Source organism: Vibrio sp. 10N.222.52.C3 (genome assembly GCF_041474195.1).
GTDB lineage: Bacteria > Pseudomonadota > Gammaproteobacteria > Enterobacterales > Vibrionaceae > Vibrio > Vibrio crassostreae_C.
Window position 1 is genome coordinate 1 of sequence record NZ_JBFRTQ010000107.1, and the last position, 40,731, is coordinate 40,731.

The following is a 40,731-nucleotide window of genomic DNA, read 5'->3' on the forward strand; positions in this document are numbered from 1 at the left end:
ATTTACAGAACATTAAGAGATTAGTTATGGCAGTAAAAGAAAAAAAAGAGCTTCCTCCATTTGAATACCCGCAAGGTTACCAGCTGTTTGCTGGCGTGGATGAAGTAGGGCGTGGCCCTTTGGTTGGCGACGTGGTGACCGCTGCGGTTATCCTCGATCCAAACAACCCAATCGAAGGCTTGAACGACTCAAAGAAATTGTCTGAGAAAAAGCGTCTTGCGTTACTTCCTGAAATCAAAGAGAAAGCTTTGGCGTGGTCTGTCGGTCGTTGTTCTCCACAAGAAATTGATGAGTTGAATATTCTGCAAGCGACGATGGTTGCTATGCAGCGAGCTATCGCGGGGTTGAGCGTTCAACCTGATATGGCGTTGATAGATGGAAACCGAGTCCCAGAACTGCCGATGGATGGTCTTGCGATTGTGAAGGGGGACTTGCGAGTGGCTGAAATCAGTGCGGCGTCTATTATCGCAAAAGTCGTTCGTGACCAAGAGATGGAAGATCTTGATAAACTTCATCCAGAGTTTGGTTTTGCTAAGCATAAAGGTTACCCGACCAAAGCGCATTTCGAAGCGATTGAAAAACATGGTGTAACCGAGCATTACCGCAAGAGCTTTAAGCCAGTAAAACGTATTCTTGGTATAGATTAGAGCTTTACGTTAACTAGAGCTTAGCATCGAATAAAGTTGCTAACTTGTATTAGAAAAAAATAGAATACACACAGTTGTAATCCTAGGCTCAAACCTAGAACTCAGGAAAAATAATGTCAGATCCAAAATTTGTTCACCTACGCGTACACAGTGACTTTTCGATGGTGGATGGCCTATCCAAGGTGCCACCATTAGTTAAAAAAGTCGCTGAAATGGGTATGCCTGCTCTAGCATTGACCGACTTTACCAACCTGTGTGGTTTAGTGAAGTTTTACGGTACTGCCCATGGGTGTGGGGTTAAACCTATTATTGGTGCTGACTTCTTGATGCAGTCTCCAGAATTCGGTGACGAGTTGACCAAGCTCACCGTTATCGCAACGAACAATAAAGGTTATAACAACCTAACGTTACTCATCTCAAAAGCTTACCTTCGTGGTCATGTTCAACATCAGCCTGTTATTGATAAAGAGTGGCTAATTGAGAATGCAGAAGGCCTGATCATTCTATCGGGCGCCAAAGAAGGTGAGATTGGTAAGGCGTTGCTGAAAGGTAACCGTGACTTGGTTGCAAGCAGCGTCGAGTTTTACAAAACGTACTTCGCCGATCGTTTTTACTTGGAACTGATTCGTACAGGGCGTGCCGATGAAGAGTCTTATCTGCACTTTGCACTAGAACTTGCTGAGCAGGAAGACTTGCCTGTTGTTGCAACCAACGAAGTAGTATTCCTAACTGAAGACCTGTTTGATGCCCATGAAATCCGCGTGGCAATTCATGATGGTTTCACTATGGTCGATCCTCGTCGTCCTAAAAATTACAGCGCGCAACAGTATCTTCGTAGCGAAGAAGAGATGTGCGAGCTGTTCTCCGATATCCCTGAAGCACTTGAGAACAGTGTTGAGATTGCTAAGCGTTGTAATGTAACGGTTCGTCTGGGCGAGTACTTCCTGCCTAACTTCCCAACGGAAGGTTTGGCGATTGAAGACTTCTTGATCAAGAAATCTGAAGAAGGCCTTGAGCGACGTCTAGCGTTCCTATTCCCAGATGAAAAAGTGCGTGCTGAGCGCAGACCGGAATACGATGAGCGACTCAAGATTGAGCTCGAAGTTGTTAACAACATGGGTTTCCCAGGTTACTTCTTGATCGTAATGGAGTTCATCCAGTGGTCAAAAGACAACGATGTGCCAGTAGGTCCTGGCCGTGGTTCTGGTGCCGGCTCTCTAGTCGCTTACGCCTTGGATATCACCGATCTCGATCCACTTGAATACGATCTACTTTTCGAACGTTTCTTGAACCCAGAACGTGTATCCATGCCCGATTTCGATATCGACTTCTGTATGGATAAGCGTGACCAAGTTATTGATCACGTGGCTGAAATGTACGGTCGTGATGCCGTTTCTCAGATCATCACCTTTGGTACCATGGCGGCAAAAGCGGTAATCCGCGATGTAGGCCGTGTATTGGGCCACCCGTTTGGTTTCGTCGATCGAATTTCAAAGCTTGTACCGCCAGACCCGGGTATGACGCTAGAGAAAGCATTCCTTGCTGAACCTGCATTGCCAGAGCTTTACGATGGCGATGAAGAAGTTCGTGAGCTGATTGATAAGTGTCGCATCCTTGAAGGTTGTACGCGAAATGCCGGTAAGCACGCAGGTGGTGTTGTTATCTCACCCACCACGATCACCGATTTTGCGCCAATCTATGCCGACGCAGAAGGTAACTTCCCAGTAACGCAGTTCGATAAGAATGACGTTGAAACGGCTGGCTTGGTTAAGTTCGACTTTTTGGGGCTGCGTACCCTGACCATCATCGACTGGGCGTTAGGCCTAGTGAATCCACGTTTGAAGAAAGAGGGGAAAGAACCGGTTCGTATCGAGTCGATTCCTCTTGATGACCAAGCGTCATTTAACCTATTACAAAATTCTGAAACCACCGCGGTATTCCAGCTGGAATCGCGTGGTATGAAAGACCTTATCAAACGTCTACAGCCCGACTGTTTTGAAGATATTATCGCATTGGTAGCCCTGTTCCGTCCGGGTCCTCTGCAATCAGGCATGGTAGATAACTTTATCGACCGTAAACACGGCCGTGAAGCGGTTTCTTACCCTGATGAAACGTGGCAACACGAATCGCTGAAAGAGACGCTAGAACCTACGTACGGCATCATCCTGTATCAAGAGCAGGTAATGCAAATCGCACAGATCCTTGCTGGCTATACGCTTGGTGGAGCGGATATGTTGCGTCGTGCGATGGGTAAGAAAAAGCCAGAAGAGATGGCAAAGCAGCGTGGTACCTTTAAAGAGGGTGCTGAAGCCAATGGTGTTGATGGCGAGCTGGCCATGAAGATCTTTGACTTGGTAGAGAAATTTGCGGGCTACGGCTTTAACAAATCTCACTCCGCAGCATATGCACTGGTTTCTTATCAAACGCTATGGCTGAAAACGCACTACCCAGCGGAATTTATGGCTGCGGTAATGACGGCAGATATGGATAACACCGAGAAGGTTATTGGCCTTGTTGATGAATGTTTCCGTATGAAGCTCAAGCTTTTACCACCAGATATCAACTCGGGTCTGTACCGCTTTAACGTGGATGAAGATGGCGCGATTGTTTATGGCATCGGTGCGATCAAAGGGGTCGGTGAAGGCCCTATTGAAGCGATTATTGAAGCGCGAAATAAAGGTGGTTACTTTAAAGACTTATTCGACTTCTGTGCACGTCTTGATCTGAAGAAGGTTAATAAACGTGTTATCGAAAAGTTGATTCTATCCGGAGCCTTAGATAGATTAGGTCCTCACCGAGCGGCGATGATGGCATCTTTGAAAGATGCGGTGAAGGCAGCGAGTCAACATCACCATGCCGAGTCTTTTGGTCAATCTGATATGTTTGGCGTGTTGACCGACGCTCCGGAAGAGGTTGAACACAAGTATACCCAAGTGCCTAAATGGCCTGAGAAGGTTTGGCTTGAAGGTGAACGTGAAACGCTTGGTTTGTATTTAACGGGTCACCCGGTTAACGCTTACATCAAAGAGTTAGCGAAATACACCAGCTGTCGTTTGAAAGATGCCACGCCAACGCGTCGTGACCAATCACTAACAATTGCCGGTTTGGTGATTGCTGCGAGAGTAATGACGACTAAGCGCGGTACGCGAATCGGTTTGATGACACTTGATGACCGATCGGGCCGAATGGAAGTGATGTTGTTCTCGGATGCGCTCGATCGCTACGCAGAATTGCTCGAAAAAGACAAAATTGTGGTCGTTTCCGGACAGGTCAGCTTTGATGATTTCAATGGCGGGCTTAAAATGTCCGCGCGCGAGGTCATGGACTTAGGAAGCGCCCGTGAGAAATATGCTCGTGGGGTGTCGATATCTATCGACCAATCCCAAATTAACGGTCAATTTTTTGAACGCTTTAGTCAAATCTTAGAACCTTATAGAGCCGGAACGGTCCCAGTCAATGTATACTACCAGCGTGCCGACGCTAGAGCGCGGTTAACATTGGGCACAGAATGGCGTGTGACGCCAAGTGATACATTACTAGACGAATTAAAACAGCTGCTTGGAAATAGCCAAGTAGAACTCGAATTTAACTAAAATTTAGCTTCGCGAATGCGGAGCTGAATCAACAAGGATTCATAGATGAGCCTGAACTTTCTAGAATTTGAAAAGCCTATCGCTGAACTTGAAGCAAAAATCGAAGCGCTACGTGACGTTTCGCGTCACGGTGGTGACACAGCGGTAGATCTAGACAAAGAAATCGAACAACTAGAGAAAAAAAGCTTAGAGCTTAAACAGAAAATCTTTAGTGACTTAGGTGCATGGCAGGTAGCTCAACTTGCTCGTCACCCTCAACGTCCTTACACCAAAGATTACCTGGAGCATGCATTCACAGAGTTTGAAGAGATGGCGGGCGATCGCGCTTACGCTGACGACAAAGCTATTGTGGGTGGTATGGCTCGTCTAAATGGCCGTCCTGTTATGGTTATTGGTCACCAGAAAGGTCGTGAGACTAAAGAGAAAGTGATCCGTAACTTTGGTATGCCAAAGCCAGAAGGTTACCGTAAGGCGCTACGTCTAATGGAAACTGCTGAGCGTTTCAACATGCCTATTATTACTTTCATCGACACAGCGGGCGCATACCCAGGTGTTGGTGCTGAAGAGCGTGGTCAATCTGAAGCTATCGCTAAAAACCTAAAAGTGATGGCTGGCCTTTCAGTTCCTGTTATCTGTAACGTTGTGGGTGAAGGCGGTTCTGGTGGTGCACTAGCGATTGGTGTTGGTGACTACGTGAACATGCTTCAGTACTCTACGTACTCAGTAATCTCTCCAGAAGGTTGTGCTTCAATCTTATGGCGCGATTCAGATAAAGCACCACAAGCAGCTGAAGCGATGGGCCTGATTGCTCCTCGTCTTAAAGAGCTAGAGCTTATCGACGAAATCATTCCTGAGCCTCTAGGTGGCGCGCACCGCGACCCTGCACAAACCGCTCAAAACATGAAAGACATGTTAGTTAAACAGCTAGAAGAGCTAGAGCAGTTTGATAACGAAACGCTGCTTGAGCGTCGTTACCAGCGTCTAATGAGCTACGGCTACTGCTGATAACTTGCCTTAGCGATAAGGCTAGCTATACGAACAAATGATGAAAGGGTTGGACTCAGTGCCAACCCTTTTTTATTATTAAAACATTATCCCTTAACACACGATCTCTTGGTTTATTAGCCTCATGACACACTTAATTGATACCTTCACATCTGTACTTGATCAAAGCGCGCTTAAGCCTTGTCGGTTGATCGTCGCTTTCAGTGGTGGTGTCGATTCACGAGTGTTGTTGGAGTTGGCTGCCCAATTCGCTAAGTCCCATCACATCGATTGCTGTGCGGTACATGTTCACCACGGCTTAAGCAACAATGCTGATTATTGGGCAGAGCAGTGCAAAACATGGTGTGATGCTTTGTCGGTATCCTTGTTCATTGAACGAGTCTCGCTAGATATTAGCCGTGGAGAAAGCGTTGAAAAGCTGGCTCGAGACGCGCGATACCAAGCCCTTAAAAAGCATATTAGACAAGGTGATGTGTTAGTGACAGGCCAGCACATCGATGACCAAGTCGAGACCTTCTTGTTAGCTCTTAAGCGTGGCAGTGGTCCGAAAGGGCTCTCTTCAATGGCGAAAGTGATGCCATTTTCAGGTGCTCATATCGTTCGCCCACTGCTGTCGGTGACGAGAACGGATATTGAAGGGGCGGCGCGCGATATGGCTTTAACTTGGGTAGAAGATGAGAGTAATCAAGACGTTCGCTTTGACCGTAATTTTATTCGTCATCAAGTCACTCCGACACTGACCGAGCGTTGGCCTAGTTTTCGAGAATCGGTCAGTCGTAGTGCTCAGCTATGTGCAGAGCAAGAGTTACTGTTGGATGAGTTGTTAGAATCTCACTTACAACAAGCTTTGACTGAGAAGCACAGCTTAAGTATTGAGGTATTATCTCAGCACTCTGATTTACTGCGTGCACGCTTATTAAGAATGTGGCTGAGCCGCTGTAATCAACCGATGCCGAGCCAAAAGCAGCTCAAACTTATATGGGATGAGGTGGCATGTGCTCAGGCAGACGCCAACCCTAAGCTGGTGTTGAATGAGGTTGAGGTTAGACGTTTTAATCATCAGCTCTATGTCGTCAAAGAGACCAAAGACTTGTCGAACTGGCAAAGTGATATCTCGATGGAAGAGAGCTTAGTTTTGCCTGACGGTTTAGGGGAACTACACTTAACTTCAGCGGCGAGTGATGGTGTATCTAACCACTGTGATGCGCAACATTTTAGTCTCAACACAACGAGAGGAACACTGCGAGTGATATTTAACCCTGAGGGATTGTCAGCACACCCTGTTGGGCGCGGTCATAGCAGGAAGCTTAAGAAGTTGTTTCAAGAGTACCAAGTACCCAGTTGGTTAAGACGCAGAACGCCGATATTAATGGATGGCGATCGAGTGATCGCTGTTTTAGGCTTATTCGTAGATAAAAACTACGAAGGTCAAGATTGTGAAGCGCTTTGGAGCAAGTAGAAAAAGTTTATGTCACAATTCACCGTCACTTTAATAAAAATAATTAATGGAATATGCAATGAAGAAAATTACACTAGGATTAGTTCTTGGATTTGGACTATTGAGTGGTAACGCTCTGGCGGCTGATGTTGCTGCGGGTCAAGCTAAAGCAGCAATCTGTGCGGCATGTCATGGTGCAGACGGTATCGCAGTGATCCCTGGCTATCCAAACCTTAAAGGTCAAAACGAGCAATACATCGCTTCATCAATTAAGGCCTATAAGAATGGCCAGCGCACCGGCGGTTTGGCCGCTGTAATGCAGGCTCAAGCTTCAATGCTGAGTGATGAAGACATCGCGAATCTAGCCGCTTACTACGCAAGCCTTAAGTAAAACCTTCTCAAAGCGCTGATTAAACAAGATGATAAATTTCGAGCCAGAGCTTTAAAGCTCTGGCTTTTTTCATTGAATGTTTACTATAGCTAACCGATAATGAGCCATTCGCACAGTTTAAGGGATGAACATGAAAAAGATTGAAGCCATTATCAAGCCATTCAAACTTGATGATGTACGTGAAGCACTTGCAGAAGTGGGTATTACGGGTATGACAGTATCTGAAGTTAAAGGCTTTGGACGTCAAAAAGGTCATACTGAGCTATACCGCGGCGCAGAGTACATGGTCGACTTTTTACCTAAAGTGAAACTAGAAATCGTTGTGACCGACGAAGTGGCTGACCAATGTGTTGATACCATCATTGAGACGGCTCAAACAGGTAAAATTGGTGACGGTAAGATCTTCATTACTGAAGTTGAACGTGTGGTACGTATTCGTACTGGCGAAGAAGACGAAGACGCCGTATAAAAAAACTATTACCCTAAAAGGAGCGTTTATCGCTCCTTTTTCATCTCTGGTAGGGTGCTGTATGTTTAAGAAAACCATCATTGTTATCACGTTATTGATAACGCTTGCTGTCGTTAGTTTTCATTTTATCTTCGTGATCCCGAATAAACCCAACCTGATCATTTCCTCTCAAAGTACCAGTAACGACATCTACAGTTGCTACCAAAACTCTGCACCGAAAGCGATTGATGTGTCTGATGGCTTAGACATTACGGTGTGGAATATCTACAAGCAAAACCGAAATAATTGGCAGAGTGAGTTAAATAAGCTGTCGGCAGGTAGCGATTTAGTCTTGCTGCAAGAAGCTAGTATGACAGAAGGACTTCGCCAATGGGTAATGAGCGGACAGTGGGGAAGCACACGTGTTAATGCGTTTGAGGCCTTTGAGCAAAGTGCTGGGGTACTCAACCTAGCAACCCATTTACCGATTGAAGCGTGTGCTTATACTCATGAAGAACCTTGGCTTCAACTGCCTAAATCGGCGCTTTGGTCGCGTTACCAACTAAACAATGGCGAAGAGCTGGCTGTGATTAATATCCACGCTGTGAACTTTACCTTTGGTACGGAAGATTACGAGGCTCAGCTCAAGAGCTTAACTGACAATCTGCAAAAGTATCGTGGGCCGGTTATTTTTGCTGGGGACTTTAATAGCTGGAGTGAAGCTCGCGTTGCTGTATTGAAAGATGCGTTGGAGAAGGTTGGTTTGACGGAAGTTGCCTTTGAGCCAGATAACAGAACTCAGTTCATTACAGGACTGGTGCTCGACCATGTGTTCTATCGAGGGCTAGAGGTAGAAAAAGCAAAAGCGCCCATTACGGACGCTTCTGATCATAACCCTATGCGAGTGACCTTTAAGGCTAAATAGTGATTAGCTATTAGTCATTGGAACTTAACCATTCGCACGGTGGTTACCTTGGGAAATCTAACGGAACAATAGGCTAGAGAGTCTTCGCTAGCCTTATCTCTTCTACTTAAAAGATTAAAATGTAGAGCGCCCAGATTAGGTAGTAGCCAACCCATGGTAAGCCTGAAATCACAAGCGCTTGCCCGCGTTCAAACTCAGTCCACGTTAATACCGCAGCATAACCTAGCACGATGTACCATGGCAGAAGCAGTGGTAATGAGCTAGCAAACTGTGACCAATCATTAGTTAGCGGTAACTTGATCAAGCCATTTAAGCTGTTCAAGTCGGCAGCGTAGTTCATCACATGTCCATGCTTGAGTATCAGGCTTGCGTAGCTTGCAACATCACCTAAAACAGCTGGGAATATAACAACCGATGCCGCTGCAAACCATCGCCAAAAGCTGTGCTGATGTTGGCTTGGCTTGGTTGCTAGGTTAAACCAGAATGCCAATAGAACGATGGTTAATGTTCGGCCAAATACGTCGCTGATGATTTCACTTGCGAGTAAGGTATTGCGGTCAAGTAACGCCAATTGGTCAGGGTTCGTTTGAGCCAGTTGCTGCGAGAGCTCTGCACTTAACCATGCAAAATCTACATTCGAAAAATAAGCACCCCAAAACAAAAATGGGCTGAGCATTAATACGACGTAGGGTTGCCATCCCCAAGCACTTCGTTGATAAAGCGCTAAGAAACAAGCTGTTGGCGAACGGAATATATCCAACAGCATGACGAGTGGGTTACTTGACGGGTTCATACACTTACCTTAGTTACATCAACATACAGCTTCAGTTTTTGTCCTGGCTGTAGGTATTTTTTGTTCTGCAAAGTGTTCCATTTTTCAACATCTGTACTTTTTACTTTGAACTTTGATGCAATACCGCTGACTGTGTCACCTGATCTTACGTTATAAAAGATCGTACGAATGATGGCGCCGTCTGAGCCATTTTTCCAAATGACCAGTTCTTGACCAACTCTAAGCGTGTCGCGTGGCCCCATACCATTCCACTTAGCCAGTGATTGGTGAGAAACCTTATTTGCGCGTGCAATCGTCCATAGGCTGTCACCACTTCTTACAGTATGGCTGAGCTTATATTGACCACGACTCTTCGACTGTGTGCTTGCTAGGCGGTTTGAGGCGCTTAGGGCGTATGTCTTGTCGTCTTTGGTGGATGTTGGGATAAGTAAGTGCTGGCCAATACGAATATTGTTGTTGCGCAAACCGTTTGCAGAGCGGATCACTTTGCTGGTGGTGTTATATTTGCTTGCCAGTACGCTAATGCTGTCACCAGATTGAACCTTGTAACGCACCAACTTCATGCCTTTGCCTTTATTGGCAGCGACTTCTTTGTTGAATTTCTCAACTGAATCTAAAGGAAGTAATAGTTGTTGGTGTTTCTCTGGTGCCGTTGCCCATTGGTTGTAAGCCGGGTTGTAACCTTGAAGTTCTTTGACAGGAATGCCTGCGTAGTTCGCAGCAATGGCTAAATCAAGCTGTTCTTCAGGGTTAACCAGAGTCAGCACTGGCTTATTCGGGATCGCCGGAATATCGATGCCATACTTTTCTTGGTTGGCAATGACATCTGCTAGAGCAAGCAGTTTAGGTACATAGCTGCTGGTCTCTTTTGGTAAGTCCAAAGAGAAAAAGTCGATTGGCTTGCCAAGCTTCTTGTTCTTGCGGATTGCGCTGTTTACTCGACCACCACCACTGTTATAGGCAGCAATCGCATGATTCCAGTCGCCATCGAAACGTCGGTTAAGATCTGAGAGGAAGTCCAATGCGGCGTCGGTAGAGGCGGCAACATCGCGGCGGCCGTCATACCAAAAGTTCTGTTCAAGCCCGTAGTCTTTGCCAGTGCCTGAAATGAATTGCCATAGACCAGCAGCACTGCCATGAGAGTAGGCAAACGCATCGAAAGAGCTTTCTACAACGGGTAGTAGTGCCAATTCTAGTGGTAAGCCTTTTTCTTCAATCTTAGTCGTGATCAGATACAAGAAAGGTTCAGCACGCTTTGATACTGTTTTTAGATGACTCGGGTGCTTGAGATACCAAGTTCGGTAGTAGTCGACCTTCTTTTGGTCTGGCACTTCCATTTCAAGTTGCATCGCAATGCGTTTCCAAACATCTTCTTGTGTTTGTGGAGTAACGACAGGTGCTTCAACTTTTTGATCTTCTTTGGCTGTTGCTTCTGATGAAACGTTCGCTTGAGAAACTTCTTTAGTAGGAGATGTGTTGGTTTGCTCGGAAGCTTGGTCTGGATTCTCTGACTGAGTTAATTGGCAACCAGAAAGTAGTAATACCAAAGCCCAGCTGTACTTAACTCGCATGTTACAGCCTTTTTAATTAACGGCCGATGATAATACTTGCCACCCCCTATGAGTGACAAGTCTGTATTTGTTAAAATTCGTTCTTCCACGCACGTAAAGCGGTGAATACCGATAAAGGATCGGTCTGCTCGGTGCGATTAGACACTGATTTCACTACACTTGGCTCGGTATAGCGCAGGAAGGGGTTCACAAACTTCTCTTGTCTCAAATTTGTGGGGATGGTCGACTTATTTTGAGCGCGAAGTCGGTTCACTTGGTCGCGATATTGCTGCAAATGTTGGTTATCAGGCTCTACGGCTAATGCGAAAGCGATATTGGCTGCAGTGTACTCATGTGCACAATAAACTTCGGTTTCTTGAGGCAGAGCCGTGATCTTATTCAGTGCATCGAACATCTGTTGTGGTGTGCCTTCCATGATTCGGCCACAGCCCGCAGAGAACAACACATCACCACAAAACAGTTTGGCATCGCCCACATAACCAATATGACCCGCAGTATGGCCACTGAGCCCTAGGACGAGGAATACTTCGCCAAACAGTTCTAATTGATCACCATCATCGACCGGATGAGTTAAGGTAGGGATAGGTTCATTCCTTGGACCGACAACATCCACGCCGGGAAATTGTCTAACGAGTTCTGGAACACCACCAATGTGATCGTGGTGGTGGTGTGTAATCAAGATTGCATCTAAAGTTAGCTCATGGTGTGCCAAGTACTCTAATACTGGAGCCGCATCACCAGGGTCGACGACAGCACAACGGCGATCGCTATTTTGAATCAGCCAGATGTAATTGTCGTTAAATGCAGGTATGCTTTTGATATGTAACATTATTGGTTCTCCAGTCACTATTAGTGCGACAGAATAAGTGAGACAGATTATTGATGAAGCCAGCACGTAGCAGAAAGAAGTTTGAACGTCCTTACACTTGGGCGCAATTGCACAATGGGGACTGGTTGAGAGAATCTATTCAAACTCGACTCGATGAGTGGTGCCCAAAGCTATTTGGTTACCATATGCTCAAGCTCGGTGGCCTCAGTAGTGAGATTTCTAGCTGCACATGCAACATTCAACATCAAGTAAACCTAGATATCCAGAACCCATTACATAATGTGATAGCGGATGGCTATAATTTACCCTTTTTGGAGAAAAGCTTTGATGTTGTAGTACTGAGTCATCAGCTAGATTATAGCAATGACCCGCATCGCTTATTGAGAGAAGTCGATCGAGTGATGATGGACGATGGCTATATCATTATCACGGGCTTCAACCCAATCAGTGTCACTGGGCTTGCCAGTTTGATGCCTTGGCGAAAGAACAGCTTGCCTTGGAGTGGGCGTATGTACACGCCAAGTCGAATTAAAGACTGGTTAGGTGTACTTAACTATGAAGTAATTCATTGTGACACCTACGCGCTGTTTCCGATGAGTAAGTATCAAGCGATGTGGACGTGGTTGGAGAACAGCTTAGGTGGTTGTGCATCCTTCGCCGGAAGCCAATACTTTATTGTTGCTCGTAAGCGTACTTACCCGCTAAAACCCATCAAACCACATTGGCACCTTAAGCGACGTTTCTCGCCTGTTGGGGCAAGTTTTAGAACCAATACGCGCCGTACAATGGATTCAGCCAAAGCGTCATATCCGCTAAAAACAGAAAAAGCCGATTAGTTGTCGGCTTTTCATCTATCAATTCGATTGAGAAATTGTCAATTAGTTTAAGAAATTATAAATCGCTTTCTGAAATGTGCGTCTAATTAAAAAGACGATTAGCTTGGTTGATAGCCCGTATCTTCTAGAGTCGGATTCTCCGCTGCATTTCGCGCTAAATCATCACACATTTCGTTTTCTCTGTGTCCGGCGTGTCCTTTTACCCAGCGCCAATCAACGTTATGGCGAGCGGTTTCTTTATCGAGCCTTTGCCACAGATCGGCATTTTTAACCGGTTTCTTGTCGGCTGTTTTCCAGTCACGCTTTTTCCAGTTATGAATCCACTGTGTGATGCCTTGACGCACGTATTGGCTATCTGTGGTCAGAATCACAGAGCAAGGTTCTTTGAGGGTTTGCAGAGCCACGACAGCGGCGAGCATTTCCATACGGTTATTGGTTGTTAGCGTGAAACCTTCTGCTAGCGTCTTCTCGACTTTTTTGTAGCGAAGTACGATGCCATAGCCGCCGGGACCAGGGTTGCCTAAACAAGAACCATCAGTGAAAATTTCAACTTGTTTCGTCATGATTTGATACTATTACCTCAAGCACATTATCGGCATAGTCTGACACAGTTATCCTTATGAATACCAGTAGCACTCCAGAACAAAGCACGAACGAAAAAAACAGTTCGAACGAAAATAAGCGCATTGTTGTACTCGATACCGAAACCACCGGTATGAATACAGAAGGTGGCCCTCACTATATGGGTCACCGCATCGTTGAAATTGGTGCAGTAGAGATCATCAACCGTAGGCTGACCGGGCGTCATTTCCACGTCTACATCAAGCCCGATCGTGCGATTCAAGAAGAGGCGATTGGCGTTCACGGTATTACCGATGAATTCTTGATTGATAAGCCTGAATACCAAGACATTCATAAAGAGTTTCTCGACTTTATCAAAGGTGCGGAGCTGGTGGCTCATAACGCGCCCTTCGATACGGGCTTCATGGACTATGAGTTTGAGAAGCTCAACCCAGCGATAGGTAAAACGGATGACTACTGTAAAGTTACCGATACCTTGGCAATGGCGAAGAAGATATTCCCAGGTAAAAGAAACAACCTAGATATCTTATGTGACCGTTACGGTATCGATAACTCGCACCGTACTCTCCACGGCGCATTGCTCGATGCGGAGATCCTAGCCGACGTCTACTTATTGATGACGGGTGGTCAAACTTCGCTGCAATTTAACGCTGGTCAACAGGAAGGCGAAGCCGAAAGCATACGAAGAGTAGAAAGTGGTCGAAAATCCCTAAAGGTTTTACGAGCTACGGCCGATGAAGTAGAAGCGCATCAAAGTCGTTTAGATCTCGTCGAGAAAAGCGGAAGCTGCCTCTGGCGTCAGTAGGGAGAAAGTATGTTAAGGGTATTGGCTACCGGTTGCTTATTGCTGTTAAGTTTTGGCTTACATGCAGCAACAGAATCCGTTATGAGTTTATTGGACAACCGTTTTAGAGTTGATCCCAGTATTGAACAAGTCACCTTTGTGATTTATCGAGCCGATAACTCTAAACCTGTCGTTTTGGTTCGCCCTGATGGCAAGAAATACTACTCTTGGCGCAATGCTGATAATGTCCGTTGGTACGAAGAATCGTCCATGGACATTATCTCTATCGACAATCCGATGCCCGGCCCTTGGCAAGCGATAGGTAAAGTTTCCCCTAAGAACAATATCAAGCTGCTGTCTCATCTTGTTTTGGATGCTAATGAGTTCCCAGATAAGTTGTATCAAACAGAGCGCATCAAATTTACCGCTCGACTGACTTCTGATGGCAAGCCGCTGGTGCTGCGCGATTTTCTCGATCGCGTGAAGCTTAAGGTTACCTTTACTAAGTTTGTTGAAAACGAAGAGTCTTTGGTGAGAGAAGCGCGCCCGGTGCCGGTTGTGATGGGCGAGTTTGCCGATGATGGCGCTGATCTTGATGAAAAGGCCGGAGATGGTGTGTTCACTGTCTCTTTGCCAATTGATATCGAGCCCGGTAAATACCGAGCGCGTATTACCTCTGGTAATGGCGTGTTCCTGCGAGCGCAAGAGCAAGAAGTCTTGGTTTACCCAACACCGATCACTAGCACCTTCATTCAATCACGAAAAGAGGGTTTACCTCATACTATTGTGGTGTCTGGTGAACAGGGGATGATCGCACCGAGCTCGTTAGCGGTTCATGTTGAGCACAAGGCTCCTGATGAATATGTGATGTACAAGCAGGGGCAAGCTGAAGTCGACGCAATGAAAGTCGCTTTAGAGGTGCCTTATAATGGCGATTTAGGAATTTATAATTGGTCAGGGATGGTTTATGCCACTGATGCTTCAAGTCAGCGCCCGCTGATTTTTCCAATTACCGAGCAGTCGTACAGCGTTGTTGAAGATATCGACTTAGCAGAGTCACGACGTCTTCAAGAAGAAGCTCTTGCTGAACAGAAGCGTATCGCAACAGAGTTGATGATCCTTCAAAAACGTGAAGATGACAGACAGCGCAGTATGATCATTATTGCGGTGGGTAATGTGGTCGCTATTCTATTGGGCTTATTGATTTGGTTTGTGGTTCGTAAGGTCAAGGCGAAGAAAAAAGCGTTACCTGAGATGCAGCTCAAGGCGCCCAAGTAACTCGCTTAGATGATTAGATTGTCTAGAGAGAATAAGCTGCTAGATAAAGCATTGGAATTTGTGGCAACGAAATCATGAACAAAAAAACGGGACTCATAGTAGTCCCGTTTTTGTTTCTTTTTCTGGCCTTAAGCGACGTTATCAATCGATTGGTCTGGGTACTGAGATTTTGCTGCAAGCTCCTCTGGTGAGAAGTCATCCACGTTAATCGTGTACAGTCTATGTTCCTCAGCGCTAATCAGAAGATTCGCTTCGTCTTGCGTTAAGATACCTTTCTCAAGTCCCAACTGAGCAACAAGATCAAGTCGTAAGAAGGCACGTTTTTGATGTGTCTCTTTGCAGACTTTGTCGAACAGAGGTTCAGCTTGAAGAATCACTTCTAGCGCTTTTTCAATCTTACCTACTGGGTTGTATTCCGTCGCTTCTAGGTATTGGCCGCGACCTATACGAGAGCGTGTTTCGCTTGGTGTTTGTAGAATGTGCGCAACTTTGCTATCGAGCTTGTCGTTTGGAGCACGACGGATACGACCAAATGGCATTAGCACAACACGAAGCAGACGACCAATCACAGGGTTAGGGAAGTTCGCTAAGAATTCATCAATCGCCACTTCAGTCTGACGTAAGCTATCTTGCATCCCCCAATGTACTAACGGTAGATCTTCAGCGTGGCTGCCTTCACTTTCAAAGCGCTTCAACGTTGCTGAACCGAGGTAAAGTTGACTTAAGATATCACCCAGTCTTGCTGATAAACGTTCTCTACGCTTCAGTGATCCGCCTAGAACTGCCATTGAAATATCAGACAGTAGCGCTAGGTTTGCACTGTAGCGGTTTAGCTGTTGGTAGTAACGCTGTGTCTGTTTATCTGTTTTATTTGAAGGTGTTGGCGCATCAGAACCACGACCATCGGTTAAACCAAACCACAAGCTGCGGACTAGGTTGCTCATCGTAAAGCTAACGTGCCCTGCTAACGCTGAATCAAACTTATCAAGCGCATCGCTGCTTTCAGAATAAGCCGCTTCCATTTCGTTCAGTACGTAAGGGTGACAGCGAATCGCACCTTGACCATAGATGATCATTGAACGAGTCAGGATGTTTGCGCCTTCAACCGTAATCGCGATAGGTGAGCCTTGGTAGCCACGAGCTAGGAAGTTCGATGGGCCTAAACAAATGCCTTTACCACCGACGATATCCATCGCATCAATGATGCTGCGTTGGCCACGGTGCGTACAATGGTACTTAACGATTGCAGAGATAACCGAAGGCTTTTCGCCAAGGTCAATACCTGCGACGGTTAGGTTACTTGCTGCGTCCATTACATAAGCGTTACCTGCAAGGCGTGCAAGTGGCTCTTCAACCCCTTCCATGCGGCCAATAGGCTGTTTGAACTGACGGCGGATACGAGCGTAAGCGCCAGTTGCAAGCGCGGCAGACTTGATGCCACCAGTTGAGTTTGAAGGCAGTGTGATACCACGACCAACCGACAGGCACTCAACCAGCATACGCCAGCCTTGACCGGCCATTTTCTGACCGCCAATGATGAAATCGATAGGCACGAAGATATCGTCGCCTTGCGTCGGGCCATTTTGGAAAGGTACGTTTAGTGGGAAGTGGCGGTTGCCAATTTCTACGCCTTTTAAATCCGTTGGGATAAGCGCACAAGTGATACCAAGATCTTTTTGATCACCAAGCAGGCCATCCGGGTCACGAAGTTTAAAAGCTAAGCCTAATACCGTCGCGACAGGCGCGAGAGTGATGTAACGCTTGTTCCAAGTTAGGCGCATGCCGAGTACTTCTTCGCCTTGCCAGTCGCCTTTACAAACCACACCGTAATCTGGAATAGAGCCAGCGTCTGAGCCAGCTTCTGGGCTAGTTAGTGCGAAACAAGGGATCTCTTTACCTTCCGCTAGGCGAGGCAGGTAGTGGTTTCTTTGTTCTTCTGTACCGTAGTGTTGTAAAAGCTCACCAGGGCCTAATGAGTTAGGTACGCCAACCGTCGATGACAATACACTAGAAACGCCTGTTAGCTTCTGTAGAACCAAAGATTGAGCGTAAGCTGAGAACTCTAAGCCGCCGTATTTTTTCTTGATGATCATGGCGAAGAATTTATGGTCTTTCAGGTATTGCCATACTTCTGGTGGCAAATCAGCAAGCTCATGAGTGACTTGGTAATCATTGACCATTTCACACACGATATTTACTGGACCATCTAAAAACGCTTGCTCAGCTTCAGAGAGTTTCGGGTCAGCAATGTTCTGAAGTTTCTTCCATTCAGGTTTGCCTTTGAACAGCTCTGCTTCCCACCATACTGTGCCGGCTTCTAGTGCTTCTTTTTCTGTCTGAGACATCGCCGGTAGAACTTTCTTAAATAAAGAGAGTGCTTTTTGGCTGATCAGTGTCTGACGAATGGTCGGTACAGCAAAGATCGCAACGGCTAATAGATAGCAAAGCCAGCCGGTAACAGCCACGCCGCCAAGCAGTGTTAATGCTACCATTGCGCCGGTTAATACAACTAATGCACGTACCAGACTAACTCTATGGTAAAGACAGACGCCTAAGATGGCGGTCATGCCGAGTAGGGAGAGCAATATGTTCATGATCGATTTCCTTTTCAGAGATCACTTATTGTTATTAAGTTTTAGGTAAGAGGTCTAACCAGTCAAGTGTAAACAAAATATTAAATATTTGTAAAACTCCAAGGTGAGTAAAAAGTGATCTCAATAGAGTTAAAATTCTAATTGTGAGAGGTTGGTGGCGAATATTTGGACGGATTTACAACGACAAGTTAATTAAGGTGGCAATCTTTGGGCTTAAGTGTCGACACTATTTCATGTTTGTGGGTAAACTCAGCTATAAAGAGGGAAAAACCCTCAGCTCTCATTTCACGTACCTTAAGTTGCGTAAAAAAAATATAAGAGATAAGCCTTATGTACCAAGACCTAATCAAAAGTGAATTGAACGAAGCTGCTGACGTTCTTAACAAGTTCTTGAGTGATGATCACAACATTGCTCAAATTGAAGCGGCTGCAAAACTGATTGCTGACTCATTCAAACAAGAAGGCAAAGTGCTTTCTTGTGGTAACGGTGGCTCACACTGTGATGCGATGCACTTCGCGGAAGAGCTAACAGGCCGATACCGTGAAAATCGCCCGGGCTACGCTGGCATTGCGATTTCAGACCCTAGCCACTTATCTTGTGTGAGTAATGATTTTGGCTACGACCACGTGTTTTCTCGCTATGTAGAAGCGGTGGGTCGTAAAGGTGATGTGTTGTTCGGTCTGTCGACTTCAGGTAACTCTGCCAATATTCTAAAAGCGATTGAAGCGGCTCAAGCGAAAGGCATGAAGACGATTGCATTGACGGGTAAAGATGGCGGTAAAATGGCGGGTTGTGCGGATATCGAAATCCGAGTACCACACTTTGGCTACGCAGATCGCATCCAAGAGATTCACATTAAGATCATCCACATTGTGATTCAGCTTGTCGAAAAAGAGATGGAATAATAGTTTTACAGACATTTGGAGCCCAGCTTTTTGGCTCCATTGGTTTTAATAGGGAGTAGATTAAACCATGTGTGAATTGCTCGGTATGAGCGCGAATGTGCCAACTGATATTTGTTTTAGCTTTACTGGTCTTATGCAGCGTGGAGGCAATACTGGCCCGCACCGCGATGGCTGGGGTATTACCTTCTATGAGGGAAAGGGTTTTCGTACATTTAAAGATCCTAACCCTAGCTGTGAATCTAAGATCGCTGAGTTGGTTCAAAACTACCCAATTAAAAGCCAAGCCGTTGTCAGTCATATCCGTCAAGCGAACCGTGGTGGTGTTAATCTAGAGAATACACACCCTTTTACTCGTGAGCTTTGGGGGCGATACTGGACCTTTGCTCACAATGGTCAATTAACGGATTACGACGATCTGATTAGTGGTCGTTTCAGACCGGTTGGCGAGACAGACAGTGAGCTCTCCTTCTGTTGGCTACTCAAACAACTTGAAGAGCGTTTCCCTGAGCCACCTCAAGATATGGAAGGTATGTTTCGCTTCGTAGCGGAATGTTGTGACCAGCTCCGCGAGAAAGGCGTTTTCAACATGTTGTTGAGTGATGGTGAGTACGTGATGACTTACTGTACTAACCATTTGTACTGGATAACAAGGCGCGCACCTTTTGGTAAAGCGAGCCTGATTGATGAAGATGTTGAGATAAACTTCCAAGAAGAGACTACGCCAAATGATGTGGTGACGGTGGTAGCAACTCAACCTCTTACGGACAATGAACAGTGGTTTAGAATGAAGCCGGGCGAATACGCACTGTTTCATTTTGGTGAGCTGATTGGCAACAACCATCAAGCGTTAGAAGATGTTGCTTATGCGCCGAAAAAGGTAGCGAGCCAAGCACCGACAGAGCCATTAAGCTAATGCTGTAGATCGTATTGCTTGAACCCGAACAAACGAAGGCCGCTTACTGAACTAATGAATCAGTAAGCGGCCTTTTTTTGGATTTGATTTAGTTTCTGAAGAATTACTCTTCTGCGTAACCGTGTTTACCTAATGCCTTACCGTCTAAGACAGCTTGCCCGTTTAGCATTGATAAACGATCTTCGGCGAACCACTTGCAGACCATAGGGTAAATGCAGTGTTCTTGAGTCAGCACTCGGCTTGCCAACATATCAGCATCATCATCTTCAAATACCGGCACCTTAGCTTGCAAGATCACAGGACCGCCATCGAGCTCCTCGGTAACAAAGTGGACGCTAGTACCGTGTTCTTTGTCTTGCGCATCAATGGCACGCTGGTGGGTGTGTAGGCCTGGGTATTTCGGCAACAGAGAAGGGTGGATGTTGACCATTTTCCCTGCATAGTGACGAACAAACTCTGAACTCAGGATTCGCATGTAGCCAGCGAGTACGATTAAATCTGGCTGGTAAGCATCGATCTGAACCATCAATTCATGGTCAAACTCTTCACGTGAACCAAAGTCTTTTGGATTCACTGAATGAGCGTCAACACCTGCGGTTTTCGCTCGTTCTAATCCAAAAGCCTCTGCTTTGTTTGAGAAGACAGCTTTAACCGATGCATCAATCATATCGCTATCGCAGGCATCTAAAATAGCCTGTAAGTTACTTCCGCTTCCTGAAACTAACACAACGATGTTTTTATTAGAGTGACTGGTTTTATTTGAGTGATTGTTTTTCATAGAGTGGGTCATACGATTGATTAACTGAATTGTTTACAATGTACCTACATAAACTAAGGTTTTCTGCGGGCTAAATAGCAAAATGAGGACCATTAGGTCCTCATTGATTAACTAAGTAAGTGAGTGTATCACTTATTTAATTTCAACTTGCTCTTCGCCAGCTTCAGCGTTTGCGATCTCACCGATAACCCAAGCGTTTTCGCCTTCAGCTTTCAGTAGTTCAACAGCAGCGTCTGCTTGATCTTTAGGTAGAGCAACAACTAGGCCTACACCACAGTTGAAAGTGCGGTACATTTCAAATGTTTCCACGTTACCTTTCTCTTGTAGCCAGTTGAAGATAGCAGGCCATTCCCAGCTCTTGCCATCAATGACTGCTTTAGTGCCTTCAGGAAGTACGCGTGGGATATTTTCCCAGAAACCACCACCTGTGATGTGCGAGATAGCATGAATGTCATGCTCAGCAATCATCTTAAGTGCCGATTTGATGTAAATCTTAGTAGGTTCTAGTAGGTGCTCACCGATAGTGCGACCTTCTAGTTCTTCACTCTTATCAGCACCAGAAACTTCTAGAACTTTACGAATTAAAGAGTAACCGTTTGAGTGTGGACCACTTGAACCAACAGCGATAAGTGCGTCGCCTGCTGCTACTTTAGTGCCGTCAATGATGTCCGCTTTTTCTACAACACCAACACAGAAACCAGCTACGTCGTAGTCGTCGCCTTCGTACATGCCTGGCATTTCAGCCGTTTCACCACCGATTAGTGCACAACCAGCTTGAACACAACCTTCTGCGATACCAGAAACAACGTCTGCTGCTGTATCTACATCTAGCTTACCTGTTGCGTAGTAGTCTAGGAAGAATAGCGGCTCACCACCTTGAACGATTAGGTCGTTCACACACATTGCCACTAGGTCGATACCAATGGTGTCGTGTTTTTTCAGATCCAAAGCAAGGCGAAGTTTAGTACCAACACCATCAGTACCTGAAACAAGTACCGGCTCTTTGTATTTCGTTGGAAGTTCACATAGGGCGCCAAAGCCACCAATACCGCCCATTACTTCAGGGCGACGAGTGCGTTTAACAGCACCTTTAATACGGTCTACTAGTGCATTACCTGCGTCGATATCAACACCAGCGTCTTTGTAGCTTAGAGAAGAAGTATTACCACTCACGGGATAGTCCTCGAACTTAAGTTGGATGTGAAAACGGCGCTATTCTAACAGGGCTTGATTACCAAGAGCAAACGTTTGCGCGGTTTTTTTTATTAGAATAAAGATTCTGAAATAACCTTAGAGTTCGTGTATAATCTACAGGTTTGTTTAAATATTGCCGGAGTTGGAAATGAAAGTTGTTGAAGTGAAACACCCGCTAGTAAAACATAAAATTGGCCTGATGCGTGAAGGTGAGATTAGCACTAAGCGTTTTCGTGAGCTAGCGACAGAAGTGGGTAGCCTTCTAACATACGAAGCGACATCAGACTTTGAAACTGAACGTGTAACTATTAATGGTTGGGACGGCCCAGTTGAAGTTGACCAAATTAAAGGTAAAAAAGTAACAGTAGTGCCAATCCTACGTGCTGGTCTAGGCATGATGGACGGTGTTCTTGAGCACATCCCAAGCGCACGTATCAGCGTTGTTGGTATCTACCGTGACGAAGAAACGCTTGAGCCAGTTCCATATTTCAACAAGCTTGCATCTAACATCGATGAGCGTATCGCTCTAGTGGTAGACCCAATGCTTGCAACGGGTGGTTCTATGATCGCGACTATCGACTTAATGAAAGAGAAAGGTTGTAAGCACTTCAAGATTCTTGTTCTTGTAGCGGCTCCTGAAGGTATTGCGGCTCTAGAAAAAGCGCACCCAGATGTTGAGCTTTACACGGCTGCAATCGATGAGAAGCTAAACGACAAGGGCTACATTGTTCCTGGTCTTGGCGATGCTGGCGATAAGATCTTCGGTACTAAGTAATTCGGTTTCAGCTTAAGTGACTCTAAACAGTTCCTTAACTCGCTGAATTAACCGTATTAATAAAAAGGGAGAGCATTCGATGCTCTCCCTTTTTTGATCTTGTTAGGTTGTGATTCTTTGGAATCTAGCCTTACCGACTCATTAATCGATTTGAGCTTTATCTACCACAGTGTTGTCACCTAGCTCTTCTGGAAGTACTAGGTTAAGTAGAATCGCCACGATACCGCATAAGCTTACGCCTTGTAGGCTGAAATCGCCGATACCAAAAGCCATGCCGCCAATACCGAATACTAGGGTAATACCAACAATGACAAGGTTACGTGATTTGTGAAGGTCAACGTTGTTCTTGATTAGCGTGTTAAGACCTACGGTTGCGATAGAGCCAAACAGAAGAATCATGATACCGCCCATTACAGGAACCGGAATCGTTTGAAGTAGTGCGCCTAGCTTGCCAACCAATGCAAGAACGATGGCTGTGACTGCAGCCCAAGTCATGATCACTGGGTTGAATGCTTTAGTCAGCATTACAGCACCCGTTACTTCACTGTAGGTTGTATTGGGTGGCGCGCCCAGCATAGAAGCGGCAATCGTTGCCACACCATCACCAGTAATAGTGCGGTGTAAGCCTGGCTTCTTAAGGTAGTCTTTACCGGTCACGTTAGATATCGCAAGCATATCACCTACGTGTTCAACGGCAGGTGCAATCGCGACAAATACCATAAAAAAGATAGCGTTGATGTTGAACTCTGGCGTTGTGAAGTTTGGCAGTGCTAACCAAGATGCTTGCGCTACTGGAGTGAAGTCTACCGCGCCGTATACCAAGCTGGTGATGTAACCCGCAACAATACCACCGAAGATTGGCAGTAGCTTAAGGAAGCCTTTTGAAAACACACTGATGACAATCGTCACTAACAGTGAAATTGAAGAGATCCATAGGGCAGCGTCTGCATCAACAAGCTGAACCGCACCATCGCCTGTCTTACCTAGCGCCATGTTAACTGCAACAGGTGCAAGACCTAAACCGATAACCATGATCACAGGGCCAACAACGACTGGTGGAAGCAGTTTATGGATGAAGCCAACGCCACGAACTTTAATTAACGCGCCCATTAGTACATACACAACACCCGCCGCCATCAAGCCGCCCATGGTTGCACCGACACCCCAAGTTTGAATACCAAACATGATAGGCGCGATGAATGCGAAAGAAGACGCTAAGAAGATTGGCACTGAACGGCGTGTAATAAGTTGGAATAAAAGGGTACCGATACCTGCGCCAAAGAGTGCAACGTTAGGATCAAGTCCTGTTAGTAGCGGCACGAGTACAAGCGCACCAAAAGCTACGAACAGCATTTGCGCACCTTGCAAAGCATTTTTCATGTTATGTCCTTAAAATGGTCGTTATATGAAAAGCGAAAAATAAAATTCGCGGGATTCTATCACTTAGCAATCGATTGCCACACCAAATAGATCAAATTTATTTATCTTAATGATGTTTTATATCCATCTAAGCCCTAGAAATTCAGTTTATAAGTGAGCGATTTATCATGGCCAGGTGATATTTTGTGGTTATTAAACACAGTGGGCTCTATCGACCTTGCCCCTCAATCCATAGTTGCTTATCATCTAGGCACAAGATTTGAATATTAGGATCAGTATGCGCTACATAGCATTGTTGTTGATGGGACTATTAGCCTCTCCGAGTTATGCCTTAACTCAAGTAGATATTTTTAGTGCTGAAGTTGCGATTAACGCTGAAGACAAACAGCCAGAACAAGTGGCAAGAAATACAGGTATGGAGCAGGTATTGATACGTGCGACCGGCCAAACTGATGTCGCTTCGAATGAGACGATTCAAAAGGCGATGCGCAAGAGTTCGCAGTACATGTCTCAAATGAGTTTTGGTGAAAGCAATGACCACTCAACATTGCGTATGCGTTTTAACGGTGCTCAAATCCGTTCGCTATTGACTCAAGCACAGTTACCGTACTGGCCTGACACGCGTTCAAACATCCTTGTTTGGCTGGTGGAAGAGGACAACTACGACAAGAATATCGTGTGGGAACACTCTAACTCACAGTTAGCAGCTAGCTTACAAGCTAACGCAAAAGAGCGTGGCTTGCCTCTAACGCTGCCTGTGGGTGACTTTGACGATATTACGGGTATTGCGACTTCTGATTTGTGGGGTAGCTTTGTTACGCCAATCAGTAAAGCGAGTCAGCGTTATCCTGTTGATGCTGTGTTGGTGATAAAGGCTCAATCTTCAGGCCTACGTTGGGCTCTATACGATCAAAAGCCAAGTCAATTGACGAGTGCACCAACATCGCCTGTAAGTGGTTCACTATCGGGTAACAGCGACACGACTTCTAAGAAGTTAGTTGACCAAATCAGTAACTACTACGCAGGAAAAAGTGCTGTGACGGTAGCGAGTGAGTCATCAGAATCGATTTTAACGCAGTTTATTAGCCTGAATAATGCTCAAGACTTCTTCCAGTTAGAGAACGCACTTAAGCGTCTAAACTCGGTGGCAAGCCTAGATATTCTGAAGATTCAGAACAACGAAGTCACTTTCCGAATTCACTTATTGTCGACTCAACAAGAGTTTGAGCAAGAAGTAGCAAGTATTCGACAAGTCGCGAAGGTTGAAGAATCTTACATTGAGCCTGAAGTGAGCCCTGAATTTGAAACTCAAGACAACACAATGTCTGTAGGTGATGATTCAACAGACGCTGCTGAAGTCGTTGGTGACGAAACTGACTCAGGCGTACAAGTGATTAAGGGCAACGAGATATCTGAGGATGCTGAGCTAACGAATACGCCTGACGCAACGTTAGAGGATTCTAGTACAGAAGATCTAACCATCACTGCGCCAGTACATGCTAAGCCAAGCTTGGTATACGAGTGGGTTCGCTCATAATTGTCAGCTGACATGACTGATTGAAATGAAAACTTGAAAAAAGCCCTGCAAGAGCAATCTCGCAGGGCTTTTTGTTTGTAAGCGGTCAGTTTAAAAGCATGGGCTCAATATTATTGCTCGAACTTAGCTTTTTCTCTCTTTTCTACTTCAGAAAGACGCTTCAACTTGATGCCTAACTCTTTGGCTCTAAAGCGAGTAAATAAGATATTGCCCGCGAAACCTAGAGTCGTCAGAAGCAGTTCTACAGCCGCTAATAAACGTTCACCATCGTCTACATACAAGATAGTTAATGCGTGTAGGAAATAGAGCATCAAGACGAAATTTGCCCATGCGTGCGTATAAGGTTTTCCTGCTAAAATGCCCGGTAATGGCAATAACAGCGGGATAGCCCAAGCAATCGCCAGTGTGACATTACTGAGATGAGGGTGCGGTGAAAGCGTCATCTGCCAAGCCACCACCCAGAATAACAGTGACAAGTTGCCCGCTAAAGCAAGGTAGCGAAATAGCTTGGTTTTGGGAGACATAGCCTTCTCTGGCATATACATCATTGAGAAATTCCCTTCTGATTTATTGCGATGCGCGCTAGGCGTTTACCTAGGTTTTGCGCCAACTCAATCTCTTCTTTGCTAAGTGAAGCGCTCTCTCCAGTACTGCTTGCACCATAAGGCGTACCACCAGTTTGAGTGGTGTGCAGCGCCGGTTCTGAGTAGGGGATGCCCACGACTAACATGCCGTGATGAAGCAGGGGCAACATCATGCTTTGTTGTGTTGTCTCTTGACCACCATGCAATGATGAAGAAGAGGTAAATACACAACCTGGCTTATCGATGAGATCACCATTGATCCACATTGATGTCGTGCTATCCCAAAAGTGCTTCATTGGCCCGGCCATGTTACCAAACCAAACCGGACTGCCTAGCGCCAAACCATCACAAGATCGAAGCTCTTGTAACGAGGCAATAGGATCGGTTGGTTGATAGCGTGAATCAGGCTGCTCTTCTACCGTGTACACGTCGTTCACCGTTCTTAACATGGCTTCACAGTTTGGAATAGACTCAATCCCTCGTGCAATCTGCCTTGCTAGAGCTTGTGTGTTGCCGTGGCGGCTGTAGTAAAGAACAAGAATGTTAATGCTCATATTGGATTACAGAATCTCTAGCACTTGCTCTGGTGGACGACCAATTTTTGCTTTGTTGTTCGCGACAACGACTGGGCGCTCAAACAGTTTTGGATTGGTTGCCATCGCGGCGAAAAGATCTTCATCAGTGACTGAAGCATCACCAAGGTTTGCTTCTTTGTAGTCCGCTTCTTTGGTGCGCATCATGTCGCGAACACTGTCAAAACCAAGCTGAGTGAACAGTACTTTCAGCTGTTCAACTGTTAACGGAGTCTCTAGGTATTTGATTACCTCTGGCTGTACGCCGTTTTCCTGAAGCACTTCTAGAGTTTGACGGCTCTTTGAGCAGCGTGGGTTATGATAAATCACGACAGACATGGTTCTTCCTCATTATTATTTTTGATTTAGTTGTTTAGCTGAAGCCACCAGGGGTGACTTCTTTTTTGTGTAACGTTGAGCTTTCTTTTTATTCTGGTAACGAGCTGTTACCAGTAAACACTCTATTGTAGCGACAAGAAGCGCTCTCGTTGAATCATTAGCTGATCAATTCGAGCGTCGTAGCGTGCTTGTTTTAGGCTTCCTAATTCTGCGATTTGGCTTGCTTGCGTGTAGTACTGAATCGCTTTGTTCCAGTTGGCTTGCAGTGCCAAAATTTCTGCACGAGCAGCCAGTTCTTCGTCGCTATTACCAAGGCTCGTATTTACTTTTGAAAGTAAGTGCCAGCCATTGGTGTCATTCGGGTTATCGTGCGTGTAACGCTGCAATACGCGAACCGCTTCTTGAAGATCTTCATTTTCAATCAGTGCGTTGGCGTAGTTAATGGTCAGAACCGGGTTGTTTGGTTGACGAACCAGTGCCGATTTAAGTTCTTTAATCGCAATCTCAGGCTGCTTCTTCTCGATGTGCAGATCCGAAATAGCATCTAGATAAAACAGGTTGGTTGGATCGCTGTTAATCAGCTTGTTCAGGATGGGCTCTGCTTTGTCTAATTTTTTAGAGTCTAGGTAAACCAGTGCTTGGCCATATTCTAATGACGGAACCAAAGCTTTAGGGGCTTTCTTTAGCTGACGCTCAAACCAATCAAGAGCAGCATCATTATTAATGCCAGCATAGCGCGCAACAATGCGGGCTCTTGCTAGGTGGTAGTCCAGAGAGGGAGCCAGTTTCAGTGGCGGGTAACTACGAGCACGAGCACGTGAATCGGTAATTCGGTCTTCTGGTAATGGGTGAGTCAGTAGCATTGGCGGTGGTGTGCTCGCATAGCGATATTCATCAGCTAAACGGCCAAAGAAACGTGGCATCGCATTCACATCAAACCCAGCTTTTGCTAGCGTGTTGATACCAAAGCGGTCGGCTTCTTTTTCATTACTACGGGTGTAGTTGATTTGGCTTTGCATATTACCCGCAGTCGTTGCCGTTAGGGCTGCAATGCCGGCTTCAGGAGCTGCAATTGCCAGTAATACAGAGGCTGCTAGCGCTGCAATGGTTGCTGGAGAGCGGCGCGCTTGGTCTTCCATACTACGCGCTAAGTGACGTTGGGTTACGTGCGCGATTTCGTGCGCTAATACAGAAGCTAATTCACTTTCAGATTGTGCATGCAGGAATAGACCTGAGTGCAAAGCAACGTAACCACCAAAGAAAGCAAAGGCGTTGATGTTGCGGTCACGGATCATAAAGAACTGGAAAGGTGTCTTTACATCATTTGCGTTCGCGACTAGACGATGGCCAAGCGTATCAATATACAGGTTTAGAACTGGGTCGTTTACGATAGGCTGGCTGCTTCTGATGATGCGCATGTAGGCATCACCATAGATAAGCTCTTGGTCGATAGTGAGTGTGCCGCCAGCAGCGGTACCGATATCTGGTAGCTCCAAACTATTGGTATTTGCCATAGTTGGGGTGCTTAATGTGGCTGCGATGCATAAGCAAGCAATTGAGCGAGCGCGTTTAAACATATTAGTCAGTAATACTCCGTTTCTTCTGACAGTAAGACAAGTGCAATGCAAATTGGTTCTTTATCTGATTTAACCTTTGCCAAGTGCGTGCGCTATCATGAAGGAGGATGAATGAATGATGGCGCGTTTTCAAAAACAGATTACAATACGACCCTTATAATAAGCATCGAGCTCAAGAATGACACCTAATATTCTAGATTTACGCCAAGAGCGCTGTCCAATGGCGCTATTATTAGCCAAGCGTCACAGTGTAAAGTTAGAAGTAGGGCAGTCATTGTCAATTTATGTGTCTGATAACAGTTCGATGAAAGATATTGTTACTTATTTGTCTAAGCAAGCCTATGACGTCATCACTGAGGTTTGCTCTAATTACCATCATCTCCTCGTCACTAAAAAGGAATTGCAGTCAGATGCTTGAAATGGTCAATCGTTGGTATAAACGACGTTTCTCTGATCCCCATGCTGTCAGTTTGGTTGCCATCATTCTCTTCGGCTTTATTACGATCTACTTCTTTGGTCACCTAATTGCACCACTCTTGGTTGCGATTGTGTTGGCTTATTTGCTTGAGTGGCCTGTTACCCAACTTCAAAGACTCGGTGTTCCAAGAACGCCTTCGGTGATGTTGGTGATCATGATGTTCTTTAGCGTGATGCTACTTGCGATCTTTGGCTTGGTACCAACCATTTGGCAACAAGTGGGCAATCTAATTAATGATATCCCAAGCATGTATGGCAGCTTGCAAAACTTCATTGCGACGATTCCTGAACGCTATCCAGAATTAGCTAACCTGCAGATCGTTGAGTCCATTATGTCTAACGCCAAGAACAAAGCGTTAGGTTTTGGTGAAAGTGTTGTCAAAGGTTCTCTTGCTTCTCTTGTGAGCTTAGCGACCTTAGCGGTTTACTTGATTCTTGTACCACTGCTTATTTTCTTCTTGTTAAAAGACAAAGAAGAGATGATCAGAATGGCGAGCGGTGTACTTCCTCGAAATCGTCGTTTAGCGACCAAAGTATGGGAAGAGATGAACCAGCAAATCTCGAACTACATTCGCGGTAAAGTCTTAGAGATTTTAATTGTTGGTGGTGTCAGCTACGTAACCTTTGCGATTCTGGATCTGCGTTATTCAGTCTTGTTGGCTGTCGCGGTTGGCTTCTCGGTACTGATCCCTTATATCGGCGCGGCAGCTGTGACTGTTCCTGTGGCGATTGTAGGCCTGTTCCAGTGGGGATTAGAGCCTCAGTTTTACTGGTTGCTTCTCGCTTACGGTATTATCCAAGCGCTAGATGGTAACGTGCTCGTTCCTGTTCTTTTCTCTGAAGCGGTGAACCTGCACCCAGTGGCCATTATTGTTGCCGTGTTAGTGTTTGGTGGACTGTGGGGATTCTGGGGCGTGTTCTTTGCTATCCCGTTGGCAACGTTAGTTAAGGCGGTTTGGAATGCCTTACCGAGTCACGCATTAGACGATGACCCCGAACATCAAAAGTAATTGATCTTGTTATAGAAAAAGGCCGAACATCCATGATGTTCGGCCTTTTTGCTCTTAGCTTAATAATTAGCTTAATAATTAGCTTAATGAGTGTTGCTATTGCCTTAGAAAGTGATGAATCTAAGTCATTAACTCACTCAAATCGCCCTTAAGCTTCTTGATTGAAGTAATCTAGAACCACTTCGTGGTGAGTCTTAGTCTTGAACTTGTTGAAGACATGTTCAATCCGACCTTCTTCATCAATTAGGAAGCTAATACGGTGCAGACCGTCGTAGATTTTACCCATGAATTTTTTCTCGCCCCAAACGCCAAACTGTTCAGCAACGCTGTGGTCTTCATCAGATAGCAGGGTGAAGTTTAGAGATTTCTTCTCAACGAAGTTTGGTAGACGTTTTACTGGGTCAACACTCACACCTAGAACAACCACGTTTAGGTCATCAAGCTGTGTTTTGATATCACGCAGGCCTTCCGCTTGCACAATACAACCTGGAGTCATTGCTTTAGGGTAAAAATAGAAAAGTACTTTTTTACCTTTGAAGTCACCAAGAGATACGATATTGCCATCTTGATCTGGAAGAGAAAAAGCAGGTGCTGGAACACCAGCCGTTAGCGTATTCATGACATTTCCTTTTTAAAGACTGTTTTTGATAAAGTTGAGCGAGCCTTGGACTGATAGGCTCTGACACAGCGAATCGAATTCTTCTTGTAGCTGCATCAAATTACATTCTGATTGCACAGAAGCGGTAATAGAGATATGGAATTGGTCGTTGTCGAGTTGAACCTTAGATTTATTGATGGTTCGTGCACTTAACGAATCGAGGCCGATGTTTCGGTCTGCGAAGAACTGGGTAAACTGCTCAGTAAGTCCGATTTTATCGTCTGACTCAACGAACACCTCTACTGTGTAAGAGTTCTCAATAACATCATGAGTTGAGGTTCGCTTCATAATCGTAATCAAGTCGTGCTCTTGTCCAAGCAAGGGCAAGGTGGTTTCAACGCGGGTAATGTTGTTTGCCTTTCCAGACAGCAGCATGATAAGCGTAAATTCTTCGCCAAACAGGGCGATACGGCTATCAATAATGTTACAGCCTGATTGGGTGACTAAATGAACCACTTGGTTGCATACACCTGGGCGATCAGTGCCCACAGCTGTGATTACTAGATGTTGAGTCATAAAATCACGTCTCTTTATATTCCATTGATTCATGCATGTTAGCACAGTTAGCTCGTGGAATAAGCGTGCGTGCGGGGCTTTTTATGTGCGACCTTGCTTCGAACATGCAACCAATGATAAGAATATCGAGCGCGTTAAAAAATGAGATAGAGCGATGAGAGCACAGCTTACTTGTTACTGACATCCAGTGATGTGCTATCCGCTAGATTGAGTGCAGGTTACCCAAATTCTAGGTAGAACGCCGTTAGAAGTCGTTTTACCTCAAACATACGACAATATTTAATGCAGATGTTGCCGGTAAGCCACTTTAATGTCTTGTGTTTATTGATTGGCTTACAGTAACATGCAAAAAGAATAAATTAAGGGAGATAGACATGTTTTCAGGAAGTATCGTTGCGCTAGTTACGCCATTTAATACAGATGGTGAAGTGGATTTCGACAGCCTTAAAAAGTTAGTTGAGCACCATATTGCTGCAGGTAGTGATGGTCTGGTTGCGGTTGGCACAACAGGTGAGTCTTCAACACTCACTATTGAAGAGCATGTCAAAGTCGTCAACAAGATCGTTGAATTTGCTGATGGTCGTATTCCCGTTATCGCTGGTACAGGTGCAAATGCAACTCATGAATCTGTTCTATTCAGCCGTTTGTTGAATGGTTCTGGTATTGCTGGTTGCCTGAGCGTAACGCCTTACTACAACAAACCGACTCAAGAAGGTTTGTACCAACACTACAAAGCGATTGCTGAAGTCAGTGACGTTCCACAAATTCTATACAATGTTCCAGGTCGTACTGCGGTAGACTTGTTGCCAGAAACGGTTGCTCGTCTTGCTGAGATCGAAAACATCGTTGCACTGAAAGATGCGACGGGTGATCTCGACAGAATTGCAATTCACCGTGAACTTTGTGGCGAAGACTTTATCTTACTAAGTGGTGACGACTTAACAGGCCTAGAATTTGTTAAGCGTGGTGGCGATGGCGTGATCTCTGTAACGAACAATGTTGCAGCCGCTGATATGGCAACCATGTTCAAGCTAGCAAAAGAAGGTAAGTTTGAAGAAGCGGAAGCGATCAATGAGCGTTTGATGCCTCTACATAAGAATTTGTTCGTTGAGTCTAACCCTATTCCCGTAAAATGGGCGGTTCATAAAATGGGTCTGATTGCTGAAGGTGGCTTACGTCTACCGCTGACTGAACTGTCAGAGCCAGCTCAACCTGTTGTTGCTCAAGCAATGACTGAAGCGTGCATTTACTAAAACGTATGAAGTGATGCCGAAGCGAACCTTCGGCATTTAGGAGTATAAATGAAGTATTCTCACCAGCTAGTGATTGGGTCACTGGCTGTTTTCGTTCTTACAGCATGTTCTGGCAACCCGACTCAACGTCGCCAAGCCAAAGATGATTTCGAATACTTAGAAACACCTGAGTTTTCACAATGGCAATTGCCTGTAGATGCTCAGCCTCAGTTCTACCCAAATTTTGACATCCCAAGCGGTGAATTCAGTGGTGGTACTGGTCGTGAAGTGGATATTCGTCCACCGCAACAGGTTCTTGAGCTGATCCCAGGTGCTCGATCTGAGCGTCAGAATGGTGAAGTGACACTATGGCTTCTTCGTGCTGAAGAGGCAGACCGCGTGTGGCAAACGGCTGTAGATATGCTGGCTCAACGTGGTATTGGTATTCGTGAGCAATCAGAGAATGAGATTGAGACCGATTGGGTAACTTGGGTTTCTGAAGATGAAGACGTAGAGATTGGTAGTCGTTACTCTATCTCTCGCTTCCAAGCAAACAACCGTCATGGCTTCAAGATTAATCTGATTGATTGGCGTGAAGGTACTGAAGAGAAAACAGTAACGGCAACCAATAAAGAGCGTTACAACGCGTTCCTGACCAACCTAGTTATGGCTAAGTACGATGAAAACCTTCGTGCTGAAGCGGCGCTGAAAGCGCAAGAGTTGGTGAAGCGTATTCCAATTTCAATGGGTGCTGACCGTAGTGGTTTCCCTGTGATTATTGCTCGTACGCCATACAATGTATTCTGGCAGCGTCTGCCTAACTTGTTGCCTGAAATGGGCTTTGAGCTTGAAGAACGCAATCAATCTCAGGGTACGGTGAAGGCGAAGTACGCAGCACCAGATGATGAGTTCTGGGAAGAAATTGGCCTACAGCCTATCGACTTAGCGCCAGGCACTTACAACTTCCTATTTGGTGACCTTGGCAACCGTACGTCAATCAACGTAACGGATGCATCAGGTAAGCCAGTAGAAGAAGAGCTGCTTAAGTCTATGGTTCCGGTATTAGCGCATATTGCTGACCAAACCAAAGATGACAAAGAAGCGAAAGCTGAGTAGTCATTCAAGCCGTCACAAGCTGAGTTAAATCAGCCTTGTGATTAGCAAAAGCAAATAAAAAAGAGGACACACTGTGTCCTCTTTTTTATTGTATTCGTTGTCATCAGGCTACATTGGTCAATCAAAATTGGTCAATCAAGCTGATTAGCCAAAGCAAAAGGCTATGCGTCTTTATTGTCTTTGGATTCTTCCTTTTGAGCTTTCTCTTGGTTAAGTTTATCCGAGCGATTGAGCTTATCTAAATCTCGCTCAGTTTTACCACGCCCCGTCAGATCCATATTGGCTGTCTGTTTGAGCGCTGCGATGTTACCCACAACAACGCTAACTACGATGATGATGATAACCCAAGGGTTTGTAAGCCACTCCAACATAAGCGCTCCTAATGACTGATATTCGCTACGAAGCGTGCATAGATCTCGTCTAGCTGCTCCATAATAATCTCATACCCTAATACTGGCTTAGATTGGAGTTGCTTGCCAAGTAAAGTCGGAGATAACTGTGATAAACACGACTCCGATACTTTGCGATGGCTGATATGCCATGGTTCGATCGCCACACCACCCAAATCTTGGCTGTAAGGAAAGAAGAAACCAAATTGTGCAGCATGAACTAATAGCCATTGGTAAAACGATTGCTGGTGGCCAGTAAGGTATTCCCATGGTTCTAATTGCAGATGTATGCCTTCAGGTAAGTGGTTACGAGCAAAGACATCGAAGTCACAACCCCAATGATGACGACTCGCGCCGGGAAGCGCAGACCATCTCAGGATAGCCGATAGCTTTTGTTGTTCGGTCAGTTTTGAAGCATCAAGAGGTTGGCTTTCTGAATCTAATATCGGAGCTTCGCCAGAAAACTTACGGTTCCAAATCAGAGATTGCCTTTCATAGTCGCGAAAGCCACTGGCAATCTCCATTTTAAAACCAGCGAGCTGAGCAGCTTCAATCAAATTATTCAGGTCATTCTTAACCTCACTGTGGACCAAGAAGATCTTGGTGCCGATCAGGCTAGGCTCTAGATGAGAATCTGATTGTCCGGTAAGCTGCTCTGGTGTCATAACGAGTCTCTCAATAATTGGATGCTATGAATCGCTGATGAAAGACTATTTAGCGAATAGGTTCACTAATGTTCTTTCGTACATGTCAGTTAGCTTTTCTAAATCGGCTACCTTCACGCATTCGTTAACCTTGTGAATCGTTGCATTCACAGGGCCTAGTTCAACCACTTGTCCGCCCATACGTGCAATAAAGCGACCATCAGATGTACCGCCAGTCGTTAGCAGTGCTGGTTTCACATCATTGACGTGACCCACTGCATCAACAATAGCATCAAGCAGTGAACCTGCGTCTGTTAAGAACGGGTCGCCATTGAATGTCCATCTTAGGTCGTATTCGAAATCATACTTGTCGAGTGTCGTTGTGATGCGCTCAACGATGATGTCGTTGCTTAACTCTGTACTAAAGCGTAGGTTAAACTGAACATTAAACTCACCAGGGATCACGTTTGAAGCACCAGTACCCGCACTCACATTTGGAATTTGGAAACTGGTTGGCGGGAAGTAATCATTACCTTTATCCCACTCAGTTGTTGCTAGCTCATTAATAGCAAGCAGAGAGCTGTGTACTGGGTTGTTTGCTAGGTGAGGGTAGGCAACATGACCTTGTGTGCCTTTAATCGTTAGGTCGCCAGTGATAGAGCCACGACGGCCGTTCTTCACGACATCACCCACGAACTCAGTGCTCGATGGTTCACCAACGATACACATATCGATGTTTTCACCGCGCGCCATTAATGCTTCAACAACACGTACAGTACCGTTGATGAAAGGACCTTCCTCATCTGAAGTGATCAGGAAACCAATTGAGCCTGTGTGGTCTGGGTGTTTGGCAATGAACTGCTCGACGGCAACAATCATTGAAGCCAGAGAGCCTTTCATATCAGCAGCGCCACGGCCATGTAGGAAACCGTCTACGATAGTCGGTTCGAATGGCTTAGTGTTCCACTGTTCGATTGGGCCTGCAGGTACCACATCAGTGTGACCAGCAAAAGCAAACAGAGGCGCTTCAGTACCACGACGAGCCCAGAAGTTGGTCGTATCTTCAAATACCATCACTTCGATTTCAAAACCGAGTGCTTTTAAGCGTTCAATCATCAGGTCTTGGCAGCCTGCATCTTCTGGTGTTACCGATTGACGGCTGATTAGGTCTTTTGCCAGAGCCAAAGTTGGGCTATCTGTCATCCTTGAATTCCTTGTTTAAATAAAACGTCTAGTCATTAATTTTTAGAAGCTGATTCAATGATCAACGTCCAGTTGTCTGTCTATGTAAATACAACGATCTAAGCAAAAATAGCCGCGTATTGGTCGGCTTTAAATCCGATGTGAAGCTTACCTTCAACTTTTAAGATTGGGCGCTTGATCATGGCAGGTTGTTCAACTAGCAAAGTCACCGCTTTTTCTTCTGTTAGGGTGTCTTTCTGTTCTTGAGAAAGTTGGCGATAAGTCGTACCACGTTTGTTTAGCACAAGCTCCCAACCTAGCTCAGAGCAGAAGCTTGTTACTAGCTCTTCTGTGATGCCTTGTTTGCGATAATCGTGAAATTCGAACTCGATACCTTCAGCTTCGAGCCATTTCTTTGCTTTTTTAATGGTGTCGCAATTTGGGATACCAAACATGGTGATAGTCATTATTCTTCCTTTGAGTGATTTTATTTCATTGTTATGAGTTGAATCCTATCAGGAAGCAGCAACTCAGACAAAATAGAGTGATGAATATTTCATAGAGTGAAAAAAAAGCGTAAGAAAATGTCACTATTGGAGACTTATTGATCAGCCTCAACATGTTGTCAGCGAAAAAAGAAATAATTGAGCTGCACATATATAGGAGGTGTCAATGGAGTTGAGTCCTGTTTTTGCAAGGCGGCTATATTTAGCATTGTTAGTGGAAAGCCTTGATAGGCCAAATGTGCCTAAACTCATCGAAAAAACGGGGTGGCCTCGTCGTACTATTCAAGATGTACTCAAGGCGTTACCGGGGATCGGTATCGAACTTATGTTTGTTCAAGATGGGCGACGTCATAATGATGGCTATTACCAGTTATCCGACTGGGGGCCATTTGACAGTCAATGGGTTATCCAGCGTAAAGGCGATATAGCAACAAGCCTTGGATTTAGTGCATAAGCCAGCGAAAGCTGGCTTTCTTTTGGGTGTCATAAAATCAAAGCATATCGATATGCCGCTTTAGTTGCTTACTCGCACAGGTAGGCGGTACCAAGCATAGTCACGGAAGTGCTGAAATCTTGGGGTAGGGTAAAGATGACGGTATCTGCGCCTAGCTCAATCGTATTCGACTTGAGTTGATTCATGGCGCCTTGAATCAATGTGTCATTTGGGTAAAACAGGTAGTTGTACCAATGGCCTTCGCTGCCTGTGACTTCCCCTTTATACTGACATTTATCGATATTAATCACGCCATGGTAATCCATTTGCACGTTGGCAGCTTCGCTATGAGGCGTTGATGTCGGTGTCGTGCAACCGAGTAACACGCTACTCATAGCCAAAGCGATTAATTCCTTTTTCATACGCTTATCCTGTTATTTCATCAAATAAATCGCGAAGCCTATCCAGCTAGCAAACAATAATAACCACGGCAATTTACTGGCGTGATTTGATGTTGTTTCATTATCCAAGTCGACATTCTGTTCTTGGTCTTGGTTCGCTTGTAGAGTCTGCTTCTCTTTCTGTACGCGCTTTTTAGCTTTATCGGCTTGGCGGCTGCGTTCTTTTTGCTGTTTCTTGTACAGTGCGATGCCTTTCTCGATACCCTGAGCAATCAGTTTAGTTTGTTCTTTGGTTTGAGCTGGCTTTTGAGTCGCTTTGGCTATCTTCAGTGCTTCCTGTTGAGATTCAACAGAGGGCGTATTAGTTTTGTTTTTCATACTGAGTTCGACAATTAAAACGGATTGGCTACTAAGATAACGCAAAGCTAGTTAAGTATGAATGATTTGCGTTAAAGTGTTGGTTTGAAAATAAGTGAAAGTGAGATTTGTGCGGTACTCCATAGAACAATACGACAAGCACGGCTTTTTGAAAGCTCCAATCTTGCTCTGGCTAGGTTGGTTGTTTCTTGCGAAAGCCTTGGTCGTTTTCATTGTTGCAGGCGCAAGCCGAGAATCGGGAACCGATATTCTTGAGATAATCTACCCAGACCATCAGATGTTTTATGTCGGGATCGCGTTGAGTGTGCCTAGTTTGCTGCTGATGTGGTTATTTGGGCTAAGATCGCCAGATAGAAAGCGCCTTAACAAAGTCGTGTCATGGGGACGTTGGGTTACCATGATGGCTATCTTGGCACAGGGCTCCCATACGATTTATTTAATCTATTTGGATAACGGATGGTTCCGTTGGTCAAATGGCATCACCCTATTGTTGCTGCTGTGGTTAGCGCTTTATCTAACCAATAGCCATGCTGCAAGGGATTGCTTTAAAGTGGTTGAGCTCGAAGACTGATTCTCATCAAAACATTTGTCCCATTCACAATTATACTTAGAAGCTAAAACTGGAAGGAATAATCTATGCTTAATGTTTCAAATGAGCAGCCTAACGTTCAAAGTGCTATTTTGCCTGAAGCTGGGCCTTTCGCGCTTTACGTTCAACTTAAAGTGAACGCTAATACTGCTAATGTACTAGCAGAAATTCAAAAGCTTCCGACTCTAATCGACGAACTAAACCAAACTCAGCCTGATGCGAACTTAACGGCATCGGTTGCGTTCTCAAAAGCTTTTTGGGATAGGTTCGAGCAAGCAGCGCCCGCTGATTTGATCGACTTCCCTGTGCTGGGTGAAGGTGATATCACAGCACCGAGCACACTGTCTGACGTTCTGATTCACTGTCATTCAAACCGACATGATCTGCACTTCTTTATCTTGCGTAAATTGCTATCTGAAGTAGCAGCTGATGTTGAAGTGGTTGATGAAACTTATGGTTATCGCTTCCTAGACTCTCGTGACATGACAGACTTTGTTGATGGCACTGAAAACCCGAAAGACGCACAACGTGCTGAAGTCGCTATTGTGCCTGAGGGTGAATTCGCTGGTGGTAGTTATGTAATGGTGCAGCGTTTTGTGCACAATCTGCCAGCTTGGAATCGCTTGAATGTGTCGGCACAAGAGAAAGTGATTGGCCGAACTAAACCTGATTCAATTGAGTTAGATGATGTTCCTGCGGCGTCTCACGTTGGCCGTGTGGATATCAAAGAAGAAGGCAAGGGGCTTAAGATTGTTCGCCACAGTCTACCTTACGGTACTGCTACGGGCGACCACGGCTTATTGTTCATTGCTTACTGTAACGTTCGTCATAACTTCGATGCGATGTTAGAGAGCATGTACGGCGCAACAGATGGCAAAACAGACCAACTGCTTCGCTTTACCAAAGCAGTGACTGGCGCTTACTACTTTGCACCTTCAACTGACATGTTGAGTGTATTAACGATTAAGTAAATCACCTCATCTGCAGCAAAGAAAGGGAGCCTCAGGGCTCCTTTTTTATTAAAGCTTTATATGAACTGGTCGATATAAGAGCAATCGTGAGTTTTATTCATCTTTTTGTAAGCGAAGGTCTATGGCTATAACTGTTAATACCAATGTCTCAGCGCTGGTGGCCCAGAGAAACCTCTCTAATGCCAATAACATGCTGAACCAATCTTTGGAGCGCTTGGCTTCAGGGAGTCGTATTAACAGCGCTAAAGACGATGCTGCAGGGCTACAAATTTCGAACCGCTTGGAAGCGCAGATGAGTGGGATTGATGTCGCTGTGCGTAATGCGAATGATGGTATATCTATCATGCAAACCGCTGAAGGCGCGATGAATGAAACCACCAATATCATGCAGCGCATGCGCGACTTGTCTCTACAAGCAAGCAACGGTTCAAATAGCCAGTCGGAAAGAACGGCGATTCAAGAAGAGATTACCGCCTTAAACGATGAGCTGAATCGTATTGCAGAGACCACTTCTTTTGGTGGCAAAAAACTTCTCAATGGTAATTTTGGTAGTACGTCATTTCAGATTGGTGGCAGTTCGGGCGAAGCCGTGCAGATTGGTTTGAAAAGTATGCGTACTGATGACATCAACATGGGAGGCTTTAGCTACGTTGCTAATGGCATGGCCAGTGATTCATGGGCAGTGAAATCAAACCAGAATGATATGACGATGTCGTTTACCGATCGTTTTGGCCAGCCTCAAGAGATCATCATTAATGCGAAAGTCGGCGATGACATTGAAGAGTTGGCGACCTACATCAATGGTCAAACGGATCTGGTCTCAGCTTCGGTTAATGATGATGGGCAGCTTCAAATCTACATGTCTGGTGAAGATACCTCTGGCACTACCTCTTTCTCTGGTTCACTCGCGAGTGAACTGTCGATGTCAGCGGGTTACTATGAGTCGGTGAATGACATCAATGTGACGGATGTGGGTGGTGCGCAGCGTGCTGTTTCTATTTTAGATACCGCGATGAAGTACGTGGATAGCCATCGCTCTGAATTAGGCGCAATGCAAAACCGCTTCGACCACGCCATTAACAACCTTGAAAATGTTCATGAAAACTTGGCGACCTCAAACAGTCGAATCAAAGATACCGATTACGCCAAGGAAACGACTCAGATGCTAAAGCAGCAAATTCTGCAGCAAGTTAGCACCACTATTCTGGCTCAAGCGAAGCAAGCACCTAACCTTGCCTTAACCTTGTTAGGTTAATCAATTACTTTAAATCTCATAACACCATTTCAGTCTATTTGGCTTCTTTGGTTAATAAAAACACAAAACCTCGCTCGACGGATTTCTCGACAACTTTAGCGTTTTTCTTATCTTTTTTTGATAAATTTATTACCAGTCACGCTTTCTTCTCCTTTATCGCTATTTCTTTAATTTTATTGTTTTTTTCCTAAAGGTTTCGTCAATTACGCCGTTATTAAAAGTAACTTTGAGAGAACTACTTGGTTTTCCGAGACGTCGGAAACCGCAATACCGGAAAATCAATTGGAGAAATCACCATGGCAGTGAATGTAAATACAAACGTTTCAGCGATGACTGCGCAACGTTACCTAAACAACGCAAACAGCGCACAACAAACATCAATGGAGCGTCTAGCTTCTGGCTCTAAAATCAACAGCGCAAAAGATGACGCTGCGGGCCTACAAATCTCGAACCGTTTGAACGTTCAAAGTCGTGGCCTTGATGTTGCTGTACGTAACGCGAACGACGGTATCTCAATTGCACAAACTGCTGAAGGTGCAATGAACGAGACGACTAACATCCTGCAACGTATGCGTGATTTGTCTCTACAATCTTCAAACGGCTCAAACTCAAAATCTGAGCGTGTAGCGATTCAAGAAGAAGTAACTGCGCTTAACAATGAACTTAACCGTATCGCAGAAACCACATCTTTCGGTGGTAACAAAC

42 protein-coding genes and 1 pseudogene are annotated in these 40,731 nt (G+C 45.3%); 23 read left to right on the plus strand and 20 right to left on the minus strand.

All coding sequences use genetic code 11. The features are described from left to right. The first annotated feature begins 26 nt into the window (after positions 1 to 26). From rnhB to AB4517_RS16680, 7 genes are all read left to right on the plus strand, one after another. The gene (rnhB, locus tag AB4517_RS16650) at positions 27 to 647 is read left to right on the plus strand and encodes a ribonuclease HII (protein ID WP_017063371.1); all 621 of its coding nucleotides are present in this window, start codon (positions 27 to 29) and stop codon (positions 645 to 647) included. Positions 648 to 760: 113 nt separating this feature from the next. Next, on the plus strand, positions 761 to 4,240 hold the full coding sequence (gene dnaE, locus AB4517_RS16655) for a DNA polymerase III subunit alpha (RefSeq protein ID WP_372148816.1): 3,480 nt from the start codon (positions 761 to 763) through the stop codon (positions 4,238 to 4,240). Positions 4,241 to 4,285: 45 nt separating this feature from the next. Continuing rightward, a complete protein-coding gene (gene accA, locus AB4517_RS16660; protein WP_017060731.1) occupies positions 4,286 to 5,245 on the plus strand; it encodes an acetyl-CoA carboxylase carboxyl transferase subunit alpha in 960 nt (319 codons plus the stop codon). A 124-nt stretch (positions 5,246 to 5,369) separates the two neighbouring features. Further along, on the plus strand, positions 5,370 to 6,704 hold the full coding sequence (tilS, locus tag AB4517_RS16665) for a tRNA lysidine(34) synthetase TilS (RefSeq protein ID WP_372113547.1): 1,335 nt from the start codon (positions 5,370 to 5,372) through the stop codon (positions 6,702 to 6,704). A gap of 46 nt (positions 6,705 to 6,750) precedes the next feature. Then, positions 6,751 to 7,074 carry a cytochrome c gene (locus AB4517_RS16670; protein ID WP_170791809.1) on the plus strand — a complete coding sequence of 108 codons (324 nt, stop codon included), beginning with the start codon at positions 6,751 to 6,753 and terminating at the stop codon, positions 7,072 to 7,074. A gap of 130 nt (positions 7,075 to 7,204) precedes the next feature. After that, positions 7,205 to 7,543 carry a nitrogen regulatory protein P-II gene (gene glnB, locus AB4517_RS16675; RefSeq protein WP_017063373.1) on the plus strand — a complete coding sequence of 113 codons (339 nt, stop codon included), beginning with the start codon at positions 7,205 to 7,207 and terminating at the stop codon, positions 7,541 to 7,543. 61 nt (positions 7,544 to 7,604) lie between these two features. Further along, the gene (locus AB4517_RS16680) at positions 7,605 to 8,447 is read left to right on the plus strand and encodes an endonuclease/exonuclease/phosphatase family protein (RefSeq protein ID WP_065583992.1); all 843 of its coding nucleotides are present in this window, start codon (positions 7,605 to 7,607) and stop codon (positions 8,445 to 8,447) included. A gap of 106 nt (positions 8,448 to 8,553) precedes the next feature. Here AB4517_RS16680 and AB4517_RS16685 read toward each other — a convergent pair whose 3' ends face one another. From AB4517_RS16685 to gloB, 3 genes are all read right to left on the minus strand, one after another. Further along, on the minus strand, positions 8,554 to 9,240 hold the full coding sequence (locus AB4517_RS16685; protein ID WP_065583991.1) for a YIP1 family protein: 687 nt from the start codon (positions 9,238 to 9,240) through the stop codon (positions 8,554 to 8,556). Next, positions 9,237 to 10,811, minus strand: a complete 1,575-nt coding sequence (locus AB4517_RS16690; protein ID WP_372148819.1) for a LysM peptidoglycan-binding domain-containing protein — start codon at positions 10,809 to 10,811, stop codon at positions 9,237 to 9,239. Before AB4517_RS16690 ends, AB4517_RS16685 begins: the two co-directional genes overlap by 4 nt. Positions 10,812 to 10,881: 70 nt before the next feature. Beyond that, a complete protein-coding gene (gloB, locus tag AB4517_RS16695; RefSeq protein WP_017060725.1) occupies positions 10,882 to 11,640 on the minus strand; it encodes a hydroxyacylglutathione hydrolase in 759 nt (252 codons plus the stop codon). 53 nt (positions 11,641 to 11,693) lie between these two features. Here gloB and AB4517_RS16700 point away from each other — a divergent pair, with 53 nt between their 5' ends. Next, complete coding sequence (locus tag AB4517_RS16700) at positions 11,694 to 12,476, plus strand: class I SAM-dependent methyltransferase (RefSeq protein WP_017060724.1); 783 nt, start codon at positions 11,694 to 11,696, stop codon at positions 12,474 to 12,476. A gap of 98 nt (positions 12,477 to 12,574) precedes the next feature. Here AB4517_RS16700 and rnhA read toward each other — a convergent pair whose 3' ends face one another. After that, the gene (gene rnhA, locus AB4517_RS16705; protein ID WP_017063376.1) at positions 12,575 to 13,039 is read right to left on the minus strand and encodes a ribonuclease HI; all 465 of its coding nucleotides are present in this window, start codon (positions 13,037 to 13,039) and stop codon (positions 12,575 to 12,577) included. 56 nt (positions 13,040 to 13,095) lie between these two features. Between rnhA and dnaQ the strand changes: the two genes are divergently transcribed. Then, the gene (dnaQ, locus tag AB4517_RS16710; protein ID WP_017060722.1) at positions 13,096 to 13,863 is read left to right on the plus strand and encodes a DNA polymerase III subunit epsilon; all 768 of its coding nucleotides are present in this window, start codon (positions 13,096 to 13,098) and stop codon (positions 13,861 to 13,863) included. A 9-nt stretch (positions 13,864 to 13,872) separates the two neighbouring features. Then, on the plus strand, positions 13,873 to 15,120 hold the full coding sequence (locus AB4517_RS16715; RefSeq protein WP_017069371.1) for a TIGR03503 family protein: 1,248 nt from the start codon (positions 13,873 to 13,875) through the stop codon (positions 15,118 to 15,120). Positions 15,121 to 15,248: 128 nt separating this feature from the next. Here AB4517_RS16715 and fadE read toward each other — a convergent pair whose 3' ends face one another. Then, positions 15,249 to 17,714 (minus strand): acyl-CoA dehydrogenase FadE, encoded by a 2,466-nt coding sequence (gene fadE / locus AB4517_RS16720; protein WP_029235127.1) that lies wholly within the window; start codon positions 17,712 to 17,714, stop codon positions 15,249 to 15,251. Positions 17,715 to 18,044: 330 nt separating this feature from the next. On the opposite strand from fadE, the gene lpcA reads away from it, so the two are divergent. Then, positions 18,045 to 18,620 (plus strand): D-sedoheptulose 7-phosphate isomerase, encoded by a 576-nt coding sequence (gene lpcA, locus AB4517_RS16725; protein WP_017063379.1) that lies wholly within the window; start codon positions 18,045 to 18,047, stop codon positions 18,618 to 18,620. A gap of 67 nt (positions 18,621 to 18,687) precedes the next feature. Continuing rightward, positions 18,688 to 19,533: a class II glutamine amidotransferase gene (locus tag AB4517_RS16730; RefSeq protein ID WP_065583986.1), complete on the plus strand. Its 846-nt coding sequence runs from the start codon at positions 18,688 to 18,690 to the stop codon at positions 19,531 to 19,533. A 103-nt stretch (positions 19,534 to 19,636) separates the two neighbouring features. Here the strand turns inward: AB4517_RS16730 and purN are convergent, their stop codons facing one another. Continuing rightward, positions 19,637 to 20,311 (minus strand): phosphoribosylglycinamide formyltransferase, encoded by a 675-nt coding sequence (gene purN, locus AB4517_RS16735; protein WP_372148823.1) that lies wholly within the window; start codon positions 20,309 to 20,311, stop codon positions 19,637 to 19,639. 132 nt (positions 20,312 to 20,443) lie between these two features. Then, on the minus strand, positions 20,444 to 21,484 hold the full coding sequence (gene purM / locus AB4517_RS16740) for a phosphoribosylformylglycinamidine cyclo-ligase (protein ID WP_008222945.1): 1,041 nt from the start codon (positions 21,482 to 21,484) through the stop codon (positions 20,444 to 20,446). 169 nt (positions 21,485 to 21,653) lie between these two features. Here purM and upp point away from each other — a divergent pair, with 169 nt between their 5' ends. Beyond that, entirely contained in the window at positions 21,654 to 22,280 is a 627-nt protein-coding gene (gene upp, locus AB4517_RS16745) for a uracil phosphoribosyltransferase (protein WP_004738627.1), read from the plus strand. 141 nt (positions 22,281 to 22,421) lie between these two features. Here upp and AB4517_RS16750 read toward each other — a convergent pair whose 3' ends face one another. Continuing rightward, a complete protein-coding gene (locus AB4517_RS16750) occupies positions 22,422 to 23,660 on the minus strand; it encodes a uracil-xanthine permease family protein (RefSeq protein WP_017060715.1) in 1,239 nt (412 codons plus the stop codon). 277 nt (positions 23,661 to 23,937) lie between these two features. Here AB4517_RS16750 and AB4517_RS16755 point away from each other — a divergent pair, with 277 nt between their 5' ends. Next, positions 23,938 to 25,197, plus strand: a complete 1,260-nt coding sequence (locus AB4517_RS16755; RefSeq protein ID WP_065583984.1) for a DUF2066 domain-containing protein — start codon at positions 23,938 to 23,940, stop codon at positions 25,195 to 25,197. Positions 25,198 to 25,307: 110 nt separating this feature from the next. On the opposite strand, the gene AB4517_RS16760 is transcribed toward AB4517_RS16755, so the two are convergent. The 4 genes from AB4517_RS16760 to AB4517_RS16775 all read right to left on the minus strand — a co-directional run bounded on the left by AB4517_RS16760 (position 25,308) and on the right by AB4517_RS16775 (position 28,269). Next, complete coding sequence (locus tag AB4517_RS16760; protein ID WP_017060713.1) at positions 25,308 to 25,745, minus strand: DUF2069 domain-containing protein; 438 nt, start codon at positions 25,743 to 25,745, stop codon at positions 25,308 to 25,310. Further along, the gene (gene wrbA / locus AB4517_RS16765; protein ID WP_102320149.1) at positions 25,742 to 26,335 is read right to left on the minus strand and encodes an NAD(P)H:quinone oxidoreductase; all 594 of its coding nucleotides are present in this window, start codon (positions 26,333 to 26,335) and stop codon (positions 25,742 to 25,744) included. Before wrbA ends, AB4517_RS16760 begins: the two co-directional genes overlap by 4 nt. 6 nt (positions 26,336 to 26,341) lie before the next feature. Then, the gene (gene arsC, locus AB4517_RS16770; RefSeq protein ID WP_017060711.1) at positions 26,342 to 26,692 is read right to left on the minus strand and encodes an arsenate reductase (glutaredoxin); all 351 of its coding nucleotides are present in this window, start codon (positions 26,690 to 26,692) and stop codon (positions 26,342 to 26,344) included. Between the two features lie 122 nt (positions 26,693 to 26,814). Continuing rightward, the gene (locus tag AB4517_RS16775; protein ID WP_017060710.1) at positions 26,815 to 28,269 is read right to left on the minus strand and encodes a M48 family metallopeptidase; all 1,455 of its coding nucleotides are present in this window, start codon (positions 28,267 to 28,269) and stop codon (positions 26,815 to 26,817) included. Positions 28,270 to 28,447: 178 nt separating this feature from the next. On the opposite strand from AB4517_RS16775, the gene AB4517_RS16780 reads away from it, so the two are divergent. Both AB4517_RS16780 and AB4517_RS16785 read left to right on the plus strand, forming a co-directional pair. Next, positions 28,448 to 28,687, plus strand: a complete 240-nt coding sequence (locus AB4517_RS16780; RefSeq protein ID WP_017060709.1) for a sulfurtransferase TusA family protein — start codon at positions 28,448 to 28,450, stop codon at positions 28,685 to 28,687. After that, entirely contained in the window at positions 28,680 to 29,756 is a 1,077-nt protein-coding gene (locus tag AB4517_RS16785) for an AI-2E family transporter (RefSeq protein ID WP_017063383.1), read from the plus strand. The genes AB4517_RS16780 and AB4517_RS16785 overlap by 8 nt, the downstream gene beginning before the upstream one ends. Positions 29,757 to 29,904: 148 nt before the next feature. Here the strand turns inward: AB4517_RS16785 and bcp are convergent, their stop codons facing one another. Together bcp and AB4517_RS16795 are read right to left on the minus strand one after the other, a co-directional pair. Next, positions 29,905 to 30,375 carry a thioredoxin-dependent thiol peroxidase gene (gene bcp, locus AB4517_RS16790; RefSeq protein ID WP_372148826.1) on the minus strand — a complete coding sequence of 157 codons (471 nt, stop codon included), beginning with the start codon at positions 30,373 to 30,375 and terminating at the stop codon, positions 29,905 to 29,907. A gap of 12 nt (positions 30,376 to 30,387) precedes the next feature. Beyond that, the gene (locus AB4517_RS16795) at positions 30,388 to 30,930 is read right to left on the minus strand and encodes a glycine cleavage system protein R (protein ID WP_017060705.1); all 543 of its coding nucleotides are present in this window, start codon (positions 30,928 to 30,930) and stop codon (positions 30,388 to 30,390) included. Between the two features lie 374 nt (positions 30,931 to 31,304). On the opposite strand from AB4517_RS16795, the gene dapA reads away from it, so the two are divergent. After that, complete coding sequence (gene dapA / locus AB4517_RS16800) at positions 31,305 to 32,183, plus strand: 4-hydroxy-tetrahydrodipicolinate synthase (protein WP_017060704.1); 879 nt, start codon at positions 31,305 to 31,307, stop codon at positions 32,181 to 32,183. Positions 32,184 to 32,231: 48 nt separating this feature from the next. Further along, a complete protein-coding gene (bamC, locus tag AB4517_RS16805) occupies positions 32,232 to 33,278 on the plus strand; it encodes an outer membrane protein assembly factor BamC (RefSeq protein WP_372148829.1) in 1,047 nt (348 codons plus the stop codon). Between the two features lie 161 nt (positions 33,279 to 33,439). Here bamC and AB4517_RS16810 read toward each other — a convergent pair whose 3' ends face one another. The 4 genes from AB4517_RS16810 to AB4517_RS16825 form a co-directional block, all read right to left on the minus strand. Beyond that, positions 33,440 to 33,649, minus strand: a complete 210-nt coding sequence (locus tag AB4517_RS16810; RefSeq protein WP_136979761.1) for a DUF2897 family protein — start codon at positions 33,647 to 33,649, stop codon at positions 33,440 to 33,442. A gap of 8 nt (positions 33,650 to 33,657) precedes the next feature. Beyond that, complete coding sequence (locus tag AB4517_RS16815; RefSeq protein ID WP_372148832.1) at positions 33,658 to 34,332, minus strand: M15 family metallopeptidase; 675 nt, start codon at positions 34,330 to 34,332, stop codon at positions 33,658 to 33,660. A 45-nt stretch (positions 34,333 to 34,377) separates the two neighbouring features. Continuing rightward, positions 34,378 to 35,514 carry a succinyl-diaminopimelate desuccinylase gene (dapE, locus tag AB4517_RS16820; protein ID WP_017060700.1) on the minus strand — a complete coding sequence of 379 codons (1,137 nt, stop codon included), beginning with the start codon at positions 35,512 to 35,514 and terminating at the stop codon, positions 34,378 to 34,380. A gap of 98 nt (positions 35,515 to 35,612) precedes the next feature. After that, positions 35,613 to 35,960, minus strand: coding sequence for an ArsC family reductase (locus AB4517_RS16825; RefSeq protein WP_017060699.1), 348 nt, complete (start codon positions 35,958 to 35,960; stop codon positions 35,613 to 35,615). 205 nt (positions 35,961 to 36,165) lie between these two features. Between AB4517_RS16825 and AB4517_RS16830 the strand changes: the two genes are divergently transcribed. Continuing rightward, on the plus strand, positions 36,166 to 36,453 hold the full coding sequence (locus AB4517_RS16830) for a helix-turn-helix domain-containing protein (protein WP_004734273.1): 288 nt from the start codon (positions 36,166 to 36,168) through the stop codon (positions 36,451 to 36,453). Positions 36,454 to 36,521: 68 nt separating this feature from the next. Here the strand turns inward: AB4517_RS16830 and AB4517_RS16835 are convergent, their stop codons facing one another. Continuing rightward, complete coding sequence (locus AB4517_RS16835; RefSeq protein ID WP_372137934.1) at positions 36,522 to 36,854, minus strand: DUF4156 domain-containing protein; 333 nt, start codon at positions 36,852 to 36,854, stop codon at positions 36,522 to 36,524. A 12-nt stretch (positions 36,855 to 36,866) separates the two neighbouring features. Then, a complete protein-coding gene (locus AB4517_RS16840; protein WP_229647141.1) occupies positions 36,867 to 37,211 on the minus strand; it encodes a DUF2956 domain-containing protein in 345 nt (114 codons plus the stop codon). Between the two features lie 109 nt (positions 37,212 to 37,320). Here AB4517_RS16840 and AB4517_RS16845 point away from each other — a divergent pair, with 109 nt between their 5' ends. The 4 genes and pseudogenes from AB4517_RS16845 to AB4517_RS16860 all read left to right on the plus strand — a co-directional run. Beyond that, positions 37,321 to 37,782, plus strand: coding sequence for a DUF2919 domain-containing protein (locus tag AB4517_RS16845; protein ID WP_017060696.1), 462 nt, complete (start codon positions 37,321 to 37,323; stop codon positions 37,780 to 37,782). Between the two features lie 65 nt (positions 37,783 to 37,847). Further along, positions 37,848 to 38,771 carry a Dyp-type peroxidase gene (locus AB4517_RS16850; RefSeq protein WP_102394434.1) on the plus strand — a complete coding sequence of 308 codons (924 nt, stop codon included), beginning with the start codon at positions 37,848 to 37,850 and terminating at the stop codon, positions 38,769 to 38,771. 121 nt (positions 38,772 to 38,892) lie between these two features. Then, positions 38,893 to 40,026: a flagellin gene (locus AB4517_RS16855; protein ID WP_372148835.1), complete on the plus strand. Its 1,134-nt coding sequence runs from the start codon at positions 38,893 to 38,895 to the stop codon at positions 40,024 to 40,026. A gap of 296 nt (positions 40,027 to 40,322) precedes the next feature. After that, a pseudogene (locus tag AB4517_RS16860) lies at positions 40,323 to 40,731 on the plus strand (flagellin B); the annotation flags it as partial.

Bases quoted from the DNA above. Each gene is read 5' to 3' on its own strand.
- AB4517_RS16815 (WP_372148832.1), bottom strand. From the start codon at position 34,332: ATGACACCAGAGCAGCTTACCGGACAATCAGATTCTCATCTAGAGCCT.
- AB4517_RS16715 (WP_017069371.1), top strand. From the start codon at position 13,873: ATGTTAAGGGTATTGGCTACCGGTTGCTTATTGCTGTTAAGTTTTGGC.
- gloB (WP_017060725.1), bottom strand. From the start codon at position 11,640: ATGTTACATATCAAAAGCATACCTGCATTTAACGACAATTACATCTGG.
- AB4517_RS16670 (WP_170791809.1), top strand. From the start codon at position 6,751: ATGGAATATGCAATGAAGAAAATTACACTAGGATTAGTTCTTGGATTT.
- AB4517_RS16680 (WP_065583992.1), top strand. From the start codon at position 7,605: ATGTTTAAGAAAACCATCATTGTTATCACGTTATTGATAACGCTTGCT.
- AB4517_RS16760 (WP_017060713.1), bottom strand. From the start codon at position 25,745: ATGATGTATATGCCAGAGAAGGCTATGTCTCCCAAAACCAAGCTATTT.
- AB4517_RS16840 (WP_229647141.1), bottom strand. From the start codon at position 37,211: ATGAAAAACAAAACTAATACGCCCTCTGTTGAATCTCAACAGGAAGCA.
- accA (WP_017060731.1), top strand. From the start codon at position 4,286: ATGAGCCTGAACTTTCTAGAATTTGAAAAGCCTATCGCTGAACTTGAA.
- fadE (WP_029235127.1), bottom strand. From the start codon at position 17,714: ATGAACATATTGCTCTCCCTACTCGGCATGACCGCCATCTTAGGCGTC.
- dapE (WP_017060700.1), bottom strand. From the start codon at position 35,514: ATGACAGATAGCCCAACTTTGGCTCTGGCAAAAGACCTAATCAGCCGT.
- dnaE (WP_372148816.1), top strand. From the start codon at position 761: ATGTCAGATCCAAAATTTGTTCACCTACGCGTACACAGTGACTTTTCG.
- AB4517_RS16835 (WP_372137934.1), bottom strand. From the start codon at position 36,854: ATGAAAAAGGAATTAATCGCTTTGGCTATGAGTAGCGTGTTACTCGGT.
- AB4517_RS16730 (WP_065583986.1), top strand. From the start codon at position 18,688: ATGTGTGAATTGCTCGGTATGAGCGCGAATGTGCCAACTGATATTTGT.
- glnB (WP_017063373.1), top strand. From the start codon at position 7,205: ATGAAAAAGATTGAAGCCATTATCAAGCCATTCAAACTTGATGATGTA.
- purN (WP_372148823.1), bottom strand. From the start codon at position 20,311: ATGAAAAACAATCACTCAAATAAAACCAGTCACTCTAATAAAAACATC.
- rnhB (WP_017063371.1), top strand. From the start codon at position 27: ATGGCAGTAAAAGAAAAAAAAGAGCTTCCTCCATTTGAATACCCGCAA.
- upp (WP_004738627.1), top strand. From the start codon at position 21,654: ATGAAAGTTGTTGAAGTGAAACACCCGCTAGTAAAACATAAAATTGGC.
- AB4517_RS16810 (WP_136979761.1), bottom strand. From the start codon at position 33,649: ATGTTGGAGTGGCTTACAAACCCTTGGGTTATCATCATCATCGTAGTT.
- wrbA (WP_102320149.1), bottom strand. From the start codon at position 26,335: ATGAGCATTAACATTCTTGTTCTTTACTACAGCCGCCACGGCAACACA.
- dnaQ (WP_017060722.1), top strand. From the start codon at position 13,096: ATGAATACCAGTAGCACTCCAGAACAAAGCACGAACGAAAAAAACAGT.
- AB4517_RS16775 (WP_017060710.1), bottom strand. From the start codon at position 28,269: ATGTTTAAACGCGCTCGCTCAATTGCTTGCTTATGCATCGCAGCCACA.
- rnhA (WP_017063376.1), bottom strand. From the start codon at position 13,039: ATGACGAAACAAGTTGAAATTTTCACTGATGGTTCTTGTTTAGGCAAC.
- AB4517_RS16755 (WP_065583984.1), top strand. From the start codon at position 23,938: ATGCGCTACATAGCATTGTTGTTGATGGGACTATTAGCCTCTCCGAGT.
- AB4517_RS16685 (WP_065583991.1), bottom strand. From the start codon at position 9,240: ATGAACCCGTCAAGTAACCCACTCGTCATGCTGTTGGATATATTCCGT.
- dapA (WP_017060704.1), top strand. From the start codon at position 31,305: ATGTTTTCAGGAAGTATCGTTGCGCTAGTTACGCCATTTAATACAGAT.
- AB4517_RS16700 (WP_017060724.1), top strand. From the start codon at position 11,694: ATGAAGCCAGCACGTAGCAGAAAGAAGTTTGAACGTCCTTACACTTGG.
- AB4517_RS16850 (WP_102394434.1), top strand. From the start codon at position 37,848: ATGCTTAATGTTTCAAATGAGCAGCCTAACGTTCAAAGTGCTATTTTG.
- bcp (WP_372148826.1), bottom strand. From the start codon at position 30,375: ATGAATACGCTAACGGCTGGTGTTCCAGCACCTGCTTTTTCTCTTCCA.
- lpcA (WP_017063379.1), top strand. From the start codon at position 18,045: ATGTACCAAGACCTAATCAAAAGTGAATTGAACGAAGCTGCTGACGTT.
- arsC (WP_017060711.1), bottom strand. From the start codon at position 26,692: ATGTCTGTCGTGATTTATCATAACCCACGCTGCTCAAAGAGCCGTCAA.
- bamC (WP_372148829.1), top strand. From the start codon at position 32,232: ATGAAGTATTCTCACCAGCTAGTGATTGGGTCACTGGCTGTTTTCGTT.
- AB4517_RS16785 (WP_017063383.1), top strand. From the start codon at position 28,680: ATGCTTGAAATGGTCAATCGTTGGTATAAACGACGTTTCTCTGATCCC.
- AB4517_RS16750 (WP_017060715.1), bottom strand. From the start codon at position 23,660: ATGAAAAATGCTTTGCAAGGTGCGCAAATGCTGTTCGTAGCTTTTGGT.
- AB4517_RS16825 (WP_017060699.1), bottom strand. From the start codon at position 35,960: ATGACTATCACCATGTTTGGTATCCCAAATTGCGACACCATTAAAAAA.
- AB4517_RS16795 (WP_017060705.1), bottom strand. From the start codon at position 30,930: ATGACTCAACATCTAGTAATCACAGCTGTGGGCACTGATCGCCCAGGT.
- AB4517_RS16855 (WP_372148835.1), top strand. From the start codon at position 38,893: ATGGCTATAACTGTTAATACCAATGTCTCAGCGCTGGTGGCCCAGAGA.
- tilS (WP_372113547.1), top strand. From the start codon at position 5,370: ATGACACACTTAATTGATACCTTCACATCTGTACTTGATCAAAGCGCG.
- AB4517_RS16690 (WP_372148819.1), bottom strand. From the start codon at position 10,811: ATGCGAGTTAAGTACAGCTGGGCTTTGGTATTACTACTTTCTGGTTGC.
- AB4517_RS16780 (WP_017060709.1), top strand. From the start codon at position 28,448: ATGACACCTAATATTCTAGATTTACGCCAAGAGCGCTGTCCAATGGCG.
- AB4517_RS16830 (WP_004734273.1), top strand. From the start codon at position 36,166: ATGGAGTTGAGTCCTGTTTTTGCAAGGCGGCTATATTTAGCATTGTTA.